This window comes from Streptomyces sp. NPDC020845, from assembly GCF_044334165.1.
Classification (GTDB): domain Bacteria; phylum Actinomycetota; class Actinomycetes; order Streptomycetales; family Streptomycetaceae; genus Streptomyces.
The window spans coordinates 511888-557070 of the sequence record NZ_JBIRSJ010000007.1; the positions used below are offsets into that span (position 1 = coordinate 511888).

Here is a 45183-nt window from a genome sequence, read left to right on the forward strand (position 1 = left end):
CCTCGTCGGGCGCGAGCACCGTACGGCGCTCGACGTCCACGACCCGGCACTCGGTGCCCGCCACCGGGCGGCCCACCGAGCCGGGCACCGGGCGGCCGGGGTCGTCGCTGTGGGTCAGCGGGGAGGTCTCGGCGAGCCCGTACCCCTGGAACACCGGCACCCCGAACCGCTCGGCCAGCCGCGTCGCGTCCCGCACCGGCAGCGCCGACCCGCCGGACGCGATCTGCCGCACGGTCGCGAGCCGTAACCCGTCCAGGGCGCGGGCGGGGGCGGCGGCCAGCCGGACGAGGCGGACCGGAAGGCTGTAGAAGTGCGTGGCGGAGTGGCGGTTGGCGGCCTCGACCGCGTCGATCGGGTCGGGTGCGGCGCACAGCACCTGTGTGGCGCCCGCGAACAGGGCCGAGTTGAGGTGCATGGGGTGGTAGGTGGGCAGGTGGTTGAGGGCGACCGAGCCATGGCCGAGGCGGTGTGCCTCGGCGATCTGCGCGGCGTTGACGACCAGGTTGCGATGAGTGAGCCGGACGGCCTTGGGCAGCCCCGTCGTCCCGCTGGTGAACTGGACGCACACCACGTCGTCCGGGCTCACCGCACCCGGCGGCCCGACCAGCGTCCGCTTCTCCAATACGTCGTCGAGGCGCGCCACGCCCGGGTAGGCCCCGGGCGCGACCGGGCCGATCAGCACCACCTCCCGCAGCGCGGGCAGCCGGTCGCGCACCGGGGCGAGCCGCGCGTACAGCCCGGCGTCCACCAGCGCCAGCCGCGCCTCGCTCACCGACAGGGTGTGCAGCACGGCCTCCTCGCGCAGCAGCGGATTGACCACCGCCACCACGTTTCCGCTGCGCGCGGCCGCGTAATAGGCCACGGCGAAGTCCGGGTGCAGCACGGAGGCGACCGCCACCGTCGCGCGCTCCCGCCCCGGCAGCAACCGGCGCAGGGCGTACGCGGCGCGCGACACCCGCAGATCGAGGCCCGCGAAGTCCAAGCGGCCTCGGGGAGGTGGGGTGCGTTCCGGCGTCGTCCGGTGCAGGGGGCCCCTCCCAGCGGTAGCTGGGGGCGCCGTGCCGGGCGGCGCGGGGGCGTGCCTCACTTCCCCGAGGCCGCTTACCGCCGGCCCGCGGTCCGGGGCGGCCCCGTCCCACACCAGTGCGGTCCGCGCGGGGTGGGCGCGGGCCGCCTCGGCCGACAGCCCGTCGAGCCGTTCGGTCCCGCCGGCGGCGCCGGCCCCGCCGCTCGCCTCACCCACGAGCGGCCGCCGCCTCCGCGAACGCCCGCGCGTGGCGCAGCGTCGTGGTGCTGTTGGTGCTCAGCGCGCGCTGTACGTAGCTCCGGGCGTCGGCGACGGTCTTTTCCGGGCCGAGCACCCGCTCCACGGCCGCCGGGTTGAGGATCACGGTGTGCCGGGAGGTGACGGCCAACCCGTCGCCCGCCGGGGTGATCGTCCAGCTTCCGGTGTGCGCGGTCATCAGCGCGGGCACGGTGGTCTGCTTGTAGACGATGCGGTCCGCCCCGAAGCAGACCCGTACGGACTCGGTGGTGTGCACCGAGCCGTCGGCGGTACGGGTGTCCATCGCCATCACCTGCACCCGCGGCTCGGTCACACCAGCCGTGTCGTCGGCTGGGTCCTCCTTGAGGTCGAGCCGGGACACATGCGGCAGCCGCTCGGGCCACAGATCGGCGCGGTACAGATAGTCGTAGACCAGCGCGGCGTCACCCGATGTGAACACCGTGTCCTCGAAGGAAAACTCCAACTCGCCTAATTCACTGCCGAGTTCGGCGAGCTCCTTCACCGCGGCCAGCTCGGATTCGCTGTTGCGGTCCACCGCCGCGGTGATCCAGCGGACGCCCGACGGGTCGTCGTCGACCGCGCGGAAGTCATGGCGCAGCTCCAGCCGGGACACATTCTCCCCATGGGCGGTGACGATCCACTCGCCGCCCATGGCCGCCACCGGTGGCGCGGACACCTCCTGCCGGAAGGTGACGCGCAGCCCGTCCGGGTCCAGCTCGCGGCGCGATGTCCAGTTCTTCACCACGCCGCCCGCGGTGGCCCAGATCCGGATCCGCTCGCCGCCGGGCGTCCGCTCCAGGGGTTCGACGTGCACATTGGGGGCGAAGCGCTGGGGCCAGTCGGCCACGTCGGCGATGATGCCGTACACGGTGCGGGCCGGCGCCAGCACGGTGATGGCGTGTGTGGTGAGGTATGTCTCGGTGGTGGTCACGGCACCCGCTCTCGTCAGTAATTCCCCAGCCCGCCGCAGACGTTGAGCGCCTGGGCGGTGATGGACGCGGCGGTGTCGGTGACCAGATAGCCGACCAGGCCCGCCACCTCCTGTGGTGTGGAGTAGCGGCCGAGCGGGATCTTGGCCTGGAAGCGTTCGAGGATGGCCTGCTCGGTGGTGTCGTACACCGCCGCGTACCCCTGGCGGACACGCTCGGCCATCGGCGTCTCGACATATCCCGGGCAGACCGCGTTGACCGTGATGCCGGTCTTGGCCAGCTCCAGGCCGACCGCCTTGGTGAAGCCGACCACGCCGTGCTTGGAGGCCGAGTACGGGGCGCCGAGCACCACGCCCTGCTTGCCTCCGGTGGACGCGATGTTGACGATCCGGCCCCAGCCGCGCTCCCGCATCCCGCCCTCGGCCAGCACCTCGCGCGTGGTGAGGAAGACGCTGTTGAGGTTGGTGTCGATCACGTCGTACCACAGCTCGTCGGCCAGCCCGACGGTCTCGCCGCCGCCGCTGCGCCCGGCGTTGTTGACCAGGACGTCGATCCGGCCGTACCGCCCGGTCGCGGCCGCCACCAGATCGCGCACGTCCTTCCGCTTGCTCACATCGGCGGGGACGCCGTCGACCTCGTGGCCCGCGGCCCGTAACTCCTTGACGGTCATCTCCAGGGACTCGGCGGTCCGCGCGCAGATGAAGACCGTGAAGTCCGCCGCCGCCAGGCCCCGCGCCACCGCGAGACCGATTCCGCTCGTGCCTCCCGTGACCAGCGCCACCCGCCGCTCATCGCTCGCCATGCGCGTCGTCCTCCCCGGGCTCCTTGGATGCGTTGTCTGCTCCGAAGAGTGACCGTGGGCTCTCGATCCTCGATCGCACGGCGGTCGAGCGGGCCGTTCGACCGCCCGTCAAGGGGCGTACGAGGGCTCGCGGCGACGCTGCCGCACGACAGACAGGACGCGAGAGAGGGACCGACCGCCATGACCGTCGCGGCACACCCCGCAAGCGCACCAGCCGACCCCACCGGACCAGCCGGACCCGCCGGACCCGCCGGACCCGCCGAGCTGTACGCGGAGATCCAGCAGTTCTACGCCCGCCAGATGCAGCTGCTCGACGACGGCGAGGCCGAGGCCTGGGCGGAGACCTTCGCCGAGGACGGCGTCTTCGCCGCCAACGCCCACCCCGAGCCGTTCACCGGCCGCGCGGCCATCGCCGCCGGCGCCCGTCAGGCCACCGACGACTTCGCCGCGCGGGGCATCAGGCGCCGCCACTGGCTGGGCATGCTCTCGCTCGAACCCAAGGACGAGCACACCGTCTTCGTCCGCTCGTACGCCCAGGTCCTGGAGACCCCGCGCGCCGGGCAGGCCGTGCTGCGGGCGTCCACCACCTGCGCGGACCTGCTGGTGCGGCGCGACGGCCACTGGCTGGTGCTCGACCGCCGGGTCCACCGCGACGACCTGGACTGATCAGGTGCGGGTGCTGTTCGCCACATGGGCCGAGCCGGGCCATCTGTTCAGCCTGGTGCCGCTGGCCTGGGCCTGCCGGGCCGCCGGGCACGACGTACGGCTCGCCGCCCCGCCCTCGTGCATGGCCTCGGCGGCGCGCGCCGGGCTGACCGGGGTGCCCGTCGGCCGGGACGTGGCCGTGGAGCAGATCAGGAACCGCGCGGACCTCGCGCCCTGGCGCAGCCCCGGCCGCTGGCCGGAGGGCTGGGCGTCGCGGCCCGGTCTGCTGGACGACGCTCAGCACGCGGTGCTCCGCGCGCTGGCCGACAAGCAGTTCACGGTCGCGGACGCGATGGCCGACGACCTCCTCGCCCTCGCCCGCCACTGGCGGCCCGACGTGGTCGTCCATGACGCGCTGTGCTTCGCGGGCACGGTGGCCGCCGCCGCGCTCGGCGTCCCCGCGTACGGGCACGGCTGGGGCACGGCCACCATCATGCGCGTGGAGAACCACGAGCTGGGCGCCCGCCCGCTGCCGGGCTACCGGCGCCTCTTCGAGCGCCACGGCGTGCCCCCGCGCTCCGGCCCCAGCGCCTGGTTCGACCCCTTCCCGCGTGCGCTGCGCCTCCCCGACCCGGCGCCGCGGCCCCGGCTCGATATGCGCTACGTCCCGTACAACGGCCCGGGGGACGTGGCGCGCTGGGTGCTGGAGGAGCGCGCCCGGCCGCGGGTGTGCATCACGGCGGGGGTCTCCGGGCACAAGGTCCGCCCCGGCGCCCTGCCCCCCTTGCTGACACAGACCGCCGACGCACTGGCCGGCCGGGGGTTGGAGGTGGTGCTGGCGATCAGCGCCGACCAGGCGCGGACGCTGACCGCGGCCCCGGAGAAAGCGCGCGTCGCCGTGGGCCTCCCCATGTCCGAGCTGCTGCCCACCTGCGCGGCCGTGGTCCACCACGGCGGCTCGGGCACCGGCCTCACGGCGGCCGCGGCCGGAACCCCGCAGCTGGTGCTGGACCAGATCCCGGTCACCGCCGAGATCGGCGAACGCCTCCACCGCCATGGCGCCGGGCTCATCCTGCCGCCCGAGCGCCAGTCCGACCCCGTCGCCGTCAGCGAAGCGGTCGAGGCCCTGGTGGACGACCCCCACCACGCCCGCGCCGCCGCCCGCCTCCGTACGGACATGCTGCGCATGCCGAGCCCCGCCGACCGGGTCACGGCCCTGGAGGAGGCTGCGGCTCTATAGGGCTCAGCCGCGCGGGCGGGCGTGGAGGTCGAGCCCGCTCGTCCCCCGCGCCTCCACGCCGGGCAGCAGGCGCATGTCGAGGCCGTAGTCGCCGCCGGTGAGCGTCCGGAACGGGACCGGTTCGTCCATGAAGAGCCGGTCGAGCCGCTGCCCGTACTCCCGCTTCACCGTCTCGAACCGCTCCTCCGAGACGTCCAGCGAGCTGTACAGCGCGAACGGTTCGAGCGGCGCCATGCCGGTGAACCAGAACAGGCCGTGCTGGAGCGGGAAGAGGACGTCCGACAGCTGCCCGTGGATGCCCCGGTCGGCGAACGCCGACTCCCGGGCGCCGACCGTCACCGACAGCAGCGCCCGCCGACCCGCCAGGGCGCCCTCGCTGTACGGCGGGGGGACGGCCGGGCCGTGGGCGAACTCGAAGGTGAACACCCGGTCGATCCAGCCCTTCAGGATCGCGGGCACCGAGAACCACCACATCGGGAACTGCAGAATCACCGCGTCCGACCAGCGCACCTTCTCCTGCTCGGCCGCGATGTCCGGCGACAGCCGCCCCGCCAGCGTGGCCTCTCCCGACACCGTCAGCACATCAAGACGCCGGTCCGCGACGTGGTCGGGGAAGTCGTCGGCGTCCACCTCCGCCTTCCACTTCATCGCGTACAGGTCGGACACCCGCACCTCATGCCCCGCCGCGCGCAGTTCCTCGGCCGCGAAGGAGGTCAGGGAGGCGTTGAGGGAACGGGGTTCGGGGTGGGCGCTGACGATCAGGATCTTCTTCCGCGGCTGCGGCGTGGCTTCGCTCATGGCACCACGTTCTCCCGGGCGCGGAGCCCTAGCCAGAACCCTGTGTGACCGGCGGAACGGGAATCCTGGTATTGCGAGGACCACCCATACTGGAAGGCATGGACAGCAACGGCATCGACCGCATCGACGGCGTCGGGGACACCCGGCGGGCGCTCGGCGGCTTTCTGCGCGCCCGCCGTGGGCGCGTCGCGCCGGAGCACGTCGGAATCGCCGGCGGCGGGCGCCGACGGGTGCGCGGGCTGCGCCGCGAGGAGCTGGCCCAGCTCGCCGGGATCAGCGTGGACTATTACGTCCGCCTCGAACAGGGCCGCGCCACCCAGCCCTCCCTCGAAGTGCTCGACGCGCTCGCCATGGCCCTCGGCCTCGACGCGGCGGAGCGCAAGCACCTGGCCACCCTGACCGGCACGCGGGGCGGACCCCCGCCCGAGGCCCGGGTCAGCCCCCTGCTGCGGCAGATCCTCGACGCCATGGCCCCCGTCCCGGCCTACGTCACCAACCACCGCCTCGACGTGCTCGCCTGGAACGATCTCGGCGGCGAGCTGATCGGCGGACTGGCCGGCCCGGGCCGCCGCGACCACAACCAGGCCAGGTACTTCTTCCTCGACCCCGCCTCCCGGACCGTCTTCCCCGAATGGGAGGACCGGGCGGCGGAGAGCGTGGGCCAGCTGCGGGTCTCCGCGGGCCGGTACCCCGACGACGCGGAACTGGCCACGCTCATCACCGAACTGTCCACGCACAGCGCCGACTTCCGGCGCGTCTGGGCCACCGGCGAGGTCGTGATGTGCGGGGCGGGGCGCAAACAGCTGCGCCACCCCGAGGCCGGGCTGCTCACCCTGGACTACGAGACGCTGCACGTGCCCGCCACACCCGGCGAGACGGGCCTGGTGATGCATGTCTTCGGCGCCGACGAAGGGAGCCGGGAGGCCGCCGCCCTCGCCGGCCTGGCGACGGCCGTAAGACGTGCGGTACCGGCAACCACTTAGGTCCGTCCTCAGGCCGCGCGGGCCCGTCCTCAGGCCGCGCGGGTCCGTCCTCAGGCCGCGCGGGAACCGGCGACCCGCGATACGCCGATGCGCGACCCGGCCAACTCCTCCAGCTCGCCGACCACTTCGGCAGGGGCTGGCATGCCGGCCATCTCCTCCCGCACCCGGCCCGCCGCCGCCCCGTACGACCGGTCGTCCAGCAGCTCGCGGAGCGCCGTACGGATCGCCTCGGGGTCCCGCTGCTCACCGGGGTCGAGCGACCGGCCGGCGCCGCAGGCCGCGATCCGTTCGGCGTAGACACCGAGGCTGGGCAGCGGTGGGGCCAGGACGAGTTGGGGCAGCCCGTGGTGCAGGGCCGTCAGCCCGGTGCCGGATCCGCCGTGGTGGACCAGGGCCGTACAGCGCCTCAGGAGCTGTGACAGCGGGGTGGGCTCGATCACCCGTACGTTGGCCGGCAGCGCTCCAAGCTCCTCGGCGCGCGCCCGGGACAAGGTGAACACGCCCCTTACGCCCTCCAGGTCCTCGAACGCGGCGGCCGTCGCCGCCAGGGTGGCCATGCCCGACCGCTCGATCGTCTGGGCGCTGAACGATACGCATATCGTCCGCTGCTCCGGCGAGCGCAGCGGCCCCCAGGAGGGGTAGCTGCCGGGGCCGTTGTACGGCACGAAGCGCACCGGCCTGGCCGGGGCCGCCCGGGGGTGCCGCAGCAGCGGTGGACAGGGGTCGAGCAGCAGATCGGGGTCGGGCAGCAGGCCCCCGGGGATGCCCGCCCGCTCGCAGACGGACCGCAGCGCGGCGCGGGCGGGGCCGCGGGCCAGGGTGGTCAGGACGTCGGTGCCCCAGCGGTGGACGACGGACGGTACGCCCAGCGCGCCCGCGACGATCGGCCCGCAGAACTCGACCGGATCGGACAACACGAGGTGGGGCCGCCATTCGCGGGCGAACCTCAGATACCCGTCGAGCACCCGGCCGACCCGGGCCCGCCAGCGGACCGCGAGCGCTTCCCAGTCGGGTTCCCACACCGCCGCGGGCTCCCCGTCCATGGGCCGCCGGGCCGGAGCCGGGGGCGGGGCGTCGGCGGGCAGCGGCTGGGCCTCGATGGCGAGGGTGTGCAGCCCGGCGGCGCGCGCCGTCTCCACGGCCCCGGGCTCCCCGGCGCACATCACCTCATGGCCCGCGCCGGTGAGCGCCCAGACCAGGGGGACGAGTGGCTGAAGATGGCTGCTGACGGGGGTGACGACCATGAGTACGCGCATAACAGGCCCCCTAGGCCTGGGCCGGGCGGGTGCGCGCCTCGGTCAGACCCGCGTTGACGAACTGCAGCAGCAGCCGGGGCGTGGCGGCCTCGGCGACCGTGTCGTCGGCCAGCAGCACCCCGTATTCGCGCTCGATACGGCCCACCGTCTGCAGAACCGCGAGGGAGTCGTAGTTGAGGTCGGTGAAGGGGGTGTCCAGCACATCTCCGTCGAGGTCGACGGTCTCGTCCTCGCCGGCGCATTCACGCAGCAGGGTGGTCAGCTCGGCCAGCGTCATCTGGGTCATCTGTGTCATCTCGTGATGCCTCTCTCTTGGGATGGCGAACAGCGGGGGCTGCGCTCAGCGGGGTCGGGCTCAGTGAAGTTGCGCTCAGTGGGATTGGGCACCGACGACCACGGCCGCCGCGTTGAAACCGCCGCGGCCACGGGCCAGCACCAGGGCGGCGCGTACGGGGCAGGGCCGCGGCTCGGCGCCCACCAGATCGAGTTCCAGACCCTCGGCAAGCCGGGTGACGTTCACGGTCGGCGGGATCAGCGCATCGCGGATCGCCAGCAGGGCGGCGGCGAGGTCGAGGGCGGCCCCTCCCGCGTACAGCCGCCCCGTCATGGTCTTGGGCGCGGTGACCGGCACCCGCCGGGGCCCGAAGACGGCGGTGATGGCCTCCGCCTCCGCCCGGTCCAGGTCGGGTACGCCGGAGGCGTCGGCGAAGACGACGTCGATGTCGTGGGGGGCGAGACGGGCGTCGGCGAGGGCGAGTTCGACGGCGCGGCGCAGGCCGGGGACGCCGCTGCGGTGCTGCTCGCTCCCGGGCTTGGCGTCGAAGGTGGCGGCGTAACCGGCCAGTTCCCCGTACACGCGGGCGCCGCGGGCGCGGGCCGCGGCGGCCTCCTCCAGGATCAGGATCGCCCCGCCCTCACCCGGCACATAGCCACGGGCCGCGGCGTCGAAGGGCAGATAGGCGCGCGTGGGGTCGTCGGCGAGGCTGAGCCGGCCGCCCGCGAGCTGCGCCGTCCAGCCCCATGGGCAGACCGCCCCGTCCACGCCGCCGGTGACGATGAGCCTGCTGCCGCCGCGCAGCCGCCTGCGGGCCTGGGCCACCGCGTCGAGGCCGCCCGCCTGCTCGGTGACGAGAACGCCGCTGGGCCCGCGCAGCCCGTGCCGGATGGAGATCTGGCCGGTGTTGACGGCGTAGAACCAGGCGAAGGACTGATACGCGCTGACGTACTGCCCGCCCTTGCTCCACAGCGCCTCCAGCTCGCGCTGGCCGAACTCGAAGCCGCCGGCCGAGCTGGCGGTGACCACCCCGGCGGCGTACTCGGGGAGCTGGGCGGGGTCGGTGTCCGCGTCGTCGAAGGCCTCCTGGGCGGCGGCCAGGGCGAGCCGGGTCATGTGGTCGGTCTGCGGGAGCAGACGGTTCGGGATGTGTTCGGCGGCGTCGAAGCCGTACACCTCGCCCGCGAGCCGGGCCGGGTAACGGGAGGCGTCGAAGCGGCTGACCGGGCGGATGCCGTTCTCGCCGTTCAAGGTGGCCTTCCACCACACCGGGGTCGACAGCCCGTTGGGCGCGGCGACGCCGATGCCGGTGAACACGGCGACGGCGCTCACCACGTACTCCTCTCGGCCCCGTGCGCGTCCGTCCGGGCCAGCACCATCGCGCTCTGGAAACCGCCGAACCCACTCCCCACGCTCAGCACCACCTCGACGCGCTGCTCGCGGGCGACCAGCGGGGTGTAGTCGAGGTCGCATTCGGGGTCGGGCTCGTGGAGGTTGGCGGTGGGCGGTACGACACCGTGCTCGATGGCCAGGGCGCTGGCGGCGATCTCCAGGGAGCCGATGGCGCCCAGCGAGTGGCCGACCATCGACTTGATCGAGCTGATCGGCGTGGCCCGGGCGTGCTCGCCGAGGGCGCGTTTGAAGGCGGCGGTCTCGTGGCGGTCGTTCTGCTTGGTGCCGGAGCCATGGGCGTTGATGTAGTCGACGGCCGTCACCGGCAGCCGGGCCTCGTCGAGGGCGACGCGGATGGCCTCGGCCATCTCCCGGCCGTCGGGGCGCAGCCCGGTCATGTGGTACGCGTTGCAGCGGGACGCGAAGCCGACGATTTCCGCGTAGACATGGGCCCCCCGGCGGTGCGCCAGGGACAGCTCCTCGAGGACGAAGAGTGCGGACCCCTCGCCCAGGACAAAGCCGTTGCGGGTGCGGTCGAAGGGTCGCGAGGCGTGTTCGGGGTCGTCGTTGCGCGGTGAGGTGGCCTTGATGGCGTCGAAGCAGGCGACGGTGATCGGGGAGATGGGCGCGTCGGTGGCCCCGGCGACCATGATGTCCGCGCTGCCTTCCCGGATCAGCTCGACGGCGTGGCCGACCGCGTCCAGGCCCGAGGTGCAGCCGGTGGAGACCACGGACGCCGGCCCCTGGGCGCCCACGGCCCAGGCGACCTCGGCGGCGAAGGAGCTGGGCACGAAGTGGTCGAAGAGGTGCGGCACCGCGTACGTGTAGTCGACATGCCACTTGGCACCGCCGTCGCTGACCACCCGGTACTCGGTGTCCAGGCTGGTGGTGGCGCCGACCGCACTGCCGACGGTCACGCCCACGCGGTACGGGTCGGGCCCGCCGGCCCCCAGCGCTCCGGCGGCCTCAAGGCCGCTGTCGGACACCGCCTCCCGGGCAGCGACCACCGCGAACTGCGCGGCGCGGTCCATCCGGCGTACCTCTTGCGGGGTCAGGCCCTCGTGGTGCGGGTCGAAGTCGGCCTCGGCGGCGATCCGGGAGCGGAAGCGGGTGGCGTCGAAGAGGGAGATGGCACGGGTGGCGGTGCGGCCCTCGGTCAGCAGCGACCAGAACTCCTTGGTCCCCACGCCGCCCGGGGCCACCACGCCTATGCCGGTGATCGCCACCCGACGCCTCCCCCGTCGATCGATAACGCGCTGATGCATCACGTCGGTTCGACCTCCCTGCTCGGTACCGCCCGTGCGACGGTGCCGCCCGTGTGACAGTGCCGCCGCGTCACAGTGCCGCCCGGCTCTCAACCCGCGCTCGACTCGGGACGGAGCCCCGCACGGTGGCGGGAGGCGGGCCACGACGGCGGCTGGCGGGCCGTCACTCGTCGAGCAACGCCACCGCCCGGGTCCAGCCCGCGCCCGCGCCCGCGATCTTCACGGGGAAGCAGGCGACCCGGAACCCGGTGGACGGCAGCGTTTCCAGCCGCGCCAGCCGCTCGATCTGGCAGTACTCCCGACGGCGGCCCGCGAAGTGGGCGGGCCACAGCACCGACTGGTCGCCGGTGGCGTGGTAGCGGCGGATCATGTCGCAGAACGGGGCGTCGAGGCTGAACGCGTCGGTGCCGATGACGCGGACACCGAGGTCGAGCAGATAGTCGGTGGCGGGCCCGTCGAGGCCGGTGAACTCCGTGAAGTACCGGGATGTGCCGACCCACCGGGAGGCGCCGGTATGCAGCAGGACGATGTCCAGCGGCTGCGGCCGGCAGCCGATGCGGGCCAGCTCCTTCTCGATATGCGGGACACCGACGGTGCGGGTTTCCGGATCGGCTTCGGTGATGTCCAGGACGTGGGCCGGGCGCAGAAACCAGTCGAGGGGCATCTGGTCGATGGTGCGGGGCACTCCGTACGCCCCGGTGGAGCAGTAGTGCGCGGGGGCGTCGACATGGGTGCCGGTGTGGCTGGTCAGGGTGAGCGTGTCCAGGGAGAGCAGTTCCTGGCCCGGCAGTTCGGACGGGTCGAACTCGATGCCGAAGTGTTCGCGCATCTCCTCGCTCATATGGTGGGCCGCCTCGGCCGGCGTCATGATCTCGTGGACCAGCGGGTCCGGCTCCCAGCCCGAGGCGTCCACCGGTGTCGACAGGTCGATGATGCGCAATGCGGCCCCCTACGGCTGGTGTCGGGCGAGATCGTCCGCCGGACGGTGCCAGGAGCCCCTGGAATACGGCTGGAACGACAGGGGCGACAGGGGCGACAGGAGCGACAGGACCTGCTGAAGGGCCCGGAAACGCACGCGGACAGCACTACGGCTCCGCTCGCCCGCGCGGGGGGTGTCGGGGAGCGGAGCCGTAGCCGACCCGGCAAGAAGGGCGGCGCCGGGCGTTCAGGGGAGGTGCGATCGGGTGGTGAACCGGCAGGGACCTACGCGGCGAACAGGTCGAGCACCGGGCGGCGCCACTGCCCGCCCAACTCCAGGTCGAGCGCGGGGTCCGAGGCGAGCACCGCCTGCTGCAGCTTCTGCAGCCGCGGGGAGGGTTCGAGCCCCAGGTCCTCGACGAGCCGGCCGCGCAGCCCCTGGTACACCTCCAGCGCCTGCCACGGGCGGCCGGACCGGTACAGGGCGGCCATGCACTGGGCGTGCAGCCCTTCGTGGAGCGGATGTCGGGCCGTCAGTTCGGTGAGCTCGGTGAGGAGTTCGGCGTGGCGGCCCAGGCGCAGATCGGCCTCGATCCGACGCTCCAGGACCCCAAGACGGCTCTCCTCCAGCCGGGCCAGCTCGATCTCCAGGATCGGTCCGACCCGCACGTCCACGAGAGCGGGACCGCGCCACACCGCCAGCGCCTCGCGGAACAGAAACGAGGCCTCGACATCGTCGCCGACGTCGAGCGCGTCCCGCCCGGCGGCCACCAGCCGGTCGTACTCATGGATGTCCACCGCGCCCGGCTGGGCCTCCAGCACATATCCGCCGTACCGCGTAGCCAGCACGCTCTTCGATGCCTCGGGCGCCTGCGGCCCGTACGCCGCGGCCAGTCTCCGCCGGAGCTGAAGGATGTACGTCTGGAGCGTGGTCAACGCGCTGCGCGGCATCTGCGCGCCCCAGATTTCCTCCATAAGGGTGGGCACCGGGAGCATCTGGTTGGCGTACACGGAAAGCAGTGCAAGGATCTGCCGCGGCTTGCCCGCGCTGGGCACGATCGACTGACCGCAGGCCTCGACGCTCAGCGGCCCCAACACCTTGATTTCCATGGTCCTGTCACACCTCCGTCAGACGGTCCACCAGGTGCCTCTTTGGCCGCGCGGCCCTGCCATTGAGGCACATATGAGCCTCGCGTGCGGGTGGTGGACAGGGCCAGTGCCGGACTCCCGAACCGTGCATGAGTCCTGTGAGGCGGAGGTCATGACAAGTTCACACCCTGGTTATGAGGAAAGCACTGGCAAGCCATGGATCCGTCATCGCAGACTCCTTGCCAGGACCGCCTCTCACCCCGAGGAGAGCCCACAATGACCGACACATCCCCCCTCCCCGCGAGCCCTTCGCCCCTGTGCGCCGCGGGCCCCGGCCCCGCCGGCCCAAGCGACCTCGGGGAAGTGAGGCACGCCCCCGCGTCGCCCGGCACGGCGCCCCCAGCTACCGCTGGGGGCGCCCCCGGCCGCGTTGTCGCAGCACCCGCCACGCCGCGCCAGGGGGTACCGCCCAGCGGTAGCTGGGGGAGGCATATCGACCGCAGCGCCCAGTACGAGGGCGCCGCTCCGCCTTGCGATGCTCCCCCAGCTACCGCTGAGAGGGGCCCCCTGCACCGAACGACGCGGGAAGGCACCCCACCTCCCCGAGGCCGCTTAGGCGTCGACGACTTGGTCATCGAGGACCTCTCCGCCGAGCCATGGCCCGCCCCCACCCCGGGCATCTGCATCTGCACCATCAGCGTCGGCTGATGGGCACATTGGGCTTCTCCCCGCACCTACGCGTCGAGCGGGTGCCGGGCGAGGCCGTCTATCTCGTCTCGGAGCGCGGCGTCACGGCGCTGCACGGCCAGACGGCCGAGACGCTTGCCCCGCTGCTCGACGGCTCCAGGGACCTGGAGCACATCCTCGCCGAGGCCGGGGTACGCACCGATCTCGCCGACGTACGCACCGATCCCGCCGCTGCCGCGGCGCTGGTCACCCGCGTCATCGCCCGGCTGTGCGAGGCGGGTCTTGTGTGCGAGCGCGGACGCTATCCACGCCCCGAGGACGCGTACTGGGGGCTTGCGGGCGTGACCGCCGCCCCCGCCCCGCCCGCGGTCGCCCTCCCGATGACACCCTGCGCCGGGGCCCTGCGGTCCGCCGTCGTGGCCCCTGTGGCCCTCGGCTGCACCGAGCTGGACGAGGCCGTCCAGGCGCTGCGTGCGGCGGGCATCCGCGCCATGGAGGGAGACGAGATCGGGGCGGGGGCCGGGGACGGGCACGGGGCATGTCAAATCGACAAGCGTCAACACGGCGACGCGTATCTCACTCTTGTGGTCTGTGACGACTACCTCGATCCACGCCTCGCCGCGCTCGACGCCGAACACCGGGCGTCCGGCCGCCGCTGGTTGCCGGTCAAGCCGGTCGGCACGACGGCGTGGATCGGCCCGTTCCTCGGCGCCCAGGACGACCCGTGCTGGTCCTGCCTGGCCGACCGGCTGTGGCGGCGACGGCAGGCCGAGGCGCACCTCCAGCACAGACTCGGCCGTGAGGGCCCGGTGCCCCGCCCGCCCGCGTCGCTGGCCGCCAGCCGGGCGGCCGCGCTGCAACTGGCCGCGTTGGAGGCGGCCACCTGGCTGGCCGGGCACCGCCACCCGGGGCAGCGCGCGCTGTGCACCCTGGACACCCTCACCTCCGCCCTTGAGCACCACGCGGTCAGCCGCCGCCCGCAGTGCCCCGCCTGCGGCGACCCGCGGTTGGTCGCGGCGCGGATACGGGCGCCCCTGACACTGGTCACGCGCGACGACGACGCCCCGTGGCAGATCGCCGACAGCCCACCGCGGCGGATCATGGAGACGTACGGGCATCTGATCAGCCCCGTGACCGGGCTGGTGAGCGAGATCCGCCGAGACCCGCGCGGGCCCGCCTTCCTCAACTGCTTCCACGCCACACACCCCGCGTACGCCACCGTCGACCTCACCGCCAGACCCGCCGGCCCCACCAGCCCAACCAGCCCTGTCGGCCCCGTCGGCCCCGCGGTGCCCTCCGGGCTCGACACCGTACGGGCCGGGCTGCGCACCGCAGCCCATGGCAAGGGCATGACGTCCGAGCAGGGTCAGGCGAGCGCGCTGTGCGAGGCGTTGGAGCACTACAGCGGCCACTTCCAGGGGGACGAGCCGCGGCAGCGCGCCCGCTACCGCGATCTGGACCCCGAGGACGCCGTGCATCCGAACGCGGTGCAGCTCTTCGACCCACGGCAGTTCCGCGACCGGGGCACATCCGCGCGCCACCGGGTCTGTGATCCGTTCGACGAGCGGGCGGAGCTGGACTGGACCCCGGTGTGGTCGATCACCGCACAGCGGCACCGGCTGCTGCCCACCGCCCTGCTGTACTACGGCACGCCCCAGCCGACCGGGCGGCGCTACTGCCGGGCCGACTCCAACGGGGCCGCCGCCGGGGGCAGTCTGGCCGATGCGGTGCTGCGCGGCTTCCTGGAGCTGGTGGAGCGGGACGCGGTCGCGCTGTGGTGGTACAACCGCACCCGTCAGCCGGCGCTCGACCTCGACGCCCACGACGACCCGTGGATCGCCGAACTGCGGCGCGTCCACAGCGAACTGCGCCGCGAGGTGTGGGCGCTCGACCTCACCTCCGACCTCGGCATCCCCGTAGTGGCCGCCGTCTCCCGCCGTACCGACAAGTCCGCCGAGGACATCACCCTGGGCTTCGGCGCCCACTTCGACCGGCACACCGCGCTGCGTCACGCCCTGGCCGAGCTCAACCAGATGCTGCCCCCCGTGGTCGAGGCCCGCGCCGACGGCGACGGGTACGGGGTGACGGCCGACCCGGAGGCGCTGTGCTGGTTCCGCACCGCGACCGTCGCCAACCAGCCGTATCTGGCCCCGTCAGGGGTCGCGGCGGACGGCGCGGGCATATCCGGTTCCCTGTCCGGTTCCGCATCCGGTTCCGGTCCGCACGGCACCGACGCCCTTGACCTCCTCGGCCTCCTCGACCTCATAGCCGAGTTGGTCCGCGGGCACGGCATGGAGCTGCTCGTCCTGGACCAGACGCGGCCGGACGTCGGGCTGCCCGTGGCGAAGGTGCTGGTGCCCGGGCTGCGTCCGCACTGGGCCCGCTTCGCTCCCGGCCGGCTCTTCCAAGTGCCGGTGGCCCTGGGGCGGCTGGCCGAACCCACTCCGTACCACCGCCTCAACCCTGTCCCTCTTTTTCTGTAATCCCTTGTGATTGACTGTGAGCACCGGTAACCCTCTGTGTAATGTCAGCGTCCTACGCCACCTCTCCACGACCGGAAAAGTTCGGATACTCTCGGGCAAGTTACCCAATCCGGCCCGACCATCCGGAGGACGAGTGCAGGGCACCTCCTTGCCCGGCGATGCCGGGAGCGACTCGGCTCGTCACCGCGACGATCTCGCACCACGGCTGGCCGTGGTGATCACTGCGGTGGTGCTCGTGGGCTACTTCTGCGTCGCGGTCACCTATGTGGTCGACGCCCGCCCGTCGGGACGGGCCCTGGACGCCGCGCTGTTGATGCTGGCGCTGCTCCCCGTGCTGGCCGCCCTGTTGGGGCTCCAGCTCACGCACTCCTTCCCCGGGCTCGCGCCCCGGCTCAGCGGGGCCCGGCACTGGACGCTGGCGCTACAGGCGCTGCTGACCTTCCTCCCCTTCGCGGTCTTCAAGCACGCCTGGCTCGGTATGCCGGGGTTCCTTGCGGGCTCCTCGCTGCTGGTGCTGCCGCCGCCGCTGTCCTGGGTGGCCTTCGCCGCCATCATGGGGTGCACCGATGTACTGCTGTTCCAGGTGGGGTTCGGCTGGGGCGAGGTCGCGTACACGACCGTCTCCACCGCCCTGACCGGTCTGGTGGTCTTCGGCCTCTCACGGCTGTCCGGGCTGGTCGCCGAGGTGTCCCGGTCGCGGGCCGAGCTGGCCCGGCTGGCGGTGGCCCAGGAGCGGCTGCGGTTCGCCCGCGATCTGCACGACCTGCTCGGCTACAGCCTGTCCACCATCACCCTCAAGTGCGAACTCGTCCACCGCCTGGTGCCCCCGCAGAACTCCCGCGCCCAGCAGGAGCTGGCCGAGATCCTGCAGACCTCGCGCCAGGCGCTCGCGGACGTACGGGCGGTGGCCAGCGGATACCGCAAGATGTCGCTGTCCGCGGAGGCGGGCACGGCCAAGTCCATGCTGGCCGCGGTCGGTATCAGCACCACGGCGGAGGTCGACTGCGGGGAGCTGCCCGACCTGGTGGACACCGTGCTGGCGAGCGTGTTGCGGGAGGGGCTGACCAATGTGCTGCGGCACAGCAAGGCGGAGCACTGCACGATCGAGGCCCGGCGCAGCGACCGCACCGTCCTGCTGACGCTCACCAACGACGGGGTGGGCAAGCCCTCGACCATTCTGCGCGCCGACAGCTCCGACAGGTCTGACGGCGGCAGTGGAATCGGCAACCTCAAGGTCCGGCTGGAGAATCTGGGCGGACGGCTGCGTGCGGGCGTACGGGACGATGGCCGGTTCGAGCTGCGGGCCGAGCTCGAACTGCCCGTGGATTCGGCCCCGGAGGGGCGCGAGCGTGGCTCTGAGGACGAGTACGGCCCGGCTGTGACGGCGTAGCGGCATCGCCGTGACGGCCTGCGCACCGTCACGGCGCGCGCCTGCACGGCCCGCGCCTATGCGGCGACGCCGCTGTCAGGGCCTGCGCCTGCACGGGCGGCGTCGCCTCAGGACCCGTACCCGCGCGGCGGCGTCGCCGTCACAGCCAGCCGGCCTCGCGGGCGATCCGGATGGCATCCACCCGGTTGCGCGCGTTCAACTTGGTGACGACGGACGTCAGATAGTTGCGCACCGTGCCCACGGACAGATACAGCCGGGCCGCGATCTGCGCGGAGTCCTCCCCCTGGGAGGCCAGCAGCAGCACTTCCAGCTCGCGCGGGGTCAGCGGCTGCGGCTTGTCGTCCAGGGCGGCCAGGACGAGCTGCGGGTCGATGACCCTCTCCCCCTTCGCGACCGCTCGGATGGCGTCGCACAGCTTGTCCGGGGTGCTGTCCTTGAGCAGAAAGCCGGAGACATGGGCCGCCAGGGCGCGGCGCAGATTGCCGGGCCTGCCGAGGCTGGTGAGCATCATCGTCCGGCACTCGGGCACGGCGGTGTGCAGCTCACCGGCGGCCGTCAGGCCGTCCACCCCGGGGAGGTCGATGTCGAGAACCGCGACATCCGGGCGGAGCTCCTTCGCACGCGGCAGGATTTCGGCGCCGCTTGAGAACTCGGCGACGACTTCGATGTCCGGCTCGAATTCCAACAGTGCGACAAGTGCCTTGCGCAGCATGTGCATGTCTTCGGCTATCAGCACTCTGACCACGTCGCCCCTGCCCCTGCCTGCTCAACCCCCGTCGTATACCCGCATACGATTATTCCCAAATCTTCTCGGCCGCTCCACCAATTCTCGGCCGAATCCGCCCACCGAACACTCGTACTGCCGCCAGACCGAGCTTATAAAATGACTTGCTGCTGAATGATCGCCGTTAACTTCCGAAATAGAGAATCGCCATCCGCTGCCCGATACGACAGCATCGAACTCGAATTCGGCGAACGCCAGTCGCATTCCACACCCCAGCGCCTTTGTGTATGCCTCCTTCAGCGTCCACAGCCGCAGCAACGCCCGCTCGCGCTCCGGTTCCGCGAGGTCGGCCAGCGCCGCGCGCTCGGCGGGGGCGCACAGCCGCCGGCCCACATCGGCGTACCGCATCGGCCGCCCGGACGCCTCGACGTCCACCCCGATGCGTTCGCGCCGGCTGACGCCCGCGACGAGCAGATCCCCGGTGTGGCTGAGGCTCAGCTCCACCCGGCCGGCCCCGGCGCAGCGGGCGTACGGCCGTCCGCCCGGCTCGTACGCGAGGCACACCGCCTCGGGCGCGGCGCCCGACACCGCCGCGACAAGGTGTTTGAGCAGCAGCCGCGAGGCCACGAAACGTCCGCGGGCCGCCGGGCGGGTCAGGGTGCGCAGGCGGCGCCGGTCGCGTTCGTCGAGCATCCCGCGCAGGTCCTGATCGAGCACCAGATCCTGGGGGTCGAGCGGCAGCCACTCCCGCCACCGGCCGTGGACGACCGCCCGGCCGCGTGCGGCGTACGCCTGGCGCACCGGTCTCCAGGGGCCGTCGGGCCCGGTCAGCGGGAGGGGCGACGGGGGTGGACCGTCGGGTGTCACACCACGCCTCCGGCGGCGGGCTCACGCGGCAAGGGGACGAAGTCCTGGTACAGCGGCCGGACTTCGCCCCGTAGAAACTGCTCGCGGAGCGTGGCGCGGGGCACCTTGTGGGATCCGGCGCGGCGGACCGTACCGGGGCGGACCAGCAACACCCCGCCCGTGGCGGCGCCGAACTCCTCCGCCACGCATTCGCGTACCCGCCCGGCCAGCCCGGCGAGCGCGGCGCGCGAACCGCCCGCCGTACCGACCTCCTGGACCACCACCAGCGGCCCGGTGCCCGGCCCCGCGCAGAACACCCGGGCGGAGCCCAACGGCCCCCCGCAGCGCAGCAGTTCGCGCTCCACATCCTGTGGATGCAGGGTCATCCCGTCCACCATGAGGCTGTCGGCGAGGCCGCCTTCATGGGTGCGGCCCGTCATCCGGATCTCGCCGTCGCGCGCGATGCCCAGGTCGCCGGTGCGCAGAAACCCGCCCGCGGCCTCGGTGTCGCGCGAGCGGCCCCAGTGGCCGGCGGCCACGGCGGGGCCGCGCACCCAGATCTCGCCGGCCATACCGTCGGGCTGCGGCCGATGGGTCGCCGGGTCGACGACGCGGAGGTCAAGACCGGGCACCGGGCCCCGGCCCTCGGCGGTGAGGAACGGCGCGGCCTGCGCCGGCGCGTATCCGGCGACCAGCGTGCCGGGGCGCAGCCCGGCGGCCGCGCAGCGGCGGTGGAAGGCCGTCATGGTCGCGGCCGAGACCGGCTCGGCGGCGTTGAGCGCCGTACGGAGGCGGGAGAGGTCGAGCCCGGCCAGTTGCTCGTCGGTGGCCTCGGCGGCGCAGCGGGCGTAGCAGGTGTCGGGCGCCACGGTGTGGGTGATGCCGTGGCGGCTGAGGGCCCGCAGCCAGGCCACGGGGTCGGCGAGGTGCGGGCGTACGGGCAGGGGTACGGCGGTGGCGCCGAGCCACAGCGGGTGCAGCAGCTGGCCGATGAGGCCGGGGGTGTGATGGCGCGGCAGCCAGCCGCCGATCCGGGAGCGGCGGCCGGTGCCCAGCGCCTGGCGCAGGGCGGGCATGGCGGCGAGGAGGTTGCCGTGGGTGATCAGCGCCCCGCGCGGCGCGGTGGCCGGACCGGCGTCGTACGCGAGGAGGGCGAGACTGCCGGGTGTGGTGCGCGCGGGTGTGGTGTCGGGTGCGGCGGCGTGGGCGTCCGAAGCGGTGTGCGGGGCGGTGCGGTTGTGCGGGGTGGCGGGGGCGTACGGGGCCGGGTGGGCGTGTGAGGCCGGGTGGGCGTGTGAGGCCGGGTGGGCGTGTGGGCTGAGGCCGTCCACGGCCAGACAGGTGATGCCGGTGCGGCCGATGAGGGCGAGCCTGCGGGAGGTCTCCGTGGCGTGTGCGGTCTCGGTCAGGACCAGGTCCACGGCCGCGTCCTTGGCGATGGCCGCGGTGCGCTCCGCCTCGGTGCGGGAGGCGGTCGGCGCGGGGACGGGGACCGCGACCGCCCCCGCGTACAGGCAGCCGAGCAGCGCGGCCGCCGCGTGCGGGCCGGGGTCGAGGGCGAGCAGCACCCGGCGGCCGGGCGCGTCGCGGGCGCGCAGCCAGGCGGACACGGCGCGGGCGTGGGCGTCGAGGGCGGCGTAGCTGATCCGCTGTTCGCCACCGCCTTCGGCCGGGTACACCAGCGCCTCGTCGGCGGCGCACAGCATGGCCCGGTCCATCAAGGCCTCGGCCAGATTCGTATGTCGGTGCATTCTCTTCTCCCCAGCGCCTGACGGGACCCGGCCCCACACCGCCTCGCTTCCTCGGTAGATGGGGCATCGAGGTGTCGAGGCAGCGAGGCGGCGGCTTAGGCCGTGCAGCAGTAGGGTCCGCGGCGTCGCGTGCCGATGGGCGGCTCCCCCGTAACTCCGCACGGGAGGTGCCCTCAGCCGCACCCCGCTCGTCGCACGCAGGGGGTACCTCCCAGCGGTAGCTGGGGGAGCCGCGCGCTCTCCTCATGGGGCACGCCCATGCCTGCCCCTCGACCCTCCCCCCAGGCCCTGGCGGGCCTGGGCGGTACCCCCTCCTTCACCCGCGCTCCCTACTCCCGGACGGCCTGAAAGGGAGTGTCGGGGCGGCGACTCGAAGGCGGCTCGAACTTGGGCAGGTCATAGGACAAGCAGCAAACCTGTGCGGCTCATATCTCGCACCATGACATTTGTCCTGCCGGACTGCGGACTGTCGGCACTGTCGCCACCCGGTCACGGTCCGTAGCGTTTCTTCCATGACGAGTACAGCGATGACGGCGGCGGACCCGCCCGTGGTGGAGTTCGCCGGTGTGGCGAAGCACTACGGCGGGGTGCGCGCGGTCAAGGGCATCGATCTGACCATCCGGCGCGGCGAGTCGATCGCCCTGCTCGGCCGCAATGGCGCGGGCAAGTCCACCTCGATCGGCATACTGCTCGGGCTGCTGCCGCCGAGCTCGGGCCGGGTGCGGCTCTTCGGCGGCGCGCCGGAGGCGGCGGTCCGCTCGGGGCGGATCGGCGCCATGCTGCAGGAGGGTGCGCTGATCACCCGTGTGACGGTCCGTGAGCTGGTCGCCTTTGTGGCCGGCACCTACCCGAGGCCGCTCCCGATCGCCGAGACGCTGGAGCTGGCGGGGCTGACCGAGCTCGCGGAGCGGCGGGCGGACCGGCTCTCCGGCGGGCAGGCGCAGCGGCTGCGGTTCGCGCTCGCCATGGCGGGCGGGCCGGAGCTGGTGGTGCTGGACGAGCCGACGGCGGCGCTGGACGTGGGGGCCAGGCGCGAGTTCTGGGCGGCGATGCACTCCTACGCGGCGCGGGGCAACACGGTCTTGTTCTCCACCCACTATCTGGAGGAGGCCGATGACAACGCCGACCGGATCGTGGTGATCGACAAGGGCCGCAAGGTGGCGGACGGCACGGGCGAGGAGATCAAGCGGACGGTGGGCGGCAATGTCGTCGCCTTCGACCTGGGCGACCGCTCCTCCGAGGGGCTCGAGCTGCTTCCGGGGGTGACGAGCGTCGAGATCCGGCGCGACCGGGCGTATCTGCGCAGCGCCGAATCGGATGCGACGGTGCTGGCGCTCGCCGAGCGCGGGGATGTGCGGAATCTGGAGGTGCGGGTGTCGCGGCTGGAGGACGCCTTCGTCGCGCTCACCACCGGCAAGGACGAGCGAGAGGAGGCGGTGGTCTGATGCTGACGTCCATCGCGTTGGAGCTGCGCAGGATGACCCGTGACTTGGCCTTTCTGGTCTTCGGGGTGGCCCTGCCGGTGGTGATGTATCTGCTCTTCACCAACGTGGGCGGCGGGGACGGTGACAAGGGCTCCCATGACACCGCGGCGATGATCGGGATGGCGGCGTACGGCGCGCTCGGCGCGGCCCTGGCGAACGGCACGGGTGTGGCGGAGGACCGGGGGCGCGGCTGGCTGCGGCAGCTGCGGATCACGCCGCTGACTCCGCTGGAGGTGGTGGGGGCGCGGGCGGTGACCGGTTCGCTGGTGGTGCTGCCGTCGATCGTGGCGGTGATGGGAGCGGGGTTCCTGGTCAACGGGGTGCGGATGCCGGTGTTGCGGGCGCTCGCCCTGGTGGCGGTGTTGTGGCTGGGCACCCTGCCGTTCACGCTGCTGGGCCTTGGCAACGGCTACCGTCTGTCGGCCCAGAGCACGGGCATGGTCAACACGGCGGCCAGTATGGGGCTGTCCATCATCGGCGGGCTGTGGATTCCGCTGAGCGCCTTCCCGGACTGGTTCGGCTCGATCGCCGAGTGGACGCCCACGAATCGCTTCGCGCAGTTGGGGTGGGATGTGTCCGAGGGCGCGCTGCCGGCGGTCGGAGCGGTGGCGGTGCTGGCGGGGTGGTTCGCGGTGTTCGGCGCGTATGCGGCGGCCGCGTACCGGAGGAGCACCCACACCAGGTGAGCTGATGTTCCCCCCTTTTTCGCGGCTCGGTTCTCCCCCAGCTACCGCTGGGAGGTGCCCCCTGTCAGGTCGGCCGGGGCTTGCGGTCGACCTTCACAGTCCAGCCACCGCCCGTAGTGCGCCCGGTGACGCTCACGCGCACGTTGTCCTGGCGCACGGACAGGGTCTCCCCGACACCGAGCGGGGCGTCGGCGAGTTCGGGATAGACCGACTCGTTCCAGCACGCCCCGCTGCCGGGGTGGCCGTCCAGCACCTCGATGGGGCCGTCGCCCGAGGCGGTGTCATTGCGCACGCGGTAAATGAGCACGCCCTCGGTGCAGGTGGCGGCGTCGTTGCCGTAGGCGCCGCGTGCCTCGATGGCCAGCGCGGTGGTGGCGCCGGTGCGCACCACGACGAGGCGGGTGCGGCTGTCGTCGGCCGGGCTGCCGCCCGCCATGGGCGCGTCGAGGGGTTCGAGGGTGTGCAGGGTTGCGCCGGAGGCGCGCACACATTGGACCTGGCGCGGGCGCAACCATCCGAGCTTCCATTTGTGCCACCCGAAGGGGTCGGGCGCCAGCCCGAATTGGCTGCCCATCAGGTCCCAGTCGCCGACATAGGTGTCCCAGTCGCCCTCGCCGTCGGAGCTCTTCGGCCGGTGGTAGAGGTCGGGGAGGTCGAAGACATGGCCGGTCTCATGGGCCAGCACATTGCGGTCCGGCGGGTGGTTCTCGAATACGGTCACGAGCCGGCGCAGCTCGACCCCGTCGGCGCGCAGCGGCTGCTCGAAGTTGACCACTTTTGTCGCGTCGGCGTCCACGCCTGGGGCGTCTGGGTCGGCGACAAGGTAGACGACGTCATAGCGGCCGAAGTCGACCGAGGGGTCGGCGGCGGCGATGGCGTCGCGCAGATACGCGGCCCGCCGCCCGGCGTTCCAGTCGCGCTTTATGTCGTACGAGGTGGACGCCTCGGGCATGGTGATCCATCGCTTCGCGGCGTGCACCCGCAGCCTGAACTGCCCGTATGAGGCGCGCCGGAAGAATGCCGTGGTCGCGGGGATGTGATCGGTGGCCAGCCGTCGCGGAGTCACCTTGGGCGTGGCGTCCGGGAAGGAGAGGAAGACCATGGCCGCGTGGAGCGTGCGGACGGGGCGGGGGTAGCCGGCGTTCCAGGTGTCCACGCCCTCGGAGTGGTGCGCCCCGGTGCGTTCGAGCGTGCACGGCCCGCCCGCGCCCGCCGCGAAGGCGGGGCCGGACACCACGGTGGTGGCGATCATGGCGCTGAGGGAGGTGAGCACGGCCCCGGTGCGGCGCAGCCGAGGCGGGCGCCCCATACCCTCGGGCAGTCGACCTACCCCCGCGGGGAGTGGGTCCACCCCTTCGGGCGGCTGAGGACGCGCCATGTCGACCTCCCGGACCTAGACCGTCCACCCCATCCACCCTGAGGCGGATGTGTGCGGTACGCCCTGTTCGGCTGGCCCAGTCGAGTGAACCGGCCCCGATGCGGGTACGTAACAGACGGTCACAGTCGGTCGTGAGGGCAGTGGGTCCGTGCAGAGTCGAACAGATACGACCAAACACATGTACAAGGCAACGATAGTCGCGATCGCATGGTTGGAACGGCCGGAGCATGAGCCTCTATGATCGGCACATTTCCAGCGGGGACTCCCTATTCGGGCAGGCATTCAGGGCCCGCCCGGCACCCGGTGTGAGACATGCACAAGATGTGTACGACAGACCTGTACGAGACGAGCGCCACGCGGGAGCGAGCGGTGAGCGGATCCCCTGACGGCCAGGGCCGCGCGCCCGGCGCGACTCTGCCAACGATCACGGAACGTAACGCGGCGCCCAGCGCCGGGCCGCCCGGCAGCACGCCACCGCCCGGCACCGCGCCGAATGACTACCGCGCCGCGTTCAACGCGGCGCGGCTCGCCATGGCCGTCATCAACCGCGAGGGCATAGTGCTCGACGCCAACCCCGCGCTCGGCGCGCTGCTGGGCGCCGAGCCGGCCCGGCTGATCGCGCGCAACGCCGCGGACCTGGCCGATCTGCGCGAGGATCCGCGCACCTGGAGCGAGTACCGCGATGTGTTGCACGGCCGCCGCCGACGGCTGTGCTGCACCCGCCGGCTGCAACGCCCCGACGGCCATGCCCTATGGGCGGAGATCACCGTCGAGCCGGTGCCGGACAGCTGCAGTGTGCTGCTGTCGATGGCCGACGTCAGCGAGCGGCGCGATCTACAGGGGCGGCTGCGCCATCTGCAGATGCACGACCCGGTGACCCGGCTGCCCAACCGCAATCTCTTCTTCGAGCGGCTGGCCTCCGCGCTGGAGGCCGCCGCATACGACCGGGGCGGCACCGGGCGGATCGGGCTGTGCTACCTCGACCTCGACGGCTTCAAAGCCATCAACGACACGCTCGGCCACCGCGTCGGAGACCGCCTGCTCGGCGCGGTCGCCCAGCGGCTCACCGAATGCGCCGCGCCCGACGGCCATCTGGTGGCGCGGCTCGGCGGCGACGAGTTCGCCCTGCTGGTCCGGGACTCCACCGGTACGGAGCAGCTGTGCGAACTGGCCAGGTCCGTACTGGCGGCGCTGCAGCGGCCGTTCGACGTGGCCGGGCAGCGGCTGTCGGTGTCGGCCAGCATCGGCGTGGTGGAGCGGCCCGCCGCCGGAACGCACACCACCTGGCTGATGCAGGCCGCGGACACCACGCTGTACTGGGCCAAGGAGGACGGCAAGGCGCGCTGGACACTCTTCGACCCGGAGCGCAACGCCCACCGGATGACCCGGCAGGCGCTGTCCAGCACGCTGCGTCCGGCGGTCGAGCGGGAGGAGTTCGTGCTCGACTACCAGCCGCTGGTCGGGTTGGTCGACGGCGTGGTGAAGGGCGTGGAAGCGCTGGTGCGCTGGGAGCATCCGCGATTCGGCAGGCTGTCGCCGAATCGGTTCATCTCGCTGGCGGAGGAGAACGGCGCGATCGTCCCCCTGGGGCGCTGGGTGCTGCGGACGGCCTGCCGCCAGGCCCGCGAGTGGCAGTTGGCCCACCCCCTCAACCCGCTGATCGTCAGCGTCAATGTGGCGGTCCGCCAGGTCTGGGACTCGGATCTGGTCGCGGAGGTCGGCTCGATCCTCGCCGAGACCGGACTGCCGCCGCATCTGCTCCAGTTGGAGCTGACCGAGTCCGCCGTGATGGGCTCGGCGGGGCGGCCGCTCCAGGCGCTGCTGCAACTCAGCGAGATGGGGGTGGCCATCGCCATCGACGACTTCGGCACCGGCTACTCCAACCTCGCCTATCTGAGCCGGCTCCCCGTCTCCACGCTCAAGCTCGACGGATCGTTCGTCCAGGGGTTCCGGGCGGAGGAACACCCGAACCCGGCAGACGAAACGATCGTCCAGGCGCTCGTCGAGCTCGCGCACCGGCTCGGTCTCACGGTGACCGCCGAATGCGTGGAGAGCGCCGAGCAGGCGGAGCGACTGGCCCGGATCGGCTGCGACACCGGACAGGGCTGGTTCTACTCCCGCCCGGTGCCGCCGGACCGTATCTCCGCCATGATCGGCGGCCATCCGGCGGCCACGAGCGCGCAGTAAGCGGTGAAGTCGCGCGGTAAGGAGTGAAGCAGGGGTGAGCGTCGGTCAGGCTGTGGCCGTCGGCAGATCGTAGGCGTCGGCGATCAGCTCGTACGAGCGCAGCTTGGCCTCGGGGCCATGGACGTTGGCCGTTATCTTGATCTCGTCCACACCGGTCCGCTTGATCAGCCCGTCAAGCCCCTCGCGCACCGCGTCCGGGGTGCCGTACACGACGTTGGTCAGCCAGCTGTCGACGAAGTCCTCCTCGATGACATTGAACTCATGCGCCTCCGCCTCCTCGGGGGTCGGTATCAGACCGGGCCGCCCGGTGCGCAGCCGCACCATCGACAGCGCGCCGGTGAGCACCTGGCGGCGCGCCTCCTTCTCGTCCTCGGCCGCGAACGCCGAGACCCCGATCGAGGCGTACGGCCGGTCGAGGATCGCGGACGGCCGGAAGGACTGGCGGTAGAGGTCGAGCGCGGGGATGGTGTTCGCCGCGGAGAAGTGGTGGGCGAAGGAGAACGGCAGGCCGAGCGCCCCGGCGAGCCGGGCGCTGAAGCCGCTGGACCCCAGCAGCCACACCGAGGGCCGGTCGGCCGACTGCACCCCGCCGGGCGCCGTGCCCTGCACCGGCCCGGGGACGGCGTGGATGCGCGCGTAGCGGTGACCGTCCGGGAAGTCGTCGTCGAGGAACCGGAGCAGTTCGGCGAGCTGCTGCGGGAAGTCGTCGGCGCCCTCGTTCAGCCGCTCGGTGCGGCGCAGCGCGGCGGCCGTGGCCCCGTCGGTCCCCGGCGCCCGCCCCAGCCCCAGGTCCACCCGCCCGGGCGCCAGGGCCTCCAGCGTCCCGAACTGCTCGGCGATGACGAGCGGCGCGTGGTTGGGCAGCATGACCCCGCCGGAACCGAGCCGGATCCGCTCCGTATGCGCGGCCAGGTGGGCCAGGATCACCGCCGGGGAGGAGCTGGCGACGCCGGGCATGGAGTGGTGCTCGGCCACCCAGAACCGGTGGAAGCCCCGCTGCTCGGTGAGCTTGGCGAGCGCCACGGTGCTCCGCAGCGCCTGGGCGGCGGTCAGCCCGCTGCCGACGGTCGCCAGGTCCAGCACCGACAGCGGAATGGGGGCGCTTCCCTGGGGCGTGGCATAGACGCCGTGGTCCTGCGCCCCGCCCTGCTCACCCTGCGGGTCGCGCCCGCCCTGTGCGCTTGCTCGTCCTTCCGCGCCTTGCTGCCGGTTCTGCTCGCCCTGCTGGTTCTGCTGCTCGCCCTGCCGGTCTTGCTCGTCGGCCACGGTGGCCCGCCTCCCTGTCGCCCTGTCTGCGCCGCTCAGTGTGCGTCATTCCGCACCGCAGACTGGCAACCGGAGAATGGCTCCGTTTTATTCCCGCGCGGCTGCTGACTCGTCTCACGCGGGGCTCCTGACTCGTCTCACGCGGGGCTCGTGCTCGTCTCACGCCGCGCGGAAGAGCTCCCCGAGCCGGTCGGACGGCACCTCCCTCCCGAGCAGCCGCAGCCCCTCCCAGACCGTGACCTGGTTCGCCGTGAGCACCGGCTTGCCGACGGCCCCCTCCAGGTCGGGTATCCAGGCGGCGGTGTGCAGGGCGGTATCCGGAAGAAGCACCGCCTGGGCGTCGGGATGGTCGCCGGCGCGGGCCAGCCGCAGCACCTCTTCCCGGCCCCAGGTGCCGACCTCGGCGGCGGTGATGATCCCGCTGCCGCGCATCGCGACGACCTCCGCGCCCGCCGCCTTGAGAAAGGCCCTGAAGTGATCCGCGACATCCTCCGGATAGGTCGCGGCGATGGCCACCCGCTCGGCCCCGAGGGCCCGCACGGCGCGCGCGAAGGCGAAGGATGTGCTGGAGGCGGGCAGCCCTGCCCTCTCCGCCAGCTCGCGCACCTGCTCATGCGCGCCGTCCCAGCCGAAGACGAAGCTGGCGCTGGTGCAGGCCCAGACCACGGCCTGGGCGCCGCGCGCCTTCAGCTCCCCCACCCCGGCGGCGAGCCGGGCGGCCGAACCCATCTCCAGCAGGGCGTCCACACGATGGGCGTCCTCGCCGATGTCGGTGTGGACGAGGGGCAGCCGGACACCGGCATCGAGGATGGCTTCGAGCCGCGGATAGTCGTCCTCGGCGGAATATCCCGGGTAGAGGAAGCCCACGGTGTCGCCCACCGACTCGCCCTCAGCCCTGCCCGTCGCCGCTTCCACCATGGCTGCCTCCCTCTCAAGCGACCCCCACCGGCGCCGCCCCGTTCGCCTGACACTTCTCATACACCGCGGCCGCCCATCGCGTTCCCTCACACCGTCGGCGAATTACCTCCCGACTCATCCCGGTACGGGGCATCCCCCATCCCGGAGCCGAACGCCGAGTCCGGGCCGCCACCACTGCTGCCCGGCTCCCCGTCCGGCGCCGACGGCGGCCCGGCCAGCGCCGCCTCGGGCTCCGGCAGCGGCAAGGACGGGGCGGGATCAGTCAGCGGCACGGAGGGAATCACCACCGGCTCCACCGGCCCGACCAGGTGATCCATCGCCCCCGCGGCGGCTTCCACCGGATCGACGACCGGACCGCCAGGACCCGCCAGCCCCGACGTACTCGCCAACCCCGACGTACTCGCCAACCCCGACGTATCAGCCGCACCGGCCGAGTCGGCCAGCCCAGCCGGACCCGACATCCCCGCCGGGCCGCGCCGCGCCGCCGGGTCCAGCAGGGCCTGGTACGGCCCGACCGCCCGTTCGCCGACCGCCCGCAGCGCCGCCCACATCGTCACCTGGTTCGCCGAGAGCACGGGCATCCGCAGCTCGGCCTCCAACTGCGGGATCACGTCGTACGTGGGGAGGTTGGTGCAGCTGATGAAGAGCGCGTCGGCCGCGCCGACCACCGCCTGCCGCGCCATGTCGACCACGTCGCGGTAGGGCACCCTCCAGATGTGCCTGGTCAGCCCCAGGTACGCCCGCCCGGTCACGGTGATCCCGGCCTCGCCCAGGTACTCCTCCAGGGAGTCGGTCACCGACTTCGTATAGGGCGTCACCACGGCGATGCGCCGGGCGCCGATCTCCCGCAGCGCGTCGAGCAGCGCCCCCGACGTGGTGAGCGACGGCAACTCGCCCGCCTGCGTCATCGCCGCGCACATGGCGCGCTCACCGGCGACGCCGCCGACGAAGCTGCCCGAAGTGCAGGCGTACGCCACCACCTCGGGCGCGATCGCGCACAGGGCGCGCACCGCATCGTGCAGAGTTTCATGCTCGCTGACGAGCCGCGCCAGATCGAGGCTCACCTCGACCGGAACGAACGGAGTGCGCGTCAGATGCAAGGAGACCTCATCGGGCACCCAGCGCCACAGCTCACGATCGAGTGCGAAATCGAATGGTGCTACGACGCCCACGCCGCGCTGCGGCTGTGGGCCACCCAGAAAAGAGACGTCCATGAGCGAGCCCCAATACACAACGGAGGGCTGGACCATTGGCCAGAGGGAAAGAGCCGGCCTAATGCCGGGACGTCGGGACAGAAGCCGGAGCGATGCCGTTATTGACGACGGTAGTTTCCGCTGCCTAGCGTGGTCAATCCTCGCTCTGAGGCGACTTCCCGACACCCTCGACAGCCAAGCGCACCTACGTTTCGAAACGGTTTCTCGCCCATGACCGAAAGCACTGTGGTCGTCTTCGGCGACGACCCTCCCGTCCGTCTCGACCGGCTGGCCGGCCGCGCCAAGATCCTTGTGTGCGACGAGTCCTCGCTGCCCGAACTGCTCCCCGTCGCCGACGCCCTGCTCGTCTGGGACTTCACCTCCGACGCGGTTCGCGCCGCCTGGCCCGGCAGCGGGCCCAGGCCGCGCTGGGTCCACACCGCGAGCGCGGGCGTGGACCAGCTGATGTGTCCTGAACTGATCGAATCCGAAACGGTGTTGACCAACGCCCGGGGCGTCTTCGAACAGCCGATCGCCGAATATGTCGCGGGGATCGTCATCGCCATGGCCAAGGACTTCTACGGAAGTTGGGAGCTCCAGCGGCAGCGCCGCTGGCGCCACCGCGAGACGATGCGGCTCGCCGGGACCCGTGCGGTCGTCATCGGCGCCGGCCCGATCGGGCGGGCCATCGGCCATACGCTGGCCGCACTCGGCATCGTGGTCGATCTGGTGGGGCGTACGGCGCGCGCGGGCGTGCGCGGCGCCGACGAGCTGAACGGGCTGCTGTCGGAGGCCGACTGGGTGGTCTGCGCGGCACCGCTGACCGACGGCACACGCGGCATGTTCGGGCGGGAAGCCTTCGCCCGGATGAAGTCGAGCGCCGTGTTCATCAATGTGGGGCGCGGTCCGCTGGTTGTCCAGGACGACCTGGTGGCGGCGCTGGTCGCGCGGCATATCGCGGGCGCGGTGCTGGATGTGTTCGAGCATGAGCCGCTGGCCGCCGACGACCCCCTGTGGGACGTTCCGGGGCTGTTCGTCTCGCCCCATATGAGCGGCGACACGGTCGGCTGGCGGGACCAGCTCGCCGAGCAGTTCCAGGACAACTACGACCGCTGGGCCGCGGGAGAACCGCTGCTCAACGTGGTCGACAAGCGCCTGGGATACGTACCGGTCGACTAGAAGGAGAGGGTGGATGACCGATATCCACGATCTGACAGCCGTTCAACTCCTCGAGCGGTACGCCTCCGGCGACCTCTCCCCCGTCGAGGCGACCCGCGCCGCACTGGACCGGATCGAACAGATCCAGCCAGAGGTCAACGCGTTCAGCCGGGTAGACGCGGAGGCCGCGCTGCGTCAGGCCGAGGAGTCGGCCGAGCGGTGGCGGCGCGGCGAACCCGCCGGTCTGGTGGACGGGGTGCCGGTGTCCGTGAAGGACATCCTGTTGCAGCGCGGCGGCCCCACGCTGCGCGGCTCGCTGACCGTCGCGGCCGACGGCCAGGCGTGGGACGAGGACGCGCCCTCGGTGGCCCGGCTGCGCGAGCACGGCGCGGTGTTCCTGGGCAAGACGACGACCCCGGAGTTCGGCTGGAAGGGCGTCACGGACAGCCCGGTGTACGGGGTGACCGGCAACCCGTACGACCCGCGGCGCACCGCGGGCGGCTCCAGCGGGGGCAGCGCCGCCGCGGTGGCGCTGGGCGCGGGGCCGTTGAGCCTGGGGACGGACGGCGGCGGTTCGGTGCGTATCCCGGCGTCCTTCTGCGGCATCTTCGCGTTGAAACCCACCTATGGGAGGGTTCCGCTGTATCCGGCGAGCGCGTTCGGAACGCTCGCTCATGTGGGTCCGATGACCCGCGACGCGGCCGACTCGGCTCTGCTGATGGATGTGATCTCCGGCGCGGACTGGCGCGACTGGTCCCAGCTCGCGCCCCCGGAAGGCAGCTTCCAAGAGGCGATCACGGCGGGCGGGGGCGGCGTGGACGGGCTGCGCGTCGCCTACAGCCCCGCGCTCGGCGGGTCCGCGGCGGTCGATCCGGAGGTGGCGGCGGCGGTACGGCGGGCGGTGGACCTGCTGGCGGACCTCGGCGCGTCCGTGGAGGAGATCGATCCGGGGATAGAGGACCCGGTCGAGGCGTTCCACACGCTGTGGTTCAGCGGGGCGGCGCGGGTGGTGCAGCCGCTCGGGCAGGACAAGTGGGAGCTGCTGGACCCGGGGCTGCGCGAGATCTGCGCCCAGGGTGCCGCGTACAGCGCGCTGGACTATCTGGCCGCCGTGGATGTGCGTATGGCGCTCGGAAAGGCCATGGGCCGGTTCCACTCCGCGTACGACCTGCTGGTCACCCCGACGCTGCCGATCACCGCCTTCGAGTCGGGGGTCGAGGTGCCGAAGGGGTCCGATCACACGCGGTGGACGGGCTGGACGCCCTTCACCTACCCCTTCAACATGACCCAGCAGCCCGCGGCGAGCCTGCCCTGCGGGCTGTCCGCCGACGGGCTGCCGATCGGGGTGCAGCTGGTGGCCGCCCGCCACGCGGACGCGGTGGTGCTGCGGGCGGCGCACGCGCTGTACGAGGCGGGTCTCGCGGACGGCGTCAGGCCGCCGACAATGGCTGGCTGACGAGGGTGTTCGGCTGACGACGGACGGCTTAGGACGCCCCGCCGACCGACTGACGACGAGGGCCGGCTGACGACGGCGACCCCAGCCGTCCCGTCCCACCCGGGCCGCACAGCCCGGATGGGACGAGACGGGCCGCCTACGCCCGCCGGAAGCTCAGCGTCTCCCCCAGCGCCCCGGCCCGCCACAGGTCCTGGCAGGCGTCGGCCATCCGGTCGAGGCCGTCGACGACCGCGCCCCAGACGATGCCCGGCACCCACCCCGCGTCGCCGTTGATCAGCAGGTTGTTGCGCTCGTAGAAGAGCGCGAGGTCGACGACCCGCTGCTGCCCCTGGTGCTTGGCCTGCTGCTCATAGCCGTAGGAGGCGGTGCCCAGCTGGGTGTCGGTGAAGCTGAAGTAGCACAGGTCGCCGGGGATGGGGGTGATGGTCGGGTTCTCCAGGGGCGGCTCCTCAGGGGCGAAGGGAGGCAGCAGCGCGTAGATCTCGTTGCGCGCGTACTTGGCGTGGTAGACGTCGCCGCCCAGAGGCAGCGCGTTCCACACCGCCTCACAGGTGATGGGCGCGCGGTCGTCGAGGAGTTTCGCCGTACAGCTCACGCCCCGCTTAGCGAGCGAAACCTCGATAAACCGGTCAGCCATGACATTCCTCCCACTCGTTTCCGGACCAGTTGCCGGGAGCCCCTACCCAGACCGGCCAAGCGTCAAGGGCCGAAAAGGATCTGCATATATTCCGCGCGGTCGGGTAGCCGCGCGCCCATGGCTCCACCACGAGGGATACACAAGGACATCAGCGGAAGACGGCTGAACCGCCGCGCGCTTCTGGCGGGCGGGGCGGCCATGGGTCTGCTGGGCGCCACGGCCTGTAGCCGGGTGTCCAGCGCCGATTCCAAGGACGGGGGAAACCTGCTGAGTCGCCTGCGGTCGCAGGGGACGGTACGCCTGGGTATCGCGGGTGAGATCCCGTTCGGCTACATCGACAAGAACGGCGACTTCACCGGCGAGGCGCCGGAAATCGCGAAGGTGATCTTCAAACGGCTGGGGGTGGCACATGTCCAGCCGGTTCCGACCGAGTTCGCGTCGCTGATACCGGGGCTGCGCTCGCAGCAATTCGACGTGGTCTCCGCCGGTATGTACATCAATCCGGACCGCTGCCAGCAGGTGATCTTCTCGGACCCCGACTACCGCGTCCGTGACTCGTTCATCGTACGCAAGGGCAACCCCAAAAACCTGCACAAGTACGAGGATTTCGCCAAATCGGGGGCGAAGCTCGCCAGCGGCTCCGCGTACGCCCAGATCGGCTACGCGGTCAACGCCGGGGTGAAGGAGAGCGACATCATGGTGCTCCCCGACCAGCTGGCCGGGCTGCTCGCGGTCGAGCAGGGCCGCGCGGACGCCTTCGCGGGTACGGCGGTGACGGTGCGCAATGTGATCCGGCAGAGCGGGGGCCGCCGGGTCGAGGCGACCGAGCCGTTCCAGGCGCTGCTCGACGGCAAACCGGACATCGGCGCGGGCGGTTTCGCCTTCCGGCCGGAGGAGACCAAGCTCCGGGACGCCTTCAACGTCGAGCTGCACAAGATGAAGAAGAGCGGCGAACTCCTGCGCATCGTCCGGCCGTTCGGCTTCACCAAGGCCGAGATGACGGATCTGACCGCCAAGGAGCTGTGCCGATGACGTCCGGACTGTGGGAGAAATGGCTCCTTCCGGGGGTCTGGATCACCATCCAGCTCACCCTCTACAGCGCGCTCTTCGCCACCGTCGTCGCCTTCGGCGTCGGCATCGCCCGTACCTCCAGGCTGTGGATCGTCCGCTTCCTCACGGGCTTCTATGTCGAGGTCTTCCGGGGCACCTCGGCCCTGGTGCTGATGTTCTGGCTGTTCTTCGTGATGCCGCTGGGGTTCCAGTTCCAGCTGCTGCCGATGTGGGCGGCGGTGCTCGCCCTGGGCCTGACGTACGGCGCGTACGGCTCCGAGATCGTGCGCGGCGCGATCGCCGCCGTGGCCCCGGCGCAGCGCGAGGCGGCGATCGCGCTCAGTTTCACGCCCGCGCAGCGGATGCGGCGGGTGATCCTGCCGCAGGCGATCCCCGAGATGATCCCGCCGTTCAACAACCTTCTGATCGAGCTGCTGAAGGCGACCGCGCTGGTCTCCGCGGTGAGCGTCGCGGACATCACCTTCGCAGCCCAGCTCTCGCGGCTGGCGACCGGTGACAGCCTGGAGATCTACTCGATCATCCTCGCCCTCTACTTCGTGCTGGCCTTCGTCCTCACCCGGCTGATGCGTCTGCTGGAGCGGCGCGCCAAGGCGGGCATCGGGCAGGCGCCGGAACAGCGCAGGAAGGGCCCGCTGGTGACCCGGAAGCTGTCCGCCGCCCAGGAGACCGAGCAGTCCACCAACCTGATCACGGCAGGAGGTGCCCAGTGAACTGGGACTGGGACGTCGCCAAGGACTTCCTCCCCGAGCTGGGCGACGGGCTGCTGATCACCCTCGAGGCGACCGCCCTGGGCTCGGTGCTCTCGTTCGCGCTCGGCCTGGTGTGGGCGCTGGCCTTCCGCTCGCCGACGCGCTTCGTACGCTGGCCGGTGGCCGCGGTGGTGGAGTTCATCCGCAACACCCCACTGCTGGTCCAGTTGTTCTTCTTCTACTACGTGCTGCCGACCTGGGACATCAAGTTCTCCGCGCTGACCACCGGGGTGATCGCGCTCGGCCTGCACTACTCGACGTACACCGCCGAGGTGTACCGGGCCGGTATCGACGGGGTGCCCAAGGGCCAGTGGGAGGCGTGCACCGCGCTCAGCCTCTCGCGCGGCCGCACCTGGATCTCGGTGATCCTGCCGCAGGCGATCCGCCGGGTGGTGCCGGCCCTCGGCAACTACGTGATCGCGATGCTGAAGGACTCGCCGATGCTCGCCCTCATCGGGGTCGTCGACATGCTCCAGAAGGCACGGGCGCACGGCGCCACGTCCTTCGAGTACATCGAGCCCTACACGATGGTCGGCATCGCCTTCATCCTCATCGCCTATCCGGCATCCCTTCTCATGCGAGCCCTGGAGCGTCGCCTTGGCCACTGAAACCGAGCACAAGAACCCTGCCGTGGACGGCAGTGAACTGATCCGATTCGACCGGGTGACCAAGCGCTTCGGCGACAACACGGTCCTCGACGACCTCGACTTCTCGGTGTCCTCCGGGAAGCATGTGACCCTCATAGGCCCGTCCGGGTCCGGCAAGACCACGATCCTGCGGCTGCTGATGACGCTGATCAAACCGGACCAGGGCAAGATCCAGGTCGACGGCGAATGTCTCACCCATGAGAACCGCGGCGGGAAGCTGGTCGAGGCGAGCGAGAAGCACACCCGCGAGGTGCGCAAGAAGATCGGGATGGTCTTCCAGCAGTTCAACCTCTTCCCGAACATGCGGGTGCTGCGGAACATCACCGAGGCCCCGGTCCATGTGCTGGGCCTGAGCAAGGACGAGGCCGAGGAGCGGGCCCGCGAGCTGCTGGACCTGGTCGGGCTCGGCGACAAGTGCGACGCCTACCCGACACAGCTGTCGGGCGGGCAGCAGCAGCGGGTGGCGATCGCGCGGGCGCTGGCGATGCGGCCGCGGGTGATGCTGCTCGACGAGGTGACCTCGGCGCTCGACCCGGAGCTGGTGGCCGGGGTGCTGGACGTACTGCGTGATATCGCTCACACGACGGACATCACGATGCTGTGCGTCACGCATGAGATGAACTTCGCCCGGGACATCTCCGACGAGGTGTTGATGTTCGACTCGGGCCGGGTGATCGAGGCCGGGCCGCCGGAGAAGATCTTCACCGAGCCGGAGCACGAGCGTACTCGGGAATTCCTGAGCGCCGTGCTCTAGCGGGCGCGATGGCGGCGGACCGGCAGCCCCGCCGGTCCGCCTCCCACAGAGCATGCCTATGGCATATGCCAGGGTGGCGCACCGCTGCTGAGCGGGCCCGTCGCACACCATCAATATGCTCAACACCCGCACCGAATCGCCCGCTTGGCGGCTATCGTGGTACGAAGCCGCGCCGCGTAAAGCTGCCATTCGGTGTCCTAAGGTGCTGACCCTATGGCCATGACCTGCGGCGACGGCGCCGACGCAAGCGGTCACAACCTGCTAGGGGGGAAACCGTGGCGCTCAAGCCCGAGTCGACCGCGCCGTTCCACTCGGTACGGCACGCCCTCCGGGTCCTCGAAGTCGTCTCCCACCACACCAACGGCGTGACCGACGCCGGCATCGCCCGCGAAACCGGCCTCCCACCCGCGCACCTCGCCCAGCTGCTGCGGATGCTGCGCCGCGAGGGCTATGTGGAGCAGGTCGCCGACGGGGCCTATGTCGCCGGCACCTCCCTGTCCCTCCTGGGTTCCGCAGGCCCCGACCGCCAGACCGCGGTCGAGCACAAGCTCCAGAAGTCGCTCGCCGCCCTGCGCGACTCGGTCGGCGCGGCGATCTACCTCAGCCGCTATATCGACGGCGAGGTCCGGATCACCCAGTACGCCGACAGCCCCCACACCCCCAAGGTCAACGAGTGGGTCGACTTCCGCTCCGCGGCCCACGCCCTTGCCGTCGGCAAGTGCCTGCTGACCCAGCTCGACCATGACGGCCGCCGCGACCATTTCTCCCGCCACAAGACCGTGCGGTTCACCTCCCGCACCACGACCAACGAAAAGGTCCTCTTCCGCAAACTGGAGAGCCAACCCGCCACGGTCCCCGTCCTCGACCTGCAGGAATACGCCGTCGGCACCGTCTGCGCCGCCGTCCCCATAACCGCCGGCCGCGCCGCCGGCTGTCTGGCCCTCTCCCTCCCCCTGGAGCACGCCCACCGCCTGCGCCAGGCCGCGTACACCCTGAACCGGGAGGCGGCGCCGGTGCTGCTGTCCCTCACGATCTGAGGGGCCGCGAGCTGGGCGGTCAGGACCACCCCTCCAGGGCGGGTAGTATTTACGACGTCAGCAGGCGCCGCTAGCTCAGTTGGTTAGAGCAGCTGACTCTTAATCAGCGGGTCCGGGGTTCGAGTCCCTGGCGGCGCACTCGTGATCAAGAGCTGACGTGGGGCTCCTCGGTTTTCCGAGGGGCCCTTTTCGTATGCCGGACCGCGTGCGGGGACCGAGGCCCGAGGGTCTACTGGAAACGACAGGCATGGTCCGCCGGAAGACTCTCCACACAGGAGCGGCCCGTGAAGCTGACATTTCTCGAGAAGCTCTACGCACGGCCGGCTCCCGTCGCCTGCGCCTACCTGGACACCTCACGCGACATCGACGATCCGGACAAGGCCATCGGGCTGCGCCGGCGGCACCTGCAGGACACCCTGGCCGCACAGGGCACCGACGCCGCCACCCTGGCCGCCGTCGCCGGATCGGTGGGCACCGACCGCGACCTCCCCGGGCGGCACGGGCAGGCCATCTTCGCGAGCCATGGTCAACTGCTGCTGGCGGAGGAACTGCCCGAGCCGCCGACGGGGGAAGTCGCCACGTTCACCGAGTTGCCGGATGCGATGCCGCTGGCGGTCCAGCATGCACCGGACATCCCGTACGTAGCCGTCGTCGCGAAACACGCCGACCAGCGAGGAGAGCCCCGTGCCGTGCCGAAGGAGCTGGAGGTCGAGTTCCAGCCCGGGAGGTGGGCCTTGATCCAGGTCGTGCCCGCTACCGACGCCGGCGGCCGGGCGTCTCCGCTCTCGTCGTCATCAGCCATGTCACCGTACGGCTGATGTCGGACGCCGAGACGATCCCGACGAGCCGGTCTCGGTCGACCACCAGGACCCGGTGCTCGGCACCGGGTTCCATACGCGGCAGCAGATCCGCCAGCGGGTCGTCCGGCCCTACGACCGTGACCTGCGACAGCGGCAGCATGATCTTCCGCATCGACACTGTGTCCCGCAGCGCCTCCGGCACGCGCCTCGCCGCGTCCAGGGTCACCAGGCCGGCCGGAGTCCCCCTGGCGTCGACCACCGGGAACGCCGAATGCCGGTAGCGGTAGGACGGGCCGGCCAGGAAATCCGCCACGGTGAGGTCCCCGGCCGCGGTGACCGGGTCCGGTGTCATGGCGTGCCGCACCGGAACACCGGCTAGCACCCCGCGCAGCTGTGCCTGCCGCCCTTCCGCCGTGGCGACCCCGACGAGGAACCAGCCGATCAGGACCAGCCACAGCCCGCTGAAGACGACCCCGCGCAGGAAGAGCAGCAGGCCCAGCACCACCAGGAACCAGCCGAAGACGCGGCCCGCCGCGGTCGCCCCGGTGGTCGCGCGCAACCGGTCTCCCGTACGCCACCACAGGAAGGCGCGCAGCAGCCGGCCACCGTCGAGTGGAGCGGCGGGGATGGCGTTGAAGATCGCCAGCAGAATGTTGATCCCCGCGAGCCACGCCACCGCCTCGACCACCAGTCCCGGCGCGGACGCCACCTTGAGCAACCACGCGACCAGCGTGAACAGCCCTCCCAGAGCCAGGCTCACCAGCGGCCCGATGCCCGCGATCCGCAGCTCGGCCGCCGGGTTCGGCGCCTCCGTCTTGATCCTGGCCACCCCGCCGAGCAGCCACAGCACGATGTCGTCGACATCGATGCCATTGCGCCGGGCCAGCACGGCGTGCGCCAGTTCATGCGCGAGGAGCGAGGCCAAGAAGACCACGGCGGCCAACAGCCCGACCGCCCAGTACGCCACCCATGGATGTCCTGGGTACACCGCCGGAAGGCGGCCCTCCGCGAGGCCGAACGCGATGATGGCGAAGATGAGCAGTACGCTCCAGTGCACCCCGACCCGGACCCCTGCGATCCGCCCCAGCCCGAACGTCGCCCGCACGGCACTGATGGCTAACCCGTGGTGTACGTCAGGCAGTGCGCCGCGTTCTTCTCGGCGCCCACCGAGATGCCGGGAGCCTGACACTCGAAGTCGACGTTGTGCCGACAGTCGGCCATCTTGCAGGCACCGACATGGCCGACCGCGGAGGGATCGCCGCCCTTGTGCAGGGCGTTGAAATACGTGTCGCACTGAGCGCGTGGTGGATCGCCGACCGTGATCGCCAGCGCATGGCAGCCGCCGTCCCTGTTGTAAGCGCAGTCCCACACCTCGCACTCGTCCACAGCGGGCATTTCCATATGCTTCTCCTGGCCCTTCGTGATCAGGTCTCGTCATGTGACGTCTTACGGCGCCTTCGGGACAGCAGCGGCCCGTTCTCACGGTGACCCGACTTCTCCCCCGCCGCAGCGGCACCACGTCCGTCGGTGCACGAGTTCACCCGTACGCGGGCGGTGCCCTGGTCCGTCACCTATTGAGGCGATCCGCTACAGACCGTGCCCCAGCGGGGCCGGTGCCCGGGGACACTGGCGTCCTCCAGGAAAGGGGGCAACATGACGGTTGTGGCTGAGTGCACGTCTTACACGCTGGTGGAGGCCTTTGAGAAGCTCGCCTCTACCGCACCCGAAACCGTCAGGTTGGAGTTCATCAACGGACGGATGGGGGAGAAACCCAGATGGGGTCCTGATGACCGTCGAGGTCACGTCGTACGACTGGGACACCGACCGCCGCGACCGGCAGGAGAAACCGGCCGCTTACGCTGCTGCGGACATCCCTGTCTACCTCCTCGTGGACCCGCGATGCCTGCGTGGTCATCGTGCACACCAACCCCGACCCGAAGCGCGGCTGGTACCTCGACATCCACCAGGCGCCCTTCGGCGAGCAGGTCGCGCTCCCCGAGCCGGTCGGCATCACCCTCGACACGGACATCCTGAAGAACTACGTCCGCTGACAGATCCGCGCCCGACACCGGGCCCTCGGCGGACACCCGCCGCCAGGACAGCGGCGGGTACGCGCTCAGGGGCGTACCGGGCTGCCGACCCGCCTCCGGGTCCGGCTCCGGTCTCGTCGAGGTCCCTTTTGCGTAGTGGCGGGGTTACGAGGATGGACCTACATGGATCGGTGCGGGCGGCGGCAACGGCGTGTCGTTCCCCGTGGTGCGGCCGTCCTTCCACACCTGCCACTTATCGCTGTCAAGCGCCTCCCCACCGGGCCCGGATCCGCGCGCAGGTCGTGCTCCTCGCGGCGCGGGGCCGCTCCAACGCACGCATCGCCCGCGGGACCGGCACCCCGGTCCGGCGCCCACGGACGCCAGCCCCTCGCTTCACGGTGGGGGCCACGGCGACGCGGGACGCCGCCGCTCTGTTGTTGAGACGTCGAGGTCCGGGCCTCCTGAGGCGTTCGTCCCGCGAATCAGGGCCTCCTGGTGCTTGGTGCGGGTTCGCACCCAGCTACCTGGAGGCCCTGCCTTCATGCCGCGGCCACCGGAAGATCACCCGACCGCAGGCTCGGCGGCAGCCTTGATCAGGTAAAGGTGCGGACCGCCCGGACCAGGGCGCTGATCTCCTCCTCGGTGTTGTAGTAGTGGACCGATGCCCTGAGGAGCTCCCTGAGGCCGCGCTCGTCCATGTCCAGGCGGGTGGAGGCCGTGCGCGACACGCTGATGTTGATTCCCTGTTCGGCCAGGGACGACTTCACCCGAGCCGCGTCGCCGCCGTCCACTGTGAATGTGGTGATGCCGCAGCGCTGGACACCCAGATCCCTGGCACGCACGCCGGGGATCTCCGCGAGCTGCCCTCGCAGAGCCTCCGCGAGTGCGGCGACGCGCCTCTGGATCCGTGGCAGACCCCAGGCGAGGGCGTAGTCGATGGCGGCGCCAAGGCCGAGCTGAGCAGCGTAGTTGACCTCCCAGGTCTCGAACCTGCGTGCGTCCGGGCGCATTTCGTATCGGTCACGCGCCGTCCAGGTGGCGGCATGCAGGTCGAGAACCGGCGGGACGAGCTGGTCGAGCACGGCCCTGCGCACATAGAGCAGCCCTGTCCCTCGTGGTCCGCGCAGATACTTGCGGCCGGTCGTGGAGAGCAGGTCGCAGCCGACCTCTTCCACATCGACGACGAGTTGCCCCACCGACTGGCAGGCGTCGATAAGGTACAGAGCCCCCGCCGCACGGGCGATCTTGCCGACCTCGGCCGCGGGATTCACCAGGCCCCCGTTGGTGGGGACATGGGTGACCGAGATGACCCGGACCCGCTCGTCCACTGCTGCCCGCAGGGCGTCGAGCGATATCTGTCCGTACTCGTCATTGGGGATGACATCGACCTGGACCCCGTACCGCTCGGCGACCTGCAGATACGCGATGAAGTTGCTGCCGTACTCGGCCATGCTGGTGAGGACGCGGTCTCCGCGGCGGAACGGGATGCCGTAGAAGGCCATGTCCCAGGCGCGGGTGGCATTGTCGACCAGTGCGATCTCGTCGCGGTCACAGCCGAGGAGCCGCGCTGCGGAGTCGTACACCGCCTCGATGTTCTCGGAGGCATGGGCGGCCGCCTCGTAGCCGCCCATGTCCGCTTCCAAGTACAGGTGGCGGGTGGCAGCGTCGATGACCTGCTGGGGCATCAGTGCGGCGCCCGCGTTGTTGAAGTGCGCCACCTTGGTGCACCCCGGGGTGTCGGCGCGCGCCCGGGCGACGTCCTCCGGCGAGTAGTCCCTGTACAACGCCGCCTGCCCTGCGCTTTGTGTCGCCGTCAACTCGCTTGCTCCCACCGTGCTGGCTTCTGTGGCCTTTCCTCCCCGGTCTCCGGGCCAGGCACATCGTGCGCGACGAGGCGCAGGAACGCCTTCGCGCGAGGGTGGACCGGATGGTTCAGGAAATCTTGTGGCGGCCCGGATTCGAGGACGATGCCGCCGTCCATGAAGACGACCCGGTCGGCCACCTCCCGGGCGAACTCCACTTCGTGTGTGACGACGACCATGGTCATGCCGTCGTGTGCGAGTTCGCGCATCACTTCCAGGACCTCCGCGTGCAGCTCGGGGTCGAGTGCCGAGGTCGGCTCGTCGAAGAGGACGACCTCCGGTTCCATGGCCAGCGCACGTGCGATGGCGACCCGCTGCTTCTGGCCGCCGGACAGCCGTGAGGGGTACTCGGCCGCCTTGTCGGCGAGGCCGACGCGGTCGAGCAGTTCCCTGCCCAGCGCCACGGCGGCGTCCTTGGGCATGCGCCGCACGCAGAGCGGTCCTTCGACGACATTGCCCAGGGCGGTCATGTGCGGGAACAGGTTGAACTGCTGAAACACCATTGCTGTACGGTGCCGGATCATCCGCACCTGCCGGATGCGCTCCTGCCTGCGCATCGCGCCGCCGCATTCCACGGAGCAGCCGCAGATGGCCACCGTGCCGGCGTCGGGCTCCTCCAGCAGGTTCATGCAGCGGATGAGCGTGGTCTTGCCGGAGCCCGAGGGCCCCATCACCACGACCACCTCCCCGCGGGCCACGGTGAGATCGACGCCCTTCAGCACCTCGAGCGAGCCGAACCGCTTGTGCAGGCCGCGTATGTCTATCTGGTCTGTCTGGTTCATGCGTACGCCTTCCCCAACCGGCGCTCCAGAGCGCCCTGCCCCACCGACAGGAGGGTGTTGATCAGCCAATAAGCGGCACCTGCCACGAGAAGGGCCTCCATGTAGCGGAACGTCGAGCTGCCGATGCTTTCCGCAACCCTGGTGAGTTCGACGACGGTGACCGCGGAGGCCAGCGAGGTGTCCTTCATCAGCGCGATGAACCGGCTGCCGATCGGAGGCATGGCGACCCGCACCGCCTGCGGCGCGACGATCCGCCGGAGCATCTTCCAGTACGGCATGCCCATGGAGTGGGCCGCCTCCCACTGTCCGCGGTCGACGGCGATGATGCCGGCGCGGAAGTTCTCACTGAGGTAGGCGGCGGCGTACACCGTGAGCGCGAGAATCGCCGACGGGATCGGCTCGATCATGATGCCGATCTGCGGGAGACCGTAGTAGACCAGCATGATCTGGATCAGCAGCGGTGTCCCCCGGAACAGCGACACGTAGACGATGGCGAGCCCCTTCAGCAGCCGGAACCGGGAGATCCTGGCCAGCCCCACCAGCAGGCCGAGGGCGCATCCGAGGACGAACGACACCACGCCGAGCTCAAGGGTGACGCCCATGGCTCTAAGGAGGTCGGGGAAGTTTTGGACGATGAGGTCCATGGTCGGATTCCTCCTCTTCGTCAGCCCGCTTGGTGCGCGGGCAGATTGCGGAGCTCTTCGGCCATGTCGAGGCCGCCGAGCCAGCGGCTCGAGATGGCCGACAGAGTGCCATCGTCGATCATGTCGTTGAGGGCCTTGTCGACCTTCTGCTTGAAGTCCTTCTGGCCTTTACGGAACGTCATGCCGTTGACTTCGGTCTCCAGCAACGCTCCTGCGGCATTGACACTGAGGTTGTTCTTGTCGGCGAGATAGGCGCCCTGGAACTTCGAGACGAGTGCCGCGTCGGCCCGGCCCTGCCCGACGTCCGTCAGCGCGAGCGTGGCGTTCTTGTACGTCTTGATCTGCGCGCCCGGGATCTTGGTGCGGGCGTACTCGGCCTGGGTGGTGCCTTCCGTCACCGCGATGCGCTTTCCGCGCAGGGAGGAAAGGCCGGTGAGGGACGTGTTGCCCTTGCCCACGAATACCGAGACGCCGTTGACCTCGTAGGGACGGGAGAAATCGACCTGCTTCTTGCGCTCGGAGGTGATCGTCTGACCCGAGATGACGATGTCGAACCGATTGGCCTGCACACCGCCGATGAAGCTGCCGAAGTCCGATCCGATGAACTCGACCTTGTCGATGCCGAGCCGCTTGGCCAGCTCATGCGCCACGTCGACGTCATAACCGACGGGCTTGTTGTCTTCGAGGAAGTTCCACGGCGGGTTCGCCTCGGTGAGTGCGACTCTCAGGGTGCCATTCGAGCGCGCCTTGTCGAGGATGTTGGCGGGGGAGTCGGCCGAGCAGCCGGCGGTCAACACCGCGCCGGAGACGAGCAGTGCCGCAAGCCGCCGGCATGGGGAGGAGGTCAGAGTGGTGATCATGATCGCAGTCCTTCGTGCGCAGCAGTCGTGGCCATTACGCGGTGGCATGAAGCCGCCTCGTCCTCGATGACGGGCAGGTCGCGTGTGGGGGTGGGTGGAGGGCTGCGGCTGATCTGAGGGTTAGGGGTGCATCCAGAGAGTGCGCCTTACTGCAGAGGGACGTCAAGTACCTGGGGGGGGTATTTACGCTGGGGTAACAGGGGGCGATCGCTGCCTTTCGGCGATTCGTGGCATAAACGCCCCCATTGGGGCATCTCTGCGCCAGTGGGGGCAGCTCTGCTGCCAGTCGCACGACATCATGGTCCGCCGTGCTGCTGCGCCTGGCCTACCTCGCCGTGACCAACACGTTCGCCATTCTGCGCTTATTGCCGATGAGCGACCGGGACAAGGACATCGAGACTCCGGAAGTCCTCCGGGGCTGATCATGTAGCTGGCTCGGCGGAGGATTCTTCCTGGTGATCGGCGGTGTGCCGGTTGATCCTGGCCAGTAGATCGTCCAGGTCGGAGGTGGTGAACTTCCACTGAAACGGCTGTGCTGTGGCGTTGTCTCAGGCGGTCGGCGGCCGCCGCCGCGTTGTACCGTTCGTTGCTGGCCGACCGCCAGGTACTGGTCGTCCTGGACAAGAAGATGCCTCAGCGGGACCCGCTTCGGCCTGTATGAGTACTCCGGGGAGGCGGGCGGCAAGACGCGTGCACCGAGACGGCGTCGGGGGGGGGGGGGGGGGGGGCCCCCCCCCGCCCCCCCCCCCCCCCCCCCCCCCCCCCCCCCCCCCGGCCCCCCCCCCCCGCCCCCCCCCCCCCACCCCAGGGGGGGGGGGGGATGAAGA

The 45183-nt window shown here is 71.3% G+C and carries 39 protein-coding genes, 1 tRNA gene and 2 pseudogenes (1 of these 42 only partly in view); 18 read left to right on the forward strand and 24 right to left on the reverse strand.

Annotation, left to right across the window (positions count from 1 at the left end; translation table 11 throughout):
- The 3 genes in view from ACH4U7_RS20795 to ACH4U7_RS20805 are tightly spaced (at most 14 nt apart) and all read right to left on the reverse strand, a layout consistent with a single transcriptional unit that may run on beyond the window.
- Window positions 1-1243, reverse strand: the 5' portion of a protein-coding gene (locus tag ACH4U7_RS20795; protein WP_398529332.1) for a class I adenylate-forming enzyme family protein. It extends 506 nt beyond the left edge of the window; 1243 of the gene's 1749 nt are visible here — the first part of the coding sequence; its start codon is at window positions 1241-1243; its stop codon lies off the left edge, out of view.
- Window positions 1236-2216: an aromatase/cyclase gene (locus ACH4U7_RS20800; RefSeq protein WP_398529333.1), complete on the reverse strand. Its 981-nt coding sequence runs from the start codon at window positions 2214-2216 to the stop codon at window positions 1236-1238. Before ACH4U7_RS20800 ends, ACH4U7_RS20795 begins: the two co-directional genes overlap by 8 nt.
- A 14-nt stretch (window positions 2217-2230) precedes the next feature.
- Complete coding sequence (locus ACH4U7_RS20805) at window positions 2231-3016, reverse strand: SDR family NAD(P)-dependent oxidoreductase (protein WP_398529334.1); 786 nt, start codon at window positions 3014-3016, stop codon at window positions 2231-2233.
- A 180-nt stretch (window positions 3017-3196) separates the two neighbouring features.
- Between ACH4U7_RS20805 and ACH4U7_RS20810 the strand changes: the two genes are divergently transcribed.
- Both ACH4U7_RS20810 and ACH4U7_RS20815 read left to right on the forward strand, forming a co-directional pair.
- Window positions 3197-3682: a nuclear transport factor 2 family protein gene (locus ACH4U7_RS20810; RefSeq protein WP_398529335.1), complete on the forward strand. Its 486-nt coding sequence runs from the start codon at window positions 3197-3199 to the stop codon at window positions 3680-3682.
- Between the two features lie 10 nt (window positions 3683-3692).
- Window positions 3693-4901, forward strand: a complete 1209-nt coding sequence (locus ACH4U7_RS20815) for a nucleotide disphospho-sugar-binding domain-containing protein (protein WP_398529336.1) — start codon at window positions 3693-3695, stop codon at window positions 4899-4901.
- Window positions 4902-4904: 3 nt separating this feature from the next.
- Here ACH4U7_RS20815 and ACH4U7_RS20820 read toward each other — a convergent pair whose 3' ends face one another.
- Window positions 4905-5699: an NAD(P)H-dependent oxidoreductase gene (locus ACH4U7_RS20820; RefSeq protein ID WP_398529337.1), complete on the reverse strand. Its 795-nt coding sequence runs from the start codon at window positions 5697-5699 to the stop codon at window positions 4905-4907.
- 98 nt (window positions 5700-5797) lie between these two features.
- Here ACH4U7_RS20820 and ACH4U7_RS20825 point away from each other — a divergent pair, with 98 nt between their 5' ends.
- Window positions 5798-6682, forward strand: a complete 885-nt coding sequence (locus tag ACH4U7_RS20825; protein WP_398529338.1) for a helix-turn-helix domain-containing protein — start codon at window positions 5798-5800, stop codon at window positions 6680-6682.
- Between the two features lie 50 nt (window positions 6683-6732).
- Here the strand turns inward: ACH4U7_RS20825 and ACH4U7_RS20830 are convergent, their stop codons facing one another.
- The 6 genes from ACH4U7_RS20830 to ACH4U7_RS20855 all read right to left on the reverse strand — a co-directional run bounded on the left by ACH4U7_RS20830 (window position 6733) and on the right by ACH4U7_RS20855 (window position 12897).
- Window positions 6733-7938: a nucleotide disphospho-sugar-binding domain-containing protein gene (locus ACH4U7_RS20830; protein ID WP_398529339.1), complete on the reverse strand. Its 1206-nt coding sequence runs from the start codon at window positions 7936-7938 to the stop codon at window positions 6733-6735.
- A gap of 10 nt (window positions 7939-7948) precedes the next feature.
- Window positions 7949-8224: an acyl carrier protein gene (locus ACH4U7_RS20835; RefSeq protein WP_218830954.1), complete on the reverse strand. Its 276-nt coding sequence runs from the start codon at window positions 8222-8224 to the stop codon at window positions 7949-7951.
- An 84-nt stretch (window positions 8225-8308) separates the two neighbouring features.
- Window positions 8309-9544, reverse strand: a complete 1236-nt coding sequence (locus tag ACH4U7_RS20840; RefSeq protein ID WP_398529340.1) for a ketosynthase chain-length factor — start codon at window positions 9542-9544, stop codon at window positions 8309-8311.
- Window positions 9541-10869 (reverse strand): beta-ketoacyl-[acyl-carrier-protein] synthase family protein, encoded by a 1329-nt coding sequence (locus tag ACH4U7_RS20845; RefSeq protein WP_398529341.1) that lies wholly within the window; start codon window positions 10867-10869, stop codon window positions 9541-9543. The genes ACH4U7_RS20840 and ACH4U7_RS20845 overlap by 4 nt, the downstream gene beginning before the upstream one ends.
- 163 nt (window positions 10870-11032) lie before the next feature.
- A complete protein-coding gene (locus tag ACH4U7_RS20850) occupies window positions 11033-11809 on the reverse strand; it encodes a cyclase family protein (protein ID WP_398529342.1) in 777 nt (258 codons plus the stop codon).
- A gap of 263 nt (window positions 11810-12072) precedes the next feature.
- Window positions 12073-12897, reverse strand: coding sequence for a BTAD domain-containing putative transcriptional regulator (locus ACH4U7_RS20855; RefSeq protein ID WP_398529343.1), 825 nt, complete (start codon window positions 12895-12897; stop codon window positions 12073-12075).
- Between the two features lie 635 nt (window positions 12898-13532).
- Between ACH4U7_RS20855 and ACH4U7_RS20860 the strand changes: the two genes are divergently transcribed.
- Window positions 13533-16046 (forward strand): TOMM precursor leader peptide-binding protein, encoded by a 2514-nt coding sequence (locus ACH4U7_RS20860; protein ID WP_398529344.1) that lies wholly within the window; start codon window positions 13533-13535, stop codon window positions 16044-16046.
- Between the two features lie 133 nt (window positions 16047-16179).
- Complete coding sequence (locus tag ACH4U7_RS20865) at window positions 16180-17436, forward strand: sensor histidine kinase (protein ID WP_398529345.1); 1257 nt, start codon at window positions 16180-16182, stop codon at window positions 17434-17436.
- A gap of 139 nt (window positions 17437-17575) precedes the next feature.
- Here ACH4U7_RS20865 and ACH4U7_RS20870 read toward each other — a convergent pair whose 3' ends face one another.
- Genes ACH4U7_RS20870 through ACH4U7_RS20880 form a run of 3 tightly spaced genes read right to left on the reverse strand, consistent with a single transcriptional unit; the run spans window position 17576 to window position 20757 of the window.
- Window positions 17576-18181: a DNA-binding response regulator gene (locus ACH4U7_RS20870; protein WP_398529346.1), complete on the reverse strand. Its 606-nt coding sequence runs from the start codon at window positions 18179-18181 to the stop codon at window positions 17576-17578.
- Window positions 18182-18202: 21 nt separating this feature from the next.
- Window positions 18203-19027, reverse strand: coding sequence for a 4'-phosphopantetheinyl transferase family protein (locus ACH4U7_RS20875; protein ID WP_398529347.1), 825 nt, complete (start codon window positions 19025-19027; stop codon window positions 18203-18205).
- A complete protein-coding gene (locus tag ACH4U7_RS20880; RefSeq protein WP_398529348.1) occupies window positions 19024-20757 on the reverse strand; it encodes an AMP-binding protein in 1734 nt (577 codons plus the stop codon). Before ACH4U7_RS20880 ends, ACH4U7_RS20875 begins: the two co-directional genes overlap by 4 nt.
- A 527-nt stretch (window positions 20758-21284) precedes the next feature.
- Between ACH4U7_RS20880 and ACH4U7_RS20885 the strand changes: the two genes are divergently transcribed.
- Window positions 21285-22202, forward strand: a complete 918-nt coding sequence (locus ACH4U7_RS20885; RefSeq protein WP_398529426.1) for an ATP-binding cassette domain-containing protein — start codon at window positions 21285-21287, stop codon at window positions 22200-22202.
- The gene (locus ACH4U7_RS20890; protein WP_398529349.1) at window positions 22202-22927 is read left to right on the forward strand and encodes an ABC transporter permease; all 726 of its coding nucleotides are present in this window, start codon (window positions 22202-22204) and stop codon (window positions 22925-22927) included. The genes ACH4U7_RS20885 and ACH4U7_RS20890 overlap by 1 nt, the downstream gene beginning before the upstream one ends.
- A 64-nt stretch (window positions 22928-22991) precedes the next feature.
- Here the strand turns inward: ACH4U7_RS20890 and ACH4U7_RS20895 are convergent, their stop codons facing one another.
- A complete protein-coding gene (locus ACH4U7_RS20895) occupies window positions 22992-24236 on the reverse strand; it encodes a M6 family metalloprotease domain-containing protein (protein WP_398529350.1) in 1245 nt (414 codons plus the stop codon).
- A 381-nt stretch (window positions 24237-24617) separates the two neighbouring features.
- On the opposite strand from ACH4U7_RS20895, the gene ACH4U7_RS20900 reads away from it, so the two are divergent.
- On the forward strand, window positions 24618-26492 hold the full coding sequence (locus ACH4U7_RS20900; RefSeq protein WP_398529351.1) for a putative bifunctional diguanylate cyclase/phosphodiesterase: 1875 nt from the start codon (window positions 24618-24620) through the stop codon (window positions 26490-26492).
- 45 nt (window positions 26493-26537) lie between these two features.
- Here ACH4U7_RS20900 and ACH4U7_RS20905 read toward each other — a convergent pair whose 3' ends face one another.
- The 3 genes and pseudogenes from ACH4U7_RS20905 to ACH4U7_RS20915 form a co-directional block, all read right to left on the reverse strand.
- On the reverse strand, window positions 26538-27587 hold the full coding sequence (locus ACH4U7_RS20905) for an LLM class flavin-dependent oxidoreductase (protein WP_398529427.1): 1050 nt from the start codon (window positions 27585-27587) through the stop codon (window positions 26538-26540).
- Between the two features lie 330 nt (window positions 27588-27917).
- A complete protein-coding gene (locus ACH4U7_RS20910) occupies window positions 27918-28676 on the reverse strand; it encodes a decarboxylase (RefSeq protein ID WP_398529352.1) in 759 nt (252 codons plus the stop codon).
- Between the two features lie 445 nt (window positions 28677-29121).
- Window positions 29122-29890: pseudogene (locus ACH4U7_RS20915) on the reverse strand (decarboxylase); the annotation flags it as partial.
- A gap of 210 nt (window positions 29891-30100) precedes the next feature.
- Between ACH4U7_RS20915 and ACH4U7_RS20920 the strand changes: the two are divergent.
- Complete coding sequence (locus tag ACH4U7_RS20920; RefSeq protein WP_398529353.1) at window positions 30101-31048, forward strand: D-2-hydroxyacid dehydrogenase; 948 nt, start codon at window positions 30101-30103, stop codon at window positions 31046-31048.
- 13 nt (window positions 31049-31061) lie between these two features.
- On the forward strand, window positions 31062-32483 hold the full coding sequence (locus tag ACH4U7_RS20925) for an amidase (RefSeq protein ID WP_398529354.1): 1422 nt from the start codon (window positions 31062-31064) through the stop codon (window positions 32481-32483).
- Between the two features lie 136 nt (window positions 32484-32619).
- On the opposite strand, the gene ACH4U7_RS20930 is transcribed toward ACH4U7_RS20925, so the two are convergent.
- Window positions 32620-33120 carry a DUF3830 family protein gene (locus ACH4U7_RS20930; RefSeq protein ID WP_043487537.1) on the reverse strand — a complete coding sequence of 167 codons (501 nt, stop codon included), beginning with the start codon at window positions 33118-33120 and terminating at the stop codon, window positions 32620-32622.
- 117 nt (window positions 33121-33237) lie between these two features.
- Between ACH4U7_RS20930 and ehuB the strand changes: the two genes are divergently transcribed.
- From ehuB to ACH4U7_RS20965, 7 genes are all read left to right on the forward strand, one after another.
- Window positions 33238-34152 carry an ectoine/hydroxyectoine ABC transporter substrate-binding protein EhuB gene (gene ehuB, locus ACH4U7_RS20935; RefSeq protein WP_398529355.1) on the forward strand — a complete coding sequence of 305 codons (915 nt, stop codon included), beginning with the start codon at window positions 33238-33240 and terminating at the stop codon, window positions 34150-34152.
- Window positions 34149-34901, forward strand: a complete 753-nt coding sequence (ehuC, locus tag ACH4U7_RS20940; protein WP_398529356.1) for an ectoine/hydroxyectoine ABC transporter permease subunit EhuC — start codon at window positions 34149-34151, stop codon at window positions 34899-34901. The genes ehuB and ehuC overlap by 4 nt, the downstream gene beginning before the upstream one ends.
- Window positions 34898-35548, forward strand: coding sequence for an ectoine/hydroxyectoine ABC transporter permease subunit EhuD (ehuD, locus tag ACH4U7_RS20945; protein WP_398529357.1), 651 nt, complete (start codon window positions 34898-34900; stop codon window positions 35546-35548). The genes ehuC and ehuD overlap by 4 nt, the downstream gene beginning before the upstream one ends.
- 22 nt (window positions 35549-35570) lie before the next feature.
- Window positions 35571-36341, forward strand: coding sequence for an ectoine/hydroxyectoine ABC transporter ATP-binding protein EhuA (gene ehuA / locus ACH4U7_RS20950; RefSeq protein WP_398529428.1), 771 nt, complete (start codon window positions 35571-35573; stop codon window positions 36339-36341).
- A gap of 275 nt (window positions 36342-36616) precedes the next feature.
- Window positions 36617-37378 carry an IclR family transcriptional regulator gene (locus ACH4U7_RS20955; protein ID WP_398529358.1) on the forward strand — a complete coding sequence of 254 codons (762 nt, stop codon included), beginning with the start codon at window positions 36617-36619 and terminating at the stop codon, window positions 37376-37378.
- A gap of 64 nt (window positions 37379-37442) precedes the next feature.
- Window positions 37443-37516 (forward strand) — tRNA-Lys (locus ACH4U7_RS20960).
- A 146-nt stretch (window positions 37517-37662) separates the two neighbouring features.
- The gene (locus tag ACH4U7_RS20965) at window positions 37663-38196 is read left to right on the forward strand and encodes a hypothetical protein (protein ID WP_398529359.1); all 534 of its coding nucleotides are present in this window, start codon (window positions 37663-37665) and stop codon (window positions 38194-38196) included.
- Here the strand turns inward: ACH4U7_RS20965 and ACH4U7_RS20970 are convergent.
- Together ACH4U7_RS20970 and ACH4U7_RS20975 are read right to left on the reverse strand one after the other, a co-directional pair.
- Entirely contained in the window at window positions 38132-39283 is a 1152-nt protein-coding gene (locus tag ACH4U7_RS20970; RefSeq protein ID WP_398529360.1) for a site-2 protease family protein, read from the reverse strand. The genes ACH4U7_RS20965 and ACH4U7_RS20970 overlap by 65 nt on opposite strands.
- 11 nt (window positions 39284-39294) lie before the next feature.
- Complete coding sequence (locus tag ACH4U7_RS20975) at window positions 39295-39579, reverse strand: DUF1540 domain-containing protein (RefSeq protein WP_398529361.1); 285 nt, start codon at window positions 39577-39579, stop codon at window positions 39295-39297.
- 252 nt (window positions 39580-39831) lie between these two features.
- Here ACH4U7_RS20975 and ACH4U7_RS20980 point away from each other — a divergent pair.
- Window positions 39832-40229: pseudogene (locus tag ACH4U7_RS20980) on the forward strand (Uma2 family endonuclease).
- 572 nt (window positions 40230-40801) lie between these two features.
- Here the strand turns inward: ACH4U7_RS20980 and ACH4U7_RS20985 are convergent.
- The 4 genes from ACH4U7_RS20985 to ACH4U7_RS21000 are packed head-to-tail and all read right to left on the reverse strand — an operon-like array spanning window position 40802 to window position 44356.
- Window positions 40802-42025: an aminotransferase class V-fold PLP-dependent enzyme gene (locus tag ACH4U7_RS20985; protein WP_385620217.1), complete on the reverse strand. Its 1224-nt coding sequence runs from the start codon at window positions 42023-42025 to the stop codon at window positions 40802-40804.
- Window positions 42022-42852: an amino acid ABC transporter ATP-binding protein gene (locus tag ACH4U7_RS20990; protein WP_385620219.1), complete on the reverse strand. Its 831-nt coding sequence runs from the start codon at window positions 42850-42852 to the stop codon at window positions 42022-42024. The genes ACH4U7_RS20985 and ACH4U7_RS20990 overlap by 4 nt, the downstream gene beginning before the upstream one ends.
- Window positions 42849-43496, reverse strand: coding sequence for an amino acid ABC transporter permease (locus tag ACH4U7_RS20995; protein WP_385620222.1), 648 nt, complete (start codon window positions 43494-43496; stop codon window positions 42849-42851). The genes ACH4U7_RS20990 and ACH4U7_RS20995 overlap by 4 nt, the downstream gene beginning before the upstream one ends.
- A gap of 20 nt (window positions 43497-43516) precedes the next feature.
- Window positions 43517-44356 (reverse strand): transporter substrate-binding domain-containing protein, encoded by an 840-nt coding sequence (locus ACH4U7_RS21000; RefSeq protein WP_398529362.1) that lies wholly within the window; start codon window positions 44354-44356, stop codon window positions 43517-43519.
- Window positions 44357-45183: the final 827 nt, after the last annotated feature.

Bases quoted from the DNA above. Each gene is read 5' to 3' on its own strand.
- ACH4U7_RS20825 (WP_398529338.1), top strand. From the start codon at position 5,798: ATGGACAGCAACGGCATCGACCGCATCGACGGCGTCGGGGACACCCGG.
- ehuB (WP_398529355.1), top strand. From the start codon at position 33,238: ATGGCTCCACCACGAGGGATACACAAGGACATCAGCGGAAGACGGCTG.
- ACH4U7_RS20810 (WP_398529335.1), top strand. From the start codon at position 3,197: ATGACCGTCGCGGCACACCCCGCAAGCGCACCAGCCGACCCCACCGGA.
- ACH4U7_RS20900 (WP_398529351.1), top strand. From the start codon at position 24,618: ATGCACAAGATGTGTACGACAGACCTGTACGAGACGAGCGCCACGCGG.
- ACH4U7_RS20845 (WP_398529341.1), bottom strand. From the start codon at position 10,869: ATGCATCAGCGCGTTATCGATCGACGGGGGAGGCGTCGGGTGGCGATC.
- ACH4U7_RS21000 (WP_398529362.1), bottom strand. From the start codon at position 44,356: ATGATCACCACTCTGACCTCCTCCCCATGCCGGCGGCTTGCGGCACTG.
- ACH4U7_RS20830 (WP_398529339.1), bottom strand. From the start codon at position 7,938: ATGCGCGTACTCATGGTCGTCACCCCCGTCAGCAGCCATCTTCAGCCA.
- ACH4U7_RS20930 (WP_043487537.1), bottom strand. From the start codon at position 33,120: ATGGCTGACCGGTTTATCGAGGTTTCGCTCGCTAAGCGGGGCGTGAGC.
- ACH4U7_RS20805 (WP_398529334.1), bottom strand. From the start codon at position 3,016: ATGGCGAGCGATGAGCGGCGGGTGGCGCTGGTCACGGGAGGCACGAGC.
- ACH4U7_RS20990 (WP_385620219.1), bottom strand. From the start codon at position 42,852: ATGAACCAGACAGACCAGATAGACATACGCGGCCTGCACAAGCGGTTC.
- ACH4U7_RS20925 (WP_398529354.1), top strand. From the start codon at position 31,062: ATGACCGATATCCACGATCTGACAGCCGTTCAACTCCTCGAGCGGTAC.
- ACH4U7_RS20995 (WP_385620222.1), bottom strand. From the start codon at position 43,496: ATGGACCTCATCGTCCAAAACTTCCCCGACCTCCTTAGAGCCATGGGC.
- ACH4U7_RS20890 (WP_398529349.1), top strand. From the start codon at position 22,202: ATGCTGACGTCCATCGCGTTGGAGCTGCGCAGGATGACCCGTGACTTG.
- ACH4U7_RS20895 (WP_398529350.1), bottom strand. From the start codon at position 24,236: ATGGGGCGCCCGCCTCGGCTGCGCCGCACCGGGGCCGTGCTCACCTCC.
- ACH4U7_RS20975 (WP_398529361.1), bottom strand. From the start codon at position 39,579: ATGGAAATGCCCGCTGTGGACGAGTGCGAGGTGTGGGACTGCGCTTAC.
- ACH4U7_RS20880 (WP_398529348.1), bottom strand. From the start codon at position 20,757: ATGCACCGACATACGAATCTGGCCGAGGCCTTGATGGACCGGGCCATG.
- ACH4U7_RS20860 (WP_398529344.1), top strand. From the start codon at position 13,533: ATGGCCCGCCCCCACCCCGGGCATCTGCATCTGCACCATCAGCGTCGG.
- ACH4U7_RS20885 (WP_398529426.1), top strand. From the start codon at position 21,285: ATGACGGCGGCGGACCCGCCCGTGGTGGAGTTCGCCGGTGTGGCGAAG.
- ehuC (WP_398529356.1), top strand. From the start codon at position 34,149: ATGACGTCCGGACTGTGGGAGAAATGGCTCCTTCCGGGGGTCTGGATC.
- ACH4U7_RS20910 (WP_398529352.1), bottom strand. From the start codon at position 28,676: ATGGTGGAAGCGGCGACGGGCAGGGCTGAGGGCGAGTCGGTGGGCGAC.
- ACH4U7_RS20855 (WP_398529343.1), bottom strand. From the start codon at position 12,897: ATGGAAATCAAGGTGTTGGGGCCGCTGAGCGTCGAGGCCTGCGGTCAG.
- ACH4U7_RS20820 (WP_398529337.1), bottom strand. From the start codon at position 5,699: ATGAGCGAAGCCACGCCGCAGCCGCGGAAGAAGATCCTGATCGTCAGC.
- ACH4U7_RS20835 (WP_218830954.1), bottom strand. From the start codon at position 8,224: ATGACCCAGATGACGCTGGCCGAGCTGACCACCCTGCTGCGTGAATGC.
- ACH4U7_RS20920 (WP_398529353.1), top strand. From the start codon at position 30,101: ATGACCGAAAGCACTGTGGTCGTCTTCGGCGACGACCCTCCCGTCCGT.